General features: G+C 60.4%; 48 protein-coding genes and 4 pseudogenes (1 of these 52 running past the window's edge). 17 read left to right on the top strand and 35 right to left on the bottom strand.

The genetic code is table 11. From position 1 onward, the window contains the following. Positions 1 to 94: 94 nt before the first annotated feature. The 3 genes from PH586_RS22685 to PH586_RS22695 all read right to left on the bottom strand — a co-directional run bounded on the left by PH586_RS22685 (position 95) and on the right by PH586_RS22695 (position 3,840). The gene (locus PH586_RS22685; RefSeq protein WP_271350082.1) at positions 95 to 1,639 is read right to left on the bottom strand and encodes an arylsulfatase; all 1,545 of its coding nucleotides are present in this window, start codon (positions 1,637 to 1,639) and stop codon (positions 95 to 97) included. A gap of 610 nt (positions 1,640 to 2,249) precedes the next feature. Then, the gene (locus tag PH586_RS22690) at positions 2,250 to 3,272 is read right to left on the bottom strand and encodes an NAD-dependent epimerase/dehydratase family protein (RefSeq protein WP_271350083.1); all 1,023 of its coding nucleotides are present in this window, start codon (positions 3,270 to 3,272) and stop codon (positions 2,250 to 2,252) included. Between the two features lie 55 nt (positions 3,273 to 3,327). Continuing rightward, on the bottom strand, positions 3,328 to 3,840 hold the full coding sequence (locus PH586_RS22695; protein ID WP_238041314.1) for a 2,4'-dihydroxyacetophenone dioxygenase family protein: 513 nt from the start codon (positions 3,838 to 3,840) through the stop codon (positions 3,328 to 3,330). 281 nt (positions 3,841 to 4,121) lie between these two features. On the opposite strand from PH586_RS22695, the gene qhpR reads away from it, so the two are divergent. Beyond that, positions 4,122 to 5,180, top strand: coding sequence for an AraC-like transcriptional regulator QhpR (gene qhpR / locus PH586_RS22700; protein WP_271350084.1), 1,059 nt, complete (start codon positions 4,122 to 4,124; stop codon positions 5,178 to 5,180). Positions 5,181 to 5,288: 108 nt separating this feature from the next. Beyond that, on the top strand, positions 5,289 to 6,341 hold the full coding sequence (locus PH586_RS22705) for an AraC family transcriptional regulator (protein WP_271350085.1): 1,053 nt from the start codon (positions 5,289 to 5,291) through the stop codon (positions 6,339 to 6,341). Here PH586_RS22705 and PH586_RS22710 read toward each other — a convergent pair. Next, positions 6,326 to 8,617, bottom strand: coding sequence for a cytochrome c3 family protein (locus PH586_RS22710; protein WP_271350086.1), 2,292 nt, complete (start codon positions 8,615 to 8,617; stop codon positions 6,326 to 6,328). The two genes, PH586_RS22705 and PH586_RS22710, sit on opposite strands and share 16 nt — an antisense overlap. 158 nt (positions 8,618 to 8,775) lie before the next feature. Here PH586_RS22710 and PH586_RS22715 point away from each other — a divergent pair. The 3 genes and pseudogenes from PH586_RS22715 to PH586_RS22725 form a co-directional block, all read left to right on the top strand. Further along, positions 8,776 to 9,020: pseudogene (locus tag PH586_RS22715) on the top strand (IS110 family transposase); the annotation flags it as partial. 176 nt (positions 9,021 to 9,196) lie between these two features. Then, positions 9,197 to 9,649: a hypothetical protein gene (locus PH586_RS22720; RefSeq protein ID WP_271350087.1), complete on the top strand. Its 453-nt coding sequence runs from the start codon at positions 9,197 to 9,199 to the stop codon at positions 9,647 to 9,649. A gap of 3 nt (positions 9,650 to 9,652) precedes the next feature. Further along, entirely contained in the window at positions 9,653 to 10,066 is a 414-nt protein-coding gene (locus PH586_RS22725) for a hypothetical protein (protein WP_271350127.1), read from the top strand. A gap of 742 nt (positions 10,067 to 10,808) precedes the next feature. Here PH586_RS22725 and PH586_RS22730 read toward each other — a convergent pair. The 7 genes from PH586_RS22730 to PH586_RS22760 form a co-directional block, all read right to left on the bottom strand. Next, positions 10,809 to 10,988 (bottom strand): helix-turn-helix domain-containing protein, encoded by a 180-nt coding sequence (locus PH586_RS22730; RefSeq protein WP_408637040.1) that lies wholly within the window; start codon positions 10,986 to 10,988, stop codon positions 10,809 to 10,811. A gap of 21 nt (positions 10,989 to 11,009) precedes the next feature. Next, a complete protein-coding gene (locus PH586_RS22735; protein WP_271350088.1) occupies positions 11,010 to 11,795 on the bottom strand; it encodes a cyclase family protein in 786 nt (261 codons plus the stop codon). Positions 11,796 to 11,964: 169 nt separating this feature from the next. Then, positions 11,965 to 12,912: an NAD-dependent epimerase/dehydratase family protein gene (locus PH586_RS22740; protein ID WP_271350089.1), complete on the bottom strand. Its 948-nt coding sequence runs from the start codon at positions 12,910 to 12,912 to the stop codon at positions 11,965 to 11,967. A 4-nt stretch (positions 12,913 to 12,916) separates the two neighbouring features. Beyond that, positions 12,917 to 13,900, bottom strand: a complete 984-nt coding sequence (locus PH586_RS22745) for a fumarylacetoacetate hydrolase family protein (protein ID WP_271350090.1) — start codon at positions 13,898 to 13,900, stop codon at positions 12,917 to 12,919. 28 nt (positions 13,901 to 13,928) lie between these two features. Then, positions 13,929 to 14,942, bottom strand: coding sequence for an SMP-30/gluconolactonase/LRE family protein (locus PH586_RS22750; protein ID WP_271350091.1), 1,014 nt, complete (start codon positions 14,940 to 14,942; stop codon positions 13,929 to 13,931). A 73-nt stretch (positions 14,943 to 15,015) separates the two neighbouring features. After that, a complete protein-coding gene (locus tag PH586_RS22755; protein ID WP_271350092.1) occupies positions 15,016 to 15,561 on the bottom strand; it encodes a Rieske (2Fe-2S) protein in 546 nt (181 codons plus the stop codon). Between the two features lie 263 nt (positions 15,562 to 15,824). Further along, positions 15,825 to 16,847 (bottom strand): helix-turn-helix transcriptional regulator, encoded by a 1,023-nt coding sequence (locus PH586_RS22760; protein ID WP_083491714.1) that lies wholly within the window; start codon positions 16,845 to 16,847, stop codon positions 15,825 to 15,827. A 111-nt stretch (positions 16,848 to 16,958) separates the two neighbouring features. On the opposite strand from PH586_RS22760, the gene PH586_RS22765 reads away from it, so the two are divergent. Beyond that, positions 16,959 to 17,993, top strand: a complete 1,035-nt coding sequence (locus tag PH586_RS22765) for an aromatic ring-hydroxylating dioxygenase subunit alpha (protein ID WP_271350093.1) — start codon at positions 16,959 to 16,961, stop codon at positions 17,991 to 17,993. A 36-nt stretch (positions 17,994 to 18,029) separates the two neighbouring features. Here the strand turns inward: PH586_RS22765 and PH586_RS22770 are convergent, their stop codons facing one another. After that, positions 18,030 to 19,097 (bottom strand): LacI family DNA-binding transcriptional regulator, encoded by a 1,068-nt coding sequence (locus tag PH586_RS22770; RefSeq protein WP_271350094.1) that lies wholly within the window; start codon positions 19,095 to 19,097, stop codon positions 18,030 to 18,032. A gap of 168 nt (positions 19,098 to 19,265) precedes the next feature. Between PH586_RS22770 and PH586_RS22775 the strand changes: the two genes are divergently transcribed. Genes PH586_RS22775 through PH586_RS22785 form a run of 3 tightly spaced genes read left to right on the top strand, consistent with a single transcriptional unit; the run spans position 19,266 to position 21,886 of the window. After that, on the top strand, positions 19,266 to 19,820 hold the full coding sequence (locus PH586_RS22775) for a carboxymuconolactone decarboxylase family protein (protein WP_271350095.1): 555 nt from the start codon (positions 19,266 to 19,268) through the stop codon (positions 19,818 to 19,820). Positions 19,821 to 19,836: 16 nt separating this feature from the next. Then, entirely contained in the window at positions 19,837 to 21,120 is a 1,284-nt protein-coding gene (gene hisD / locus PH586_RS22780) for a histidinol dehydrogenase (protein WP_271350096.1), read from the top strand. 13 nt (positions 21,121 to 21,133) lie between these two features. Then, positions 21,134 to 21,886: an SDR family NAD(P)-dependent oxidoreductase gene (locus PH586_RS22785; RefSeq protein WP_271350097.1), complete on the top strand. Its 753-nt coding sequence runs from the start codon at positions 21,134 to 21,136 to the stop codon at positions 21,884 to 21,886. A 125-nt stretch (positions 21,887 to 22,011) separates the two neighbouring features. Here the strand turns inward: PH586_RS22785 and PH586_RS22790 are convergent, their stop codons facing one another. Beyond that, positions 22,012 to 23,058: a Rieske 2Fe-2S domain-containing protein gene (locus tag PH586_RS22790; RefSeq protein ID WP_408637042.1), complete on the bottom strand. Its 1,047-nt coding sequence runs from the start codon at positions 23,056 to 23,058 to the stop codon at positions 22,012 to 22,014. A gap of 184 nt (positions 23,059 to 23,242) precedes the next feature. Between PH586_RS22790 and PH586_RS22795 the strand changes: the two genes are divergently transcribed. Beyond that, positions 23,243 to 23,863 carry a TetR/AcrR family transcriptional regulator gene (locus tag PH586_RS22795; RefSeq protein ID WP_271350099.1) on the top strand — a complete coding sequence of 207 codons (621 nt, stop codon included), beginning with the start codon at positions 23,243 to 23,245 and terminating at the stop codon, positions 23,861 to 23,863. Here PH586_RS22795 and PH586_RS22800 read toward each other — a convergent pair. The 7 genes from PH586_RS22800 to PH586_RS22830 all read right to left on the bottom strand — a co-directional run bounded on the left by PH586_RS22800 (position 23,770) and on the right by PH586_RS22830 (position 32,541). Further along, entirely contained in the window at positions 23,770 to 24,678 is a 909-nt protein-coding gene (locus PH586_RS22800) for an SDR family NAD(P)-dependent oxidoreductase (protein WP_271350100.1), read from the bottom strand. The genes PH586_RS22795 and PH586_RS22800 overlap by 94 nt on opposite strands. An 11-nt stretch (positions 24,679 to 24,689) precedes the next feature. Beyond that, the gene (locus PH586_RS22805) at positions 24,690 to 25,280 is read right to left on the bottom strand and encodes a malonic semialdehyde reductase (RefSeq protein ID WP_271350101.1); all 591 of its coding nucleotides are present in this window, start codon (positions 25,278 to 25,280) and stop codon (positions 24,690 to 24,692) included. A 56-nt stretch (positions 25,281 to 25,336) separates the two neighbouring features. Then, positions 25,337 to 26,548: an MFS transporter gene (locus PH586_RS22810; protein ID WP_271350102.1), complete on the bottom strand. Its 1,212-nt coding sequence runs from the start codon at positions 26,546 to 26,548 to the stop codon at positions 25,337 to 25,339. 238 nt (positions 26,549 to 26,786) lie between these two features. Continuing rightward, on the bottom strand, positions 26,787 to 29,267 hold the full coding sequence (locus PH586_RS22815; protein ID WP_271350103.1) for an efflux RND transporter permease subunit: 2,481 nt from the start codon (positions 29,265 to 29,267) through the stop codon (positions 26,787 to 26,789). A gap of 3 nt (positions 29,268 to 29,270) precedes the next feature. Then, positions 29,271 to 30,368 (bottom strand): WD40/YVTN/BNR-like repeat-containing protein, encoded by a 1,098-nt coding sequence (locus tag PH586_RS22820; RefSeq protein WP_271350104.1) that lies wholly within the window; start codon positions 30,366 to 30,368, stop codon positions 29,271 to 29,273. 418 nt (positions 30,369 to 30,786) lie between these two features. Further along, entirely contained in the window at positions 30,787 to 32,160 is a 1,374-nt protein-coding gene (locus PH586_RS22825; RefSeq protein ID WP_271350105.1) for an IS1182 family transposase, read from the bottom strand. A 66-nt stretch (positions 32,161 to 32,226) separates the two neighbouring features. Further along, positions 32,227 to 32,541: a hypothetical protein gene (locus PH586_RS22830; protein ID WP_271350106.1), complete on the bottom strand. Its 315-nt coding sequence runs from the start codon at positions 32,539 to 32,541 to the stop codon at positions 32,227 to 32,229. Between the two features lie 47 nt (positions 32,542 to 32,588). Here PH586_RS22830 and PH586_RS22835 point away from each other — a divergent pair, with 47 nt between their 5' ends. Next, entirely contained in the window at positions 32,589 to 32,831 is a 243-nt protein-coding gene (locus PH586_RS22835; RefSeq protein ID WP_271350107.1) for a transposase, read from the top strand. A gap of 277 nt (positions 32,832 to 33,108) precedes the next feature. Here PH586_RS22835 and PH586_RS22840 read toward each other — a convergent pair. The 4 genes and pseudogenes from PH586_RS22840 to PH586_RS22855 all read right to left on the bottom strand — a co-directional run bounded on the left by PH586_RS22840 (position 33,109) and on the right by PH586_RS22855 (position 38,850). After that, positions 33,109 to 34,436: pseudogene (locus PH586_RS22840) on the bottom strand (IS4 family transposase). Between the two features lie 132 nt (positions 34,437 to 34,568). After that, positions 34,569 to 35,951 carry a DUF1329 domain-containing protein gene (locus tag PH586_RS22845; protein WP_271350108.1) on the bottom strand — a complete coding sequence of 461 codons (1,383 nt, stop codon included), beginning with the start codon at positions 35,949 to 35,951 and terminating at the stop codon, positions 34,569 to 34,571. Positions 35,952 to 35,961: 10 nt separating this feature from the next. Further along, the gene (locus PH586_RS22850) at positions 35,962 to 37,605 is read right to left on the bottom strand and encodes a DUF1302 domain-containing protein (protein WP_271350109.1); all 1,644 of its coding nucleotides are present in this window, start codon (positions 37,603 to 37,605) and stop codon (positions 35,962 to 35,964) included. A gap of 120 nt (positions 37,606 to 37,725) precedes the next feature. Next, entirely contained in the window at positions 37,726 to 38,850 is a 1,125-nt protein-coding gene (locus tag PH586_RS22855) for an FAD-dependent oxidoreductase (protein ID WP_271350110.1), read from the bottom strand. A gap of 258 nt (positions 38,851 to 39,108) precedes the next feature. On the opposite strand from PH586_RS22855, the gene PH586_RS22860 reads away from it, so the two are divergent. After that, complete coding sequence (locus tag PH586_RS22860; protein WP_271350111.1) at positions 39,109 to 40,050, top strand: LysR family transcriptional regulator; 942 nt, start codon at positions 39,109 to 39,111, stop codon at positions 40,048 to 40,050. A gap of 59 nt (positions 40,051 to 40,109) precedes the next feature. Here the strand turns inward: PH586_RS22860 and PH586_RS23780 are convergent, their stop codons facing one another. Together PH586_RS23780 and PH586_RS23785 are read right to left on the bottom strand one after the other, a co-directional pair. Further along, entirely contained in the window at positions 40,110 to 40,979 is an 870-nt protein-coding gene (locus PH586_RS23780; protein WP_408637043.1) for a methyl-accepting chemotaxis protein, read from the bottom strand. After that, positions 40,974 to 42,044: pseudogene (locus PH586_RS23785) on the bottom strand (HAMP domain-containing protein); the annotation flags it as partial. The pseudogene PH586_RS23785 and the gene PH586_RS23780, both read right to left, overlap by 6 nt. A 605-nt stretch (positions 42,045 to 42,649) precedes the next feature. Here PH586_RS23785 and PH586_RS22870 point away from each other — a divergent pair. The 3 genes from PH586_RS22870 (at position 42,650) to PH586_RS22880 (ending at position 45,635) form a co-directional block, all read left to right on the top strand. Then, entirely contained in the window at positions 42,650 to 43,807 is a 1,158-nt protein-coding gene (locus PH586_RS22870) for an alpha/beta hydrolase family protein (protein WP_271350113.1), read from the top strand. 22 nt (positions 43,808 to 43,829) lie between these two features. Next, a complete protein-coding gene (locus PH586_RS22875; RefSeq protein ID WP_271350114.1) occupies positions 43,830 to 44,771 on the top strand; it encodes a VOC family protein in 942 nt (313 codons plus the stop codon). Between the two features lie 99 nt (positions 44,772 to 44,870). Continuing rightward, positions 44,871 to 45,635, top strand: coding sequence for a hypothetical protein (locus PH586_RS22880; protein ID WP_271350115.1), 765 nt, complete (start codon positions 44,871 to 44,873; stop codon positions 45,633 to 45,635). Positions 45,636 to 45,932: 297 nt separating this feature from the next. Here PH586_RS22880 and fdhA read toward each other — a convergent pair whose 3' ends face one another. From fdhA to PH586_RS23810, 9 genes and pseudogenes are all read right to left on the bottom strand, one after another. Continuing rightward, entirely contained in the window at positions 45,933 to 47,132 is a 1,200-nt protein-coding gene (gene fdhA, locus PH586_RS22885) for a formaldehyde dehydrogenase, glutathione-independent (protein ID WP_271350116.1), read from the bottom strand. Between the two features lie 266 nt (positions 47,133 to 47,398). Further along, entirely contained in the window at positions 47,399 to 48,352 is a 954-nt protein-coding gene (locus tag PH586_RS22890; protein WP_271350117.1) for a PDR/VanB family oxidoreductase, read from the bottom strand. Positions 48,353 to 48,889: 537 nt separating this feature from the next. Then, a complete protein-coding gene (pcaC, locus tag PH586_RS22895; RefSeq protein WP_271350118.1) occupies positions 48,890 to 49,282 on the bottom strand; it encodes a 4-carboxymuconolactone decarboxylase in 393 nt (130 codons plus the stop codon). Between the two features lie 94 nt (positions 49,283 to 49,376). After that, positions 49,377 to 50,166, bottom strand: a pseudogene (gene pcaD, locus PH586_RS22900) (3-oxoadipate enol-lactonase). A gap of 10 nt (positions 50,167 to 50,176) precedes the next feature. Next, positions 50,177 to 51,538, bottom strand: coding sequence for a 3-carboxy-cis,cis-muconate cycloisomerase (locus PH586_RS22905; protein WP_271350119.1), 1,362 nt, complete (start codon positions 51,536 to 51,538; stop codon positions 50,177 to 50,179). Between the two features lie 204 nt (positions 51,539 to 51,742). After that, positions 51,743 to 52,351 carry a protocatechuate 3,4-dioxygenase subunit alpha gene (pcaG, locus tag PH586_RS22910; protein ID WP_271350120.1) on the bottom strand — a complete coding sequence of 203 codons (609 nt, stop codon included), beginning with the start codon at positions 52,349 to 52,351 and terminating at the stop codon, positions 51,743 to 51,745. 13 nt (positions 52,352 to 52,364) lie between these two features. Next, positions 52,365 to 53,084 (bottom strand): protocatechuate 3,4-dioxygenase subunit beta, encoded by a 720-nt coding sequence (gene pcaH / locus PH586_RS22915; protein ID WP_271350121.1) that lies wholly within the window; start codon positions 53,082 to 53,084, stop codon positions 52,365 to 52,367. Positions 53,085 to 53,203: 119 nt separating this feature from the next. Continuing rightward, complete coding sequence (pcaQ, locus tag PH586_RS22920; RefSeq protein WP_271350122.1) at positions 53,204 to 54,130, bottom strand: pca operon transcription factor PcaQ; 927 nt, start codon at positions 54,128 to 54,130, stop codon at positions 53,204 to 53,206. Between the two features lie 13 nt (positions 54,131 to 54,143). Then, positions 54,144 to 55,013 (bottom strand): helix-turn-helix domain-containing protein, encoded by an 870-nt coding sequence (locus PH586_RS23810; RefSeq protein ID WP_271350123.1) that lies wholly within the window; start codon positions 55,011 to 55,013, stop codon positions 54,144 to 54,146. Positions 55,014 to 55,153: 140 nt separating this feature from the next. On the opposite strand from PH586_RS23810, the gene pobA reads away from it, so the two are divergent. Together pobA and PH586_RS22935 are read left to right on the top strand one after the other, a co-directional pair. Next, positions 55,154 to 56,338: a 4-hydroxybenzoate 3-monooxygenase gene (pobA, locus tag PH586_RS22930; protein WP_271350124.1), complete on the top strand. Its 1,185-nt coding sequence runs from the start codon at positions 55,154 to 55,156 to the stop codon at positions 56,336 to 56,338. Between the two features lie 1,090 nt (positions 56,339 to 57,428). Further along, positions 57,429 to 57,671, top strand: partial view of a hypothetical protein gene (locus PH586_RS22935; protein WP_271350125.1) — the 5' portion only. Its footprint extends 33 nt past the window's final position; only the first 243 of its 276 coding nucleotides appear in the window; the start codon lies at positions 57,429 to 57,431; its stop codon lies beyond the right edge, outside the window.

Here is a 57,671-nt window from a genome sequence, read left to right on the forward strand (position 1 = left end):
GGGGGGGGGGCGGCCAACCCGGCATTGCTGTTGCCCTTGCCGGAAAATTGCCCGTGAACGATGAAAACGGGCGCCTAGGCGCCCGTTTTTTGTTTCATTGCGCCTGATAGCGCATGAACTTCTCCAGCATCTGGTCGACGGTGAACGTCGCCGGGCGCTGGCGCGGCGGAAATTCCTTGAAGGTGCTGAGGAACTGCTGAACCCTGATCATCGCCGGCATGGCGACTATGGGGGCTTTCTTGTCCCACCAAACGTTGTAGCTGTTGGAGTCGGTGTCCGCGCGCTCGAACGGATCGCGCCGCAGATTGAAGACTTTGGGCGCGCGCAGGTCAACGAAGGGGTCGCGCCAGACATCGAAGCGGTGCGCGCGCTGCTCGGCGAATACCACCTTCCAGTCGCCATCGCGCACGGCCAGCAGCTTGCCGTCGTCGCTGAAGTAGTAGAAATCGCTGCGCGGTGCCTTCGGCTCCTTGCCCAGCAGATACGGCAGGAAGTTGTAGCCATCGAGGTGAACCTTGAAGCTCTTGCCGCCGGCCTGGTAACCCTTGAGCAGTTGTTCCTTGACGTTGGTTTCACCCACAGCCGCCATCAGGGTTGGCAGCCAGTCCTGGTGCGACATGATCTCGTTGGAAACGCTGTTGGCTTTGATGTGATTCGGCCAGCGCACTACGGCAGGCACGCGGAAGCCACCTTCCCAGTTGGTGTTCTTCTCGCCGCGGAACGGGGTGATGCCCGCATCCGGCCATTGGTTGAAGTGCACACCGTTGTCGGTGGAGTAGATGACGATGGTGTTGTCGGCGATGCCGAGGTCATCGAGTTTTTTCAGCAGCTGACCGACATGCCCATCGTGCTCAACCATGCCATCGTTGTAGAAGCCCTGCCCAGACTTGCCCGCCACCTTCTCGCTGATGTGGGTGTAGTAGTGCATGCGCGTCGAGTTGAACCAGACGAAGAACGGCTTGTCGGCCTTGGCCGCGCGATCCATGAAGTCGAGCGAGGCACCGAGGAACTCTTCGTCGATGGTCTCCATGCGCTTCTTGGTCAGCGGCCCGAGATCCTCGACCTTGCCATCGGCGCTGCTCCGGATCACGCCGCGCGGGCGAATAATTTTGTCGATGGCCGGATTCTTGGTCCAGTCCGGATCCTCGGGACCCTCCTCGGCGTTGAGGTGGTAGAGGTTGCCGAAAAACTCGTCGAAACCATGGTTGGTCGGCAGGTACTCGTCGCGGTCGCCCAGGTGGTTCTTACCGAACTGCCCCGAGGTGTAGCCCAGTGGTTTGAGCAGCTCGGCCAGGGTCGGATCTTCGGGCTTAAGGCCCACGGGCGCGCCAGGGAAACCCACCTTGGTCAATCCCGTACGTACCGGGTGCTGGCCGGTGATAAAAGCCGAGCGCCCGGCAGTGCAACTCTGCTCGCCGTAGTAGTCGGTGAACATCATGCCTTCGTTGGCAATACGGTCGATGCTGGGCGTTGGATAACCCATTAAGCCGTGACTGTACTTGCTGATATTGGTGATGCCGATGTCATCGCCAAAGATCACCACAATGTTCGGCTTGTTCGCGGCAACCGCGACCGATGCCATGCAGGCCGAAGCCAAGAGCATGACGGTGCTGCACCAGCGCTTGAGCTGTGTTCCCATTTTGTTCACCCCTAGGGTTCTCATTCTGATTGTTGTTCGAGAGTGGCGCCGCGACTTCGCACATAAGGGCAAGCGTAGCCGACAAGATCAGCTCGCCCAGCGCCAACGGCTGAAGCCCAGTCGGTCAGTAATACCTGAAGACCTCACCGATAGTGGCGACTGGAATTCCCACCGGGGGGCTGGCCACACTCATTGGGGTAGGCCGAGTGGTGAGGTAGGCAGTGCCGGCGATCAAAGCCACGGCCAGGCAGACGAGCAGGATTGGACGCATTGGTAACCTCCGTCATCCGGCCTTGAACCGAATGCAGTGTCTTTTGTTCTTGGAAGCTTTGATTCTGGTCGCCGCCAAGCCAGAAAACTTTGCAGATAGCGCCATAATCCATACCTGTCATACCTGCGAACAGACGTTGGTCGCCTTGCCTCACTGGATCACGCCCTCACCCTCACAAAAAAAACCACCCACCGCTTTAAGCAATGGGTGGCCTGGGAATGCCCCACAAGAGGGGGACGCGTAGTGTGTACGACCCCGAGTCTGCTATCAGTTACCAAGGCTGGCTGCCACCGCAGTACGCCCAGCCCCGGTTAGACAAAATCCTCTGCACCCTGGCTATCAGCCCAGTTGCCCGGTCTCGCGCAACCAGGTTTCGGAACGGCGAAGCCCTTCCTCCAGCTTCACCTTGGGCTGGTAACCCAACAGCTTTCGCGCCTTGGCACTGGACACGCCGGCCTTGCGCGCAAACATGTACATGACATCCGGGGCCACCTCGTTTGGTCGCCTGAACAGCGTGTTAAATCCCCAGATCATCCGGGTGAGCAGTACCGCCACTGCCAGCGGGAGGGTACGCGGCGAGCCGGTGCGACCGGACCAGCGCCAGTGGTTGGAGAAGAAGTCCATGCAACTGACCGCCTCTTCGCCGCCGATGATGAAGATCTGCCCGCTAGCCTGAGGCAAGCCGGCCGCCAGCATCACGCCGTCAAGCAGGTCATCGACAAAGACCGGGGCAAAGATGCCGCTACCGCCGTTAGGCAGCAGCAGATTGCCGGACTTGGCCATCTTCAGCGGCTCACTGAGCCAGGCTCGCGAGCCAGGGCCATAAACATCGGCTGGCCGTATGACGGTGCAGTCGATCTCGCCAGCGGCGTGTGCCGCCAGCACCATATGCTCGCAGGCGCCCTTGGCAACGCCGTAGCGATAGTCGGAACCGATCACCACGCCATTCTTTTCATCGGCCGCGCTGGTGTAGTCCCAGCCCATCGCCGCAATCGAGGAAAACTGCACGAAGCGCTTGGCGCCACCGGCGATGGCAGCGTCGAGACAGTTACGCACGCCAGCGACCGAGACCGCGCGATAGGCCTCCCAGGAGGCGGCCAGGGAAACGATTGCCGCCGTGTTGATGAACAACTCGCAGCCCTTGGCGTGCTCGGCCCACTGCGACGGCTGGGTCAGGTTGCCGGCAACCACGCCGTGCGCCGGGTCGGCCTGCAGATCCATGCCGCGCACCTCGACGCCCAACGCCCGGTAGCGGTTGAGCAGCGCCCGACCGATGAAGCCGTTGGCGCCCGTGATGAATACACTGGCAGGCAGGCCCGGCGTCTGGCCATCGGCGCCGACGGGCATCTGGGTATCAGTCATTTTATTGTTCTCGATCGATGCCGCGGCAGCCTGCTCGGGCTGCCGCGCCAGGTCATCAGGCGCCGGTGGTGTAGTCGGGCTGCTGCGGGCGGATGTAGCGGGCCGGTTCCAGGCCACGGTCGCGGATCAGCTCGTCGATCATCCTCATGATGTCGCTGGCGTCCATCAGGCCGAGGTAGTTGCCGTCCTGGTCGAAGTTGACGTTGGCGCCATGGACGACCATGAAAGTGTCGGTGATCTCGGTATTGTCGGCCGGCACCATGAGGCTGTGGATCGAGCCACCCGGCTCGAACAGGTAGCTGCCAGCGGTCTGCGGCTGGTCGGGATACTCAACATAGTTCCAGCAGCCAGACATGGTAAACAGGTGCACCACGCCGGTGTGGTAATGCGTGGGCAGGAGTACCCCGGGGTGAAACTTGACGCGCAGCACCCACACGCCGCCCACCGGGTCGAGGAACAGCGGTTGTACATCGACCCCCGGAACCAGGGCGTCGTGGTAGGTAGGCAGCTCATTGGTATTGAGCGTGAGCAGGCTTTTATGATCGGCAATGATAGTTGGGAAGGCCATAATTGTTCTCATTGTGAGGGGATTGGCAGATTTCCGACACTGTTACTGTCGCGCTCAATCACTCATATAGCTTTGCATATCACGCCATAAACCAGACAATTAGCGACACGCACATCCAGCGATCAGCCCTCGGGTGTAGCATCCATGTCCAAGGGTGTGGCAACACACCCGGTCGGGAGCCCGCTATTGGCAGGGCTATATTTTCAACGCCGCCGCGAGCGCAGGCCCGGATTCGTCACATCAAATCCCGGCATCCTCGCTGACTCAACTGGGCACTTGATATGACCTCCGTAGTCCGTGCCATCGCCCTTCTGGGATTTGACGAGTTCGCCTCCAGCCAGGGCCTCGACCCACGCCAACTGCTGATGGACGTCGGGCTGCCCGTCGATACACCGGAGCGTCTGGAAAGCATGATTGCCTATTCGAGGTACATCGCGCTGCTGGATCTGTGTGCCAAGCAATCCGGCAATCCGTTGTTCGGCCTGCAGTTCGGTCTGCATCAGGGTGCGCAGGTGCTCGGAAACCTGCTGTATATCATCCAGAACGCCAAGACCGTGCATGAGGCGCTCAAGGCCTTGAAAACGTTTTTCCATGTCCACAGCAGCGGAGGGGAAGTCCGCCTCGAGTTCCACGGCGAGAACGCATGGCTCACCTACGATGTGACCGATGGCGATGCCACATCCGTACGGCAAGACGTCGAACTGGCCATGGGAGTGGGTACGCGTTTGATGCAAAGTCTGTTGGGCAGCCGCTGGCATCCAAGCGCTTTGCAGCTACGCCACTCCGCCGCTGCCGCACCGAGTGTCTACAGGCACCTGCTGGGTGTCACACCGCGGTTCGACAGCCAGTGCAATGCCTGGGTATTTGATGCCCGGCTGCTGGATGCGCAGCTGAGCGCTGCGGACGAACGACTCCAGCAACTGATCCAGCGCCATGTGCAAGACCTGGAGCGGATCACCCTGCAGGAGCTACCGGCTTACGTGCAGAGACTGCTATGGGACATGCTGCCCAATGGCAAGGTCACCATCGAGGACGTGGCCGGGTACATGATGATCAGTCCGCGCACGCTGCAGCGTTATCTCCTGGCGGAAGACACCGGCTTCCAGGAGCTGCTGGACAAGACCCGACAGTCGATGTCCATACGCTACATCTGCGACTCGTCGATCAGCCTGACACAACTTGCCGGGCTGCTTGGCTATGCCGAGCTCAGCACCTTCTCCCGTGCTTTTACCCGTTGGAACGGTGCAAGCCCGCGCAAGTGGAAGCAGCGTTATATCCAGGATCAGGCTGGCAGGTTGCATGCAGGAGAAGCCGCCAGCCAACAGTCACGGCCTGACTGAATCTGGCCGTTTCACTTCGCGTCATGCATGCCCAACGATGGCATTGCAGGCTGAAATCGCCCGCTACACTTAGATGTGGCGCCGATCGACCCTATAAGAATAAAAACTATGAATGTGAACCCGTTTGTCCGTGCACTCAGTCTGTCCTGCTTCGAGGAATTTGCCTCCAGCCAGGGGCTTAACCCCGTGGAGATGCTCCGCCGCGTCTCGCTACCGGCGGAGCTCCTGCGACGGCCGGAAGGCATCCTCTCCTATCGGCGTTTCTGCGCCCTACTGGACCTCTGCGAGTTGCAATCGGGCAACCCGCTGTTCGGCCTGCAATATGGACTGCACCAGGGTGTCAGCATCTTCGGCCCCCTGCTCTACCTGATTCGCAACGCGAAGACGGTCGGCGCCGCGCTGACAGAGCTGCGCCAGAATTACTCACTTCAGAACGGCGCCGCAGAGGTCCGGCTCGAGCTGGAGGGCGAACTGGCCGTTCTCAGCTATCACATCATCGAGTCCGACCTGCCGGGCGTCTGTCAGGCCGAGGAACTGGCCATAGGCATCGGCGTAAAGCTGATGCGAACCCTGGTGGGCGGCAGCTGGCAGCCGGGCGCCGTGCTACTCAGGCATGCCCCGCTGACGGATCCCGCCGCCTACCGGCGCACCCTGGGCCTGATCCCGACTTTCGAGGCCAGCTGCCCCGGCCTGGTCTTCAGCTCCGACGCCCTCGACTTGCCGCTCAACTCAGCGGACGTGACGCTGCATCGGTTGCTTGAGGAACACATCGGCAACATGGAACGCCTGACCGCCGACGATTTGCCCTGCCATGTCAAACAGCTGCTGCGCAACCTCCTGCCCAGTGGCCGCGTGACCATAGAGAAAATCGCCGACTGCATGGCCTTCAATCCGCGCGCACTACAACGCCGACTGGCTCAGGAAGGGATCTCTTTCCAGGACCTGCTCGACGAGACACGCCAATCGATGGCCCGCCACTACCTGGAAGACCCGTCGATCAGCCTGGCGCAGATGTCGGGGCTGCTCGGCTACTCCGACCTCAGTGCATTCTGCCGCGCCTTTCATCGCTGGTTCTCGGTCAGCCCCCGCGAGTGGCAGAAGCAGCACTGTCCGAACAAGCAGCCACACCTACTCAGGAGCCGCCGCTACAAGCCCAGCTGACGCAGTACGGCGGGCAGACGAGGATCTGACGGGGCAACCTGGCGCATGCGCCTGGCGTAACCCATCGCCCGCTCGCGATCACCCGCCGAACCGTGCAGGAAAATCAGTCCATACAGCAGGTCGGCATCATCCGGTGCCAGGGCCAGACCTGCCTCCAATGACGCCCGGGCTTCATCCCTGCGCTGCAACTGGAGCAAAAGCAGGCCGTGGTTGTAGTGGATCCGCGGATTGTCCGGCAGCGCCTTGGCCGCCTCCCCCATCCAGTCGACCGCTTGTCCCGGCTGGCCATGCTCGACCAGCAGCAGGGCCAGCATATAGGCGAGGTTGCCCCTGTCGCCGCCAGGCATATCCGGCAGCGCCAGGCCCTCTTTCAGCACTTGGACCGCCTCGTCCGCCCGCAGTGTGTCATTGGCCAGGGTCGCCAGGTTGACCCGCGCCGGGGCGAAATAAGGGTCCAGGCGCAAGGCAATGCGGTACTGCTCCAGGGCCTCCAGCTTGCGCTCCTCGCGCTCCAGCAGCACGGCCAGGTTAAGCCGGTTGCCTGGCAGATCGGCGTTGCCACGCAGCCTCTTCTCGTAGTCCGCCAGTGCAGTCTGGAATGCTGCCCGACGCGCTTCGGGAAGGGCGATCCGCGGAATACCGGACAAGGCCCGCAGCGCCTCATCACGCACCGCCCGGTTGTCATCGTCGAGCAGTGGCAGCAGCCGCCTGACTCGCTCTACCGGCGGCAGTTCGGCGAAAGCCGGTATCGCATAGGCGCGGACCAGTGCACTGTCCTGCTTCAGGGCGGCCTCCAGAGTCGGTATGGCCGGCGCCCCCAGGTCGGCCAACCGCTCGGCGGCGGTTGCCCGGACGATCTCGGGCTTGCCCAGATCGCCAATCACTTCGGCCAGGCGCTGCACGGCATCGCGGCTGCCCTGTCGCGCAGCGTGCAAGGCTTCACCATAGTGCGGCGGGCGGTTCGGTGCGTCGAACCAGCTGTCGATCTGGGTTGCCGCCCAGCTGGCGTCCTTGTCTTCATGGCAGCGGGTGCAGGCGTCCGGGCTGGCTGTCTTCTGCGACAGGTCCGGGCGCGGCAACCGGAAGCTGTGGTCTCGGCGCGAATCCACGCCCATGTAGGTGGTGGCGGGCATGTGGCAATTGACGCACTGCGCCCCCTGGGAACCCGGCGCATGGTGGTGGTGTTCGACGCTGTCATAGTGCTTCGCCTGCAGGCCAGGGAAGCGCGCCGACGGCTCTTGCTGGTGGCACTGGCCACAGAGTGCATTGCCCTCCAGCTTGACCAGCGAACTGTGCGGGTCATGACAGTCGGTGCAGGTAACCCCCGCGACGTACATCTTGCTTTGGGTGAACGAGCCATACACATAGACCTCGCCCTGGATCTGCCCATCGGCGTGATAGAGATCCGGACGCAGGGTTGCCGGCAGCGCGGCATCGAGCAGCGGATGCCCGGGCTGCTGGCCCACTCCCAACCCCTGGCGGCGACTATGGCAGAAGGCGCACTGCTCGATCAGGCCCTTGCCGCCCAGTGCCTTGAAGTCGACCTTCAGGCCCATCTCGGTCGCGGAGGCGGCATTCCCGGCGGCGCCCGCCGGGTAGTTCGCCGCCCAGTCGACATGCGCCTGAGCGGGGCCGTGGCAGGCCTGGCAGCCGACAGTCTGCTCGCTCCAGGTGGTGGCAAACGTATCGGTATGGTCGTCGTAGTGCTTCTGCAGGTTGGTGGAGTGGCAGTCCGCACACATGGCGTTCCAGTTCTGGTAGCGCCCGGTCCAGTGCAATGAGTCCTCGGGCCTGAAGCGATGGCCAGGATAAAGCGAGAACCAGCGTTGACCACCTTCACCCTTCGCCCGACTGTCCCAGGCGATGGTCAGCGCCTGCAACTTGCCCCCAGGGAAGGCAACCAGGTACTGCTGCAATGGGTAGTGGCCGAAGGTGTAGCGAATCTCGAAGTCCTGCGCCTTGCCATCCGAGCCCTCGGTGTTGACCAGGAACTTGCTGTCTTGGCGAAAGAAGCGCGCCGCGACGCCGCTGTCGGAGAAACGCACACCGCCGAAGTCGCCCAGCACGTTCTGTTCATTGGCATCGCGCAGTGCCCAGGCATGGTCGGACTGAGCCCAAACCTTCGCTTGCTCGACATGGCAGCCTTGGCAACTCGCTGCCGGCGCATAGCCAGCCGCCTGCGTAGACAGCGCCGGCAGCTGCGCATCCTCGCCGTATGCGGCCAGGGCAACCAGAAGAAGCCCCCCCAGGCCAAGCAGATATTGAAAAGCGGCCAAAGGGCCTCCTCAGGCAGTCTCAGTGATGTATTCGGCCAATACGCCGAAGCCACGCAGTCTAGCGACTGGCCGGAGAACCGGCTTGGCAGATCACGCCAGGTTTGACTACCTATAATCCTAAAAACGTTACTCCGCCGGCTGATTCACATGGCGCATACGTCGCGGTAAACCAGGCTGATCAGCAGGCGCTGCTCTCGCTGCATCGCATCTTCGCCAACTGCTGAAATTTCGCATGATGCAGAGCAACAGCTTACGGGGCCTGTTTTATGCACTTGGGATTCTGCTGCCCGAGAGTTATGCCCAGCTGAGCAAAGCCATTGCGGATGCCTTCGCCGATGCAGAAAGTCAGGCGCCTCCGATATTTTTGGAGAACCTGCGCGAGCAGTGGGCGCGGCTCATTCGGAACCTGGTGCTGGCAGCGCGGGCTATCAGAACTTGGGGAGTGTCTAGAAAACCCGGGGCGATTCAATTGTTGTCAGCAGTGTGCCCATCAGTGTTTGGGCCAGATCGCATGACCCCGCGCTACCGACTCGCTCGGTCGCCTTGCGATTAGGCGTCAACACCGAAAAGCTCAAGGTCATGCGCGACTTCACATACAACCCGGATACCGTCGCAACGCAGCCCATTACCAACGCAGAATTCACGCCCCTCTCAAGCCCTGAGGAGCGAGATAGCTCGACAGCCCGTCGAGTGCCAACTCAGGCCTATCGGGTTCTGGAAGGCGATCGTCTCTCCCCACAATCACCCGAGGCCCGTCGTGAGCCTGCCACCACTGTTGAACTTGAGCAGGACGCCCCAACGATGGCCCTCCACAACCAATACCACCAAGAAGAGAATCGCTCGCCCACTGAGCCAACCCCAGCAACTGACGCCACATCCGCACAGAGCCTCAAGAGCGATTTCAGCCCATTGGAGGACTGGGATGACTACAAGGGCCGTGGCGAGCTGGAGGCAGAATGGTTGCGCGACAGCATAGCCAACCAGCTGAACAACGAAGCCATGCCGGTTACTACCAAGACAGACAAGACATAGCTGTTGCCGCTGAGCGCCGAACACATCCTAAATGTCGTGGCGCGACTGACATCGGCCGCGCCACCGCCCTCTGTCGAGACCCACTTGCCGCTCAAGGACGCGCCTGTCGCCAACACGGCGCGTTACGACCGCCTGCGTGGCCATGCCGAGGAGATCGGCATGCGTGATCTCATGACAGACCTCAAAGAACCCCACAACGAACAAGACGTCACTGCGGACAAAGAATGCCCCAATGGAGCAATGGTTGAGCAGCAACCTCTATCGACGACAAATGCAGAGACCAGGAAAGTCGAGCCACCCAGCACTAAAACACCAGAGCCGCCTCAGACCAGCATGAAGCCAGACATGATCGAAGACATCATCAACGGCCGTACCTACCTCCAGATGGCTCCAATTACGCGAGAAGAAGATGACTGAGTCACCTCTTGGCAGAACAAGAGCCTGACAGACGCTCCCCCTAGAAAGGCAAGCCCAGCGATGAGAATGGAATGAGCAACTCCAGCAGAGATTTTTCGGTGGGGCAAAAAGTGGGGCAAAATTGGAGTACCCCACCAAACACCCGCCCATAAAAAAATCCAGTCACCGCTAAGTGACTGGATTTTCTAGGATTATATGGTCGGGACGGAGTGATTCGAACACTCGACCCCTAGCACCCCATCTATGCATGCCGCTCATAAGGCATTGATTTAAAAGTACTAAACAATGGCGCTCGCTGCAATCGAGGCCCAACGATGTCGGACGATTTTCAACGATTCCCCGCAAAAGTCCCTCGGCCCAGTCAGTTGGCTGCCACGGAGGCCACACTGCTGGATCCCTGAATAAACGCAACAACAAGCTGCCATGTGGACGGCTTGGGCTGATACACAAGCGAATCGACCCAATACACCACAATTCCCCTCGGCCACTGATGGACTGGAAGCACTGAAGCGCTCAGACCCAGAATCTATTGGCCTTAACTAGGCACAACAAACCGTCCCGTACCACTTTTTTACCACCAAATTTTCAATCCTCTGCAAGACCAGCCAACGCTCGCCTATCCCGATACAAACTCAAAGCCTGCACGCTCCGCTTGCTGGTGGCACCCATAAGATAGGTGGAATAACGGCCTTGCTGTTCCTTCTCCCCCTATCACGGCGTTCTCGCGGTCAAGGGCTGCGCATCATTCGGCCACCGACCAAGGCGAACAACGGATCCCGAAATGCTCACGCAAGCGACCGAGCGCAGCGCTCACAGCCGATTGCGTGAGGTTCAGCCGCAGTGCCGCTCGGGTGACATTCTGCTCGACGCGCAAGGCTTCGAGCAACGCAAGCAGGTTGAGGTCCAGGCCATGATAGCGCATCGCTTAGTCCGATTTTTTACGTCAATCTTCGAAGATCGCGACGGCGCGGACGAAACCAGCCGAGGCGTGCTTTATCTTGTACGGAAAGCACGAAACCTCAAAGCCCTTGGCTGGCAAGCTTTCCAGGTTAGAGAGTTTTTCCATCTGCCCATAGCCGATATCACGGCCGGCCTTATGCCCTTCCCAGATAATCGAGGCGTCACCGCTTTCGGCAAAGCGTTCTCGGGTGTACTTGAACGGTGCGTCCCAGCTCCATGCGTCGGTACCGACCACGCGCACACCGCGCTTAAGTAGATATAGAGTGGCTTCACGGCCCATGCCCACGCCGGCGTCCAAGTAACCGGGTTGACCGAACAGTGCACCGGCGCGGGTGTTGACCAGCACAATGTCGAGGGTTTGCAACTCGTGGCCGATGCGATCGAGTTCCGCCTGGACCTCGGCCGCGGTGACCACGTGGCCATCCGGCAGGTGGCGAAAGTCGAGCTTAACACCGGGCTGCAAGCACCAATCCAGCGGCAGCTCGTCGATGCCGAAGGCCGGTTTTCCGCCATCGGTAGTCGAGGCGTAATGCCAGGGCGCGTCCATATGGGTGCCGCTGTGCGTGGTGATATGTAGGTACTCGGCTGCCCAGCTTTCGTTGCCAGGCAGCTGGTCGAGACTCAACCCGGGGAACATCGCCGCCATCTGCGGCCATCCTTCCTGGTGATCGGTATATTCGATCTTAGGCAGCAGGGGTGGCGGGTCAGTGTATGGGTTGTTGTCCAGGGTTACAGAGAGATCAACGATCCGGCGTTTACTGTTTCTCATACGACTCCCTACCGGCGCATAGGCGCCGTGCTGTAGTTACGCTGCGAACTTCACCGGTCGCCGGGAAGTCGCCCAAACATACACAATAGGCCGCGCTCTGGAGATCGGCGGAAACGTCCGCATGACAAAAAACGCTTGCCGGATGGAGGGCATCCGCCAAGCGCCAACCTCAACCTAGTATTGCTTGTTCGATCAAGCCGCCGACGTCACCGTCGTGGCGAAATCCCAGCTGTTCGGCCGCGTGTGCCTGCAGCGGTGGATAGGCTCCGAATACCGCCTCCAACTGCGCATTCGGTCGATAACTGACCAGAGTCCGCCGATCATCGCCGAATCGCTGGCACAAGCCGTCTATAACCTCGGCCATGGTCAGTCGTAGCACCGGCAGCGCCATACTGCGCCGCGACTTCAGGGCGTCAGCCGGCAAGCCCGCGGCGTGCAACAGGTTGTCCACGCAGCGACCAACCGACATCCACCAGGCCACTGCCTGCGGTGAAACCGGGCTCTCGAATGACTCGCCTGCCTTGAGTTTCCAGAATACATCGCTCATGAACGCCGAGAGCAGGCCTGAGGGTTGCGCCGGGCGGGCGACAATTCCGGGCAGGCGCAGGGAAATCCCGTCGACCCAGCCGCGACGGCTATAGTCATCAACCAAAATCTCGCCCATCAGTTTCTGCGCCGCGTAGCTCAGGCATGGGCGCATCGGCGTATCGTCGGTCACCAGGCTCGGCATCGGTGCGCCATACACCGCGATGGTGCTGGCAAATACCAGGCGTGACGTGCTTTGTTGCTTTCGTAGTAGTTCGAGCAACCACTGGGTTGCGTCCAGATTGACCTGGCGACCGAGATCAAACTCGCGTTCGGCCAACCCGCCCGGGATACTCGCCAGATGGAACACCATTTCAATCGGTCCGTGCTCGAACGCGCGAGCTAGCACACCGCTGTCAGCGATGCTGCCCTTGAGCTGGCTTACCCGCGAGTCAGTCGCGGACTCCGGAAAATCCAAGTCCAGTAGCGTCAGGCGCTCGAGGCGGCGACCGTCGACCACGCCATCGGTGATCAGTCGCCGCGCTAGCGATTGGCCGACGAAGCCATTGGCTCCGGTGATTAACACGTGCATGCGATCACTCCTGTGGCCTGACGAAACGTTGATCGATGGCGCCGAACAGGCTGGCACCCTGCTCGTCGAACATTTCAAAACGCAGCCGCTCGCCGTACTCGATGAAAGGAGTGCTGGGCTGGCCGAACTCAATCATCTCCAGCGCCCGCCGTTCGGCCAAGCAGCTTGAGCCCACATTCTTGTGGTCACGATTGGAGAAAGTGCCGGTGCCTAGCATGGTGCCGGCCCCCAACCTGCGGTTGTAGGCAAGGTGGCTAAGCAGCTGGCCGAAACTGAAATCCATTTCGCGGCCGTTGGGGTTGCCAAACCATTCACCGTTGCGCGACACCTTCAGATCCAGCTGAACGCGTCCGTCCTTCCAGGCAGCACCGAGTTCGTCGGGGGTGACCGCAACGGGCGCAAATGCCGAGGCCGGTTTAGCTTGGATAAAGCCGAAGCCCATAGACAACTCGCGCGCCAGGTGGCCACGCATGGACACGTCGTTGAAGAGAGCGAACAGCCGGATGCACTGCTGTGCCTCGCCGGCGCTTGCGCCCATCGGCACGTCCGCTGTAATAGCGGCCAGTTCGCCCTCGAAGTCGCAGTTATCGGCTTCGCTAGGGAACTCGTAGTCCTCAAAAGGCCCGCGGAAGTCGTCACCCTGGCGCTGGATCAGGATCGGCACACCCTCGGGAACGTTTACCGAGAGGTTGAAGGCACGCTCCATGATGTTGCCGTGGTTGAGAAACGCCGAGGCGTCGACGAACTGATAGGCACGCGGCAGCGGGGCCATCGCCTGCCTTGGATCGAAAGCGAAGGCGCCCTCGGCGCGTCTGCGGTTCAGCACCTCGTAGAGCTCCTGCAGGCGAGGCTCGCACACATCCCACTGCTCTAGCGCGAGCTGCATCGTCGGGACGATTTCCTGGGCGCTAACGGCCCGGCTGAGGTCGCGCGAAACCACCACCAGCTGGCCATCGCGTGTACCGTTTTTCAACGTAGCAAGCTTCATTGATCGTTTTCCTGTTAGTTGTAGTTATTCACCAGTGGATCAGGGCCTGGCCGGCCACTGGCGAGCGGAACGTAGGGATCCGGGTGCCCAGCAGGCTGCCCAGGTAAACGGTTCGCAGATCCGGGCCGCCGAACGTAATACTGGCCATCCACGGTGCCAGTGCGCCCTGAGCGGCGAGCATCAACGGCGGGGTCAGAGTCTTGGCATCTCGATGCTTGTACAGCTCGGCGGTGGCCTGCGGATTACTGTCGTCGAGCAACGTCAGCAATTCGCCTTGGGGGGTGATAGCGACTAGCTTATCGGTCATGATCAGCGTTACCCAGAGGTTGCCGAAACTGTCGAAGGCGAAGCCGTCAGGGAAACCTTCGAGCATTTCAGGCCCGTATATTTCGCGCCCGGTCAGGCCACCATCGTCCTGCAGGCGCAGGCGCGAAATGCGCCGAGCGTTGCTTTCGACGACGTACAACCACTCTTCGTTATCGTCAAAGCGAATTTCGTTGGTGCCGTAGAAACCGTCGGCAACAATGCGCATGCCCTTCTCATCGATGATCCCGATATAGCCGTCAGCCACGTCAGCGTTAATCGAGTCGGTCCAGGGCTGCATCTGCGTCGTCACCGTGAACCAGATCCGCCCCTTGGAATCGAGCAGCGGAAAGTTGGTTTTACCCAGCGGCCGGCCATTGAGGTTGTCATGCAGCACGTGCAGCTCGCCGCTACGGTTGAGTCGCTCAATGCGATCCAAACCCCAGTTACAGATGATGAAGTCACCTTCGGCAGTCATCGCGAGGCCGTTAGGCAGGGAGGCATTCTGTGACTGCACGAAGCGTTGCTCGAATGAAGCATCGCCAACTTCAGCCTGGGCCGGCGCCAGCAACTTCTGGTGGCCATCAGGAGCGATGCGCATCACCCCGCCGCGCGCATCGGCGCTCCACAGGGTGCCGTCACGCTGGGCAATGATGCATTCGGGACGCTGCAGGTTATCGCCAACGAAACGGATGGATTCGCGATCAACTTGCCAATCGAGCAGAGGGTTTTTTTGCATGGGTACCTCAGCCGGTGTCCGGCCTTTTTATTGTTGGGAACGGAGCCACTAAGGCGGCCGCATTTGTCCTTGTCTAAGACTCGAGCCAGACACGTCCCTCGGAATCAACCAAGCACGACAGCGACGTCAGCGATTGACCGAGGCAGGGTCCATCGATGCACAGCCCGTTGTCGGGCCTGAAGGAAGCACCGTGGGCAAAGCAGATGATGCGGCTGCCGTCCGGTGACATGAAGCGGTCCTTGCGGTACTGCATCGGCACGTTCTGGTGTGGGCAGTTGTTGCGGTACACCTTGGGCCGTCCGTCGTAGAGCAATGCCAGCAGCGTGTCACGCCCCTGCTCCCATGGGTCTAATCCAAGCGCAGAGCCGTGCTTCAGCTCACACAGGTTGCAAAGAAATAACAGGGTAAAAACCTCTATAGTGGGCCTGAAAATCAGGCCGACTTGAATGTTCTGGCCTATAAGCCAGCAACATCTCTCGTTGTTCGGGTAGCCTCGCGCTGCAGCAAACAAAACAGATGCAAAGCCAATACTGGAAGGGTCACCCCGAACCACGAATTTGGCTAATCGCTTGTTCCGATGCGAGGTATCGCCGGAGGAAATACATGAAGCACCGAGCAATGCCTCTGACGATGCTCCAGGCTACAGTTGTAGTCGCCCGTTTCCGCCTAGCAGGCCCAGTCGGCTAGCAGAATCTCGCTTTCGGGCATCACGCAGGCACTCTGAATGGTGCGGCTGGGTAAATGTCCACTGAGCAACGCTTCAATCCATAGCCGAGGGCGCTGAGCCGGATGCACCGCTCCGCTCGGCCATCTCGGTGACGCCAGAAGGTACGCTGTTGTGCTTAAGCAATAACGGGCCACGCGCGCGGACGCTCGCAAGAATTATCGGAGGGGCGACTCTTGCATGCCGGAGCGATGCCTCTCGACTGGTTCCCCATCGTTCTTCGCCGTTCTCGTGCTTCGGGCAAAGGCCTGGGGTGCCATGCCGAAATGCTTCCGGAACGCGGTACGGAACGCCGACTCTGAGCGATAGCCATACCGCTCAGCCAAGGCTGCGACGGTGACCCTGCCGTCCGTCAATGACCGGGCGGCGTAACGCATGCGGCAACCAATCAGATACTGGATCGGCGATTGACCGAGCAAGGCGGTAAAGCGTCGAGCAAAAGCCGCACGGGACAGACTGGCCTCGCGCGCCAGGGTCACGACGGTCCAAGTCAGTTCAGGTTGTGAATGCATGGCCGTCAATGCTCGGGCCATCCGCGGATCAGTCAGGGCTTGCAGCCAGCCGGCCCCGGCCAATGGGGCACTCAGCAGGTGCTCGCGGAGAAAGCTGGTCAGCACCAACTCCGCCAGCAGCGAGGCGGGTGCCAGATAACCGGGCTTGTGGGCTATGTCTTCGCTCGTCAGCCAGTCCAGGGTTGCCTCGAGCCAAGGCAAGGAGGCGCTGCCACCTCCACGAAGTACCACAACATCCGACAAGCCGGAGAGCAGCGGGCTGCGCTCTGGCTCATGAAACATGTAGGCGATGGTCAACAAGCGGGGAGTGCGATCAGGGGCGTCAAAACCAAAATGGATGGGCGCACTGCGACGCGACCGCGCGCTGAATTCCTCAGGCAGGCCTTGCCTCCGCCATAGTTCGATAAATGGGACCCGTGAGACGCACGACGCGGAAGCGAATGCCACGGCGGTGTCGCGCAGCACGATGGCAGAATCGCCAGGTACCAGCAGCAGATCATCCTTGCCTTCGCGCAACAGCAGACAGGGCGCGTGCAGCACGCTGTACAGCGTGGCAGCGGACCGTTCCATCACCGGCATCGTAATGCCCCAGTCGGCCCCGGCGTGCAGTACACCAATAGAATTTGCATCAATCCGAACGGAAAGAAGCAGCTCACCCAAAAGATCCACGCATCACCAAATGAGAGTATTTAGTCGTAAAATAGGACTCTGAAGGCTGTTTCGTCTACCAGATTCGCAGGATAGTGCGGTCTTAAGTGCACTCCGCAAAGGAAAACAATGATGAACTATTTGCGTAATACCTGGTACATGGCTGCCTGGAGCGAGGAGCTGGCCGAAGGCGCCTTGTTCAACCGAACCCTGCTGGGCGAATCGATCCTGTTCTACCGTAAAACCGATACCAGCGTAGCGGCGATCAGCAATCGCTGCCCGCATCGTTTTGCCCCGCTGCACATGGGCACGCTGCAAGGCGACTGTGTGCGGTGCCCCTACCATGGGCTGACCTTCCACAGCGCTGGGAAATGCAGCCACAACCCGCATGGAGATGGCCGCATTCCCAAGGCGGCGCAAGTCAAGGCGTACCCGGTCATCGAGCAGCATCTGGCCGTCTGGATCTGGATGGGAGATACGGACAAGGCCGATACATCACTTATACCGGGTTATGCCTTCCTCAGCGCAGCCAAACCCACCGCTCGCAACCTGGGTTATCTACATACCCTTAGCGATTATCAACTGCTGACCGACAACATTATGGACCTGAGCCATGTCGATTTCCTGCACCCCGATACACTGGGTGGCGGGGCCCTAAGCCGGGTCGGAGCTAAGCTGAGTGAACTGGACGGCAACAGGCTGCGCATCCTCTGGGAAGCCTTTGACGAGGTGGCTCCGCCGGCTTTCGCCCCGCACCTGCCGGATCCACAGGCACTCGCAGATGTGTGGACTGACGTGGTCTGGTCGCCCCCTGCATCAATGTACCTGTCCACGGGCGTCGCACCCGCAGGAGGCTCGGACGAGCTGGCGGTGACCAGCGCCAACCTACACGTGATGACTCCGGAAAGTGAAAACACCACGCATTACTTCTACGCCAACACCCGTTCGTTTCTGCAGGACGATATCGAGTACAACCGAATGCTGAACGAGATGTTGGTGGGCATATTCGCCGGCGAGGATAAACCCATCGTAGAGGCACAACAGCGGCTCATGGGCTCGGACGATTTCTGGTCGCTCAAGCCAATTCTGCTGGCAGGCGATGCGGGCGCAGTTCGAGCTCGGCGGATTCTCGCCGGGATGATCGAACAAGAGCAGCAGGCCGACTAAGTGAGCCTGGGCGCGGATGGTCCGGGGGGAACGGGCTCAGGGCTGCCAGATGCTCTGGCCGTCGCGTATCACCACGCCATGCTCCGGGGCGTGCGCGCTGCGGCGTACCACCAACTGCCCGGCGATGATCTCGGCAACGGCGCGACTACCGGGCCGTTCAAGCTGATCGAGAATAATCCGCACCGTCCGCTCGACCATCCGTACCACGGGCTGCTGGTACGTCGTTAGTGCAAAGGTCGGCCAGGCGCTGATGGCGATATCGTCGAATCCGACGATCGAAATATCCTTGCCTACATGCCGGCCGAACTCATGACTGGCGACGCCGATCGCGGCCAGAGCCATGACATCATTGGCGCAGAAGATCGCGTCGATCTGTGGCTGCGCCGTCAGCAAGCGACGAGTGGCCGCGGCCCCGCCTTCGAAGGTGAACGCGCCAACCTCGGTGACTGGCGCTCCCCGTCCTGCAGCATCGAGCGCTTCATGGAACGCACGCTGGCGGTCACGGCCGGTAGATGACGTCGGTTTGCCCGCGATGAAACCGATATGCCGATGGCCCGCCGCGATCAGAAACGCGGCGATCATGCGTGCCCCCGTTACGTTGTCGCTGGTCACGCTGGAAATGTTGTCGTTGTCGATCCGTCGGTTGAACAGCACCACCGGCAGTCCGATGGCATGGCATTGCTCGGCGAAGCTGGACGACAGGCTGGCGGAAACCAGGATCAATGCCTCGACGCGGTAACTCAGCACCTCCTCCAGCACCGGATCCGAGTCCTCATGGTTCGCCGTGGAGAACAGCAGGATGCGGTAGCCGAGCGACTCGAACGAAGCGCTTAACTGTTCGAGCACCTGGGCGTAGAAAGGGTTGTCGAGGCTGGGCACGACCACACCGACGAGGTTGGAGCGACTAGTGATCAGTGAACGGGCCAGTAGGTTGGGGCGATAACCGAGCTGTGTGGCCGCCTGCCTGACCTTCTCTCGCGTGGCGGGGCCGACACTCGCACCCTGGGTGAAGGTGCGCGACACGGCGGATTGCGACACACCGGCCAAACGCGCCACGTCCTTGGCGGTTATCGGGCGACGCGATGCATCTATCTGTCCAGTCATTGCTACCTTCGCCCAGTCGTCGCCTCGAGAGGCATAGCTTGGCAGATAAGCGGCCCGATCGAAATGACGTCGTTACGCAGCGAATCTGAACATAAGCAGTTTTTTAGTGCGCAGATGTAAACGATCAGCTAAATTGCATACGTATGCAAACCACAATTGAAGGCCCCAATGACCCCTACGCCACCCCTGCTTACAGATGCACAGCTCGATGCTGCCGGCGAGTCGCTTGCCCAGCTAGCCCGCGAAGTTCGCGCACGACGCGGTGGTCAGCTGCTGAACCTCGACCGCATGCTGATGCACAGCGTGCCATTCGCTCAAGGCTGGGGCGCACTGCTTGGGAAGGTCCGCAACGAGCTCGCACTGTCGGCACCCCTGCGCGAACTGGTTATTTGCAAGGTGGCCGTCCTGACCGGCACTCATTACGAGTATGCCGCGCACAGCAAGGTCTTCCTGAACCTAAGCGGTAGCGAGGCGCAACTGGCGGCGCTGACGAACCCAGCGAGCGAAACCACTGCCGAGCTGTTCAGCTCACTCGAGCACCAGGCCCTCACTATCGCCACCCAGATGACCCACCAACTACAAGTCGACCATGATCTGCTCACCAATCTCCGCAGTCGGCTCGGAGATACGCAGCTGGTCGAGCTGGTCGGTGTGATTGCCGCCTACAACATGGTCGCGCGCGTTCTCATCGCGCTCGACATCCCCCTCGAACCACAGCCATGAAAGCAGGAGTACAACAATGATTCGCCATCTGAAAAAAGGTAAGCCCGTCGAGACCAAGGCCGAGCTCAATGCGCAGGTTCGCTCCACCGTCGAGTCCATCATTCGCGATATCGAGCAGCAGGGAGAGGCGGCCGTGCGTACGTACTCCGAGCGTTTCGACCAGTGGAATCCGCCATCCTTGCGTTTGAGTCAGGACGAGATCCAGACATGCATCGACAGTCTATCCGCGCAAGCTATCCAGGATATCAAGTTCGCTCAGGCGCAGATCCGCCGCTTCGCGCAGATCCAGTTGATGTCGATGCGTGACGTCGAGGTCGAAACCCTCCCTGGCGTAGTGCTCGGCCACAAGAACATCCCGGTCAACTCGGTTGGTTGTTACATCCCCGGCGGCAAATACCCGCTATTGGCCTCGGCTCACATGAGCGTGCTCACAGCCAAGGTGGCCGGCGTAAAGCGTGTGATCGCCTGCGCCCCGCCGTTCGAAGGCAAGCCGTCAGCTGCAATCATTGCTGCGATGGCCTTGGCCGGTGCCGATGAAATCTACGTGATGGGCGGCGTTCAGGGTGTCGCGGCGATGGCGTTGGGCACCGAATCCATCGCTCCGGTGGACATGATCGTTGGGCCGGGCAATGCCTACGTCGCCGAAGCCAAGCGCCAGCTGTTCGGACGCGTCGGCATTGACCTGTTCGCCGGACCGACCGAGACGATGGTTATTTGTGACGATACGGTGGACGCCGAGCTGGTCGCAGTCGATCTGCTGGGCCAAGCCGAACATGGCCCAACCTCTCCAGCCATCTGCGTGACGATCAGCAGGGCCATTGCCGAGCAGCTGCCAGCCGCAATCGAAGCGGTACTGGCACGCCTGGATACAGCACCCGTTGCCCGCCAGGCTTGGCAGGAATATGGAGAAATAATCCTCTGCGATACCGAGGATGAAATGCTGCAGGAGTCAGAGCGCATTTGCTCCGAGCATGTACAGGTAATGACCCGTGACCCGGACTGGTTCCTCGAGCGCATGACCAACTATGGCGGGCTGTTCCTCGGTGCTCGTACCAACGTCTCCTATGGCGACAAGGTGATCGGTACCAATCACACGCTGCCGACCATGGGTGCGGGCCGCTACACCGGCGGGCTATGGGTCGGCAAGTTCATCAAGACCCACACCTATCAGCGCATACTGACTGATGAAGCCTCGGTAATGATCGGTGAGTACTGCTCACGGCTGTGCGCTCTGGAGCATTTCTCTGGCCATAAGGAACAAGCAGATATCCGCGTGCGCCGCATGAAAAAAACTGTCTGAGGACAACGCTGACATGGATACATTGAAAGGCAAGGTGGCATTGGTCACCGGTGGCGCAGGGGGGCTGGGCACCGCGATCTGCCAGCACCTGGCTCGTGAAGGTGCAAGTATCGTGGTGGGCTACAATGGCTCGCGCGAGCCGGCCGAGCGTCTGGCTGCAGGGCTACCGGGAGAGAGCCGGCAGCACGTGGCTCTCCCTGCGCCAGTCACTGACAGCTCGGCACTCGCCGAACTGGCTGCGCAAGTCGAACGCCGTTACGGACGGCTAGACCTGTTGGTCAATTGCGCAGGCACCACACGTTTTGTTGCCCACGACGACCTGGATGGTCTGGACGATGCGCTGATCGATCAGATACTTGCGACGAACGTGCGCGGGCCCTTCGCCTGCGTGCGCGCTCTGCGCCCGTTGCTGCAAAAGAGCGGTGATGGACTGGTGGTGAATATCACCTCGATCGCGGCGGTCACGGCAATGGGCAGCAACGTCATGTACTGCGCATCCAAGGCCGCGGTGGACAACATGACCCGCTCGCTCGCCCGCGCCTTGGCGCCGACGGTGCGAGTGGTGTCAGTAGCACCGGGGCTGACCGACACCGAGTTCGTTAAAGGGCTCGATGACAACTGGCGCAACGAACAGGCCGAACGCACGCCCCTCAAGCGGCTCGCCAAACCTGACGAAGTGGCCGCAGCGGTACTCGCACTGGCAACGCAGCTGACCTTCACCACCGGGGCGATTATCCCGGTCGATGGCGGCAGGCCGCTGACCTAAGCAGTGATATCTGTGGTGCCCGGCCAAGCTACGCTGCGCCGGGCACCACCCATAGTGAAGTAGCTCATCACAGCAATTGAAAGCCTGGTATCTGAGCCCCCTTCTTCCCTAGCCTGCCATTGTGTTCAAGCAGAGTTCTGGGCGCCCTGCTCGTCCGCAATAAGCTTGTCCAGTACCCGCCGCGCACGCACAGCACCCGCATCGCCGGGCAGCAGGACTGGCTTGAGCGACCAGAAATCGGCGTCGCCAATCGCTTTTTGCTGCGCTTCGAGCATCGGCAAGTCTTCCTTGCTGAACGGCTCGTACAGGCCGGAGACCTGTTGCTCGGCAATTTGCGCGCCCTGCTCGCCCAGTTCATGAGGCATCGGAAAAGCGAACCAGTAGTGCGTGGTGGTCTCGGTCTCGGGCGTGAACAGGTGCGGCAACGGCGTCTCCCGGCCCTCGCTGCGCGCCTCGCCGGTCGCGACTGCGCCGGCCAGCAACAGCATGTTGGCCGGCGCGTCCCAGCGCACATCGATCCAGCGATCAACCGTGGTGCCGGCGGGAATTCCCATGGCTGCGTAGAGGAAGTCCGGCATGATCTCGGCCACAATCAGGCGGTAGGACCAGACCGTATTGCCTTGCTGCTCGACTTTGGTGATGGACTGACTCACGTCATCGCTGCCCAAGGTACCGGGGTGCAGGTACTGAATGTGCGACAGATCGAGGATATTGTCCGACTCAAGCACATAGTTCGCACGGGCGAGCAGGTAACGCTTAGCGACATACATGTGCTGCGGATCCATGCATGAAAAGTCGGGAATCAGCGACTCGTCAGCCTGCTCATCATCGCCCATCCAGATCCAGATTAGGCTGTATTTTTCGACAACGCGATAGGACTTGACCTTTGCCGCGCGCGGTATAGCACCGTCGCCGTGAGGATTTTTAGTGCAGGCACCGGAGCCGTCGAACTGCAGCCCATGATAGGCGCACTGAACGGTATTGCCGCACAGCTTGCCCATCGAAAGCGGAGCGAAGCGATGAGGGCAGCGGTCGAGGACCGCCTGGACCATGCCCGCTTCGTCGCGAAAGAACAACACCTGCTCGTCGAGCAGCATACGAGTAAACAGTTCACCGGGTTTCACTTCGTTATCCCAGGCGGCCACGTACCAAACGTTTCGTAGATAAGCCATATTGTTTTTATCCTCACCAAACCATGCGAAAAGCCATCGCCCAACCGGCGATCGCGCTTTGCTACCCTGTACCCGGGTCCCAGCAGCAGAAGCCCCTGCAGGCATCTCTGGCTGCCGCCCGCTGAACAGATGTAAGCTGCGCTCACATTAGCGTCGCTATCCGGTTCCGTCAATGAAGGTACTCATGAGCGATACACGGTCTTATCACCACGGCAATCTCCGCCAGGCCTTACTCGACGCCGCGCTCGAGGTCATCGAGCGCGATGGCTATCAGGCGCTATCACTTCGCGAACTGGCACAGGTCGTTGCCGTCTCGCGCGCCGCCCCTTACCGCCACTTCACCGATCGCGACGCACTGCTGACCGCGTGCGCCTGCGAGGGATTTCAGCTGTTGCTGAACGATCACCGACAAGTGATGGCCGGCTCGCAAAGCCCGCAGGAGAAAGCCCAAGCGCTGGGTCGGGCCTTCCTCGACTTTGCCGAGCGACGCCCAGGCCTATTCATGCTGATGTTTGATTCTGGCTTGTTGGTACAAGCCAATGAAGCGGACGAACTAGGCGGGTTGTTGCACGAGACCTATGAGCAGATCGGCGCGAGTGTGGCGAGCGCGCTTGGCAGCGCGGATGTGAAGCAAGTGAGGGTGCGGCTCGTGGCAATGTGGTCGACACTCTATGGTTATGCCAGGTTGAGACAGAGCCATATGCTCAAGCCCTACATGCTGGAACAATTGAGCCGGGCAGACACGGAAAACGCCGTGATTGCCGCCGCCTTCGGCCCATTGCCAAGCAATGGCTGTTCGGTATAGGCCATAAGCAACACAACAAATCGAAAGCGTGTGCCTAACTCAGTTGCCGTCTCCAATGGTAGTACCGCCATCAACCACGATGTTCTGACCAGTAATAAAGCCCCCCCAGGCGCGGCCAGCAACAGTGCCAGTGCGGCAATTTCATCGGGCGTACCGACACGGCGCAGCGGGGTCAGGGCCAGGCGCTTTTCTATCACCTCGGGCCGATCAGTCAGCGGTCGAGCGAACTCGGTCTGGATTACCCCGGGGCTGATCGCATTGACGCGAATGTTCGACGGCCCCCACTCCACCGCCAGGTTGCGTGCCAGCTGAGCCAGGCCGGCCTTTGACAGGCCGTAAAGGCCAAGGCCCTTGTTGCCGCGTACGCCAGCGATACTGGCCATCAACACCACGCTGCCGCCGCCCTGCGCCGCCATCTGCGGCAGCAGAGCGCTGGTCAGCCACAGGGCGCTGCGCAAGTTAACTGTCATGGTCAGGTCCCAGTCGGCATCGCTGGCGCTGCCGATCGGCCCCATGTGCGGCGCTATGCCAGCGTTGCAAGCCAGCACATCGATACGACCAAAGCGCTCATTTACGTCAGCAGCAAGCCGCACGACTGCAGCCTGAGAACTCAGGTCGGCGGTGAAAGACTGAGCCTCAAGGCCTTCTCCATTGAGCATGAGCGCGACACGCGAACAATCCTCGGCATTCTCGCTAGAGATCGCCAGGCGTGCGCCAGCACGGCCGTATTGGCGAGCAATCGCCAAGCCAATGCCGCGAGTAGCGCCGGTGATCAGCGCGACTTTACCGGAGAGATCGAACAGTTGGTTATTCACGATTTATCCCTTCACACCAGTTGGCAAGTTTCTTCGAACTCAAGCCGAATGCCTGCAGGGCGCAGTTTCTGAGGATCGCCATAACCCAAGCAGCAGAGGAAATTGCTCTTCCAGCGGCCATCCGAGAAGAACTCGGCGTCTACCTGGGCGTTGTCAAAGCCCGACATCGGCCCGCAATCCAAACCCAGCGCACGCGCCGCCACGATCAAGTACGCGCCCTGCAGGCTGCCGTTACGCAAGGCACCAACATAGGCCGCCTGCGGGTTTTCACGGTAAACCGCTCCAGCGTCGTAGATTGGAAACAGCTCGGGCAAGCGCTCGTAAAATTGGCTGTCGTAAGCGACGATCACCGTTATGGGTGCACCCAGCATCTTGTCGCCGTTGTGGCCTTTCAGCGCGGGCAGCAGACGCTGCTTAGCCTCGGGCGTACGAACAAAGACGAAACGCGCAGGGCTGCAATTATTGCTGGTTGGCCCCTGACGCAGCAGGCCGTACAACTGCTCAAGCTGGCCATCGGTGACCGGGCGGTCGAACCAGGCGTTATGCGATCGGGCCTCTAGGAATAGCTGATTGAGCGCTTTAGATGAAAGGGGTTGACTCATATCGAACTCCATTAAATTTCGTACGGCCGGGTGAGCTCCGACCTTCATGTAAGTACTCAGTGAGCGGCCCCAGATGCACCGGCCCTCGCCTGCAGGCCACCAAGTTTCGGGACGCCTAGACATGCCAGCGCGATCAGGAGCTGCACGCAGCCGACCACTGCGATCGCGGCCGGCAGCGAGGTGAGTACCCCTCCGGTCACCGCGAGAATCACCAGCGGACTAAGGAACTGGCCACTGAACATCGCCGAGTTGAACCCCCCGGTTGCACGCCCGCGCAAGTGCACGCCGACCTGCGCCATAATCCAAGTGATCAACGTAGGTAGCATCAATCCGAGGCCGAGCCCATTGACCACGACGGCGATGATTACCGCTTCGTGGGTAGACGCAACAGCCATCAGTAAAGCGCCTGCGCCCGTCAAGGCGAAGGCCGCTAGCAGTAGCCAGTCCAACCGATGACGTGCCAGTACGCGAAAGCTCAGTGCACCGGCAACGACCGCAAGCTGATTGGCACCCATGGTCATACCTATCAACTGGGGCGCTTCGACACCGAGCTGGCCGAGCAAATAACCGGCCTGGCTTGGCACCATCAACAGACTGATGCCGGCCAAAAGGGTGAGGGTATAAAGCGGCAACAAGGCCTTCCAGGGAAACGCTCTCACCTCGGCGACACGTTCGGCATGAGCACCACGATCCGGTTCCCACAGCAACCACGCCATCAGCGGCAGCAGCACAAGTCCAACCGCATAGAGTGCGAAAGGCATACGCCAGCTGTCCCCGCCGAGGAAACCAGACAGGGTGATGAACACCACGGCCGACAATGAAGTCGCGACCATCTGCAAGGCCAATAGGCGTTGCCGGCGCACACCGTTGTAATAATCGCCAATCAGCGTAGTGCAGCAGGTCATGATGCCGGCTTCGGCCAAGCCGATACCGGCGCGGCTGGCAACGATGAGGTACAGAGAATCGAGCCAGAGCGGCATCAGGCCGAACAGCGAATAGAGCACCAGGCTGATCAGCAACAGAGGCTTGCGTGCCATCCGGTCAGCGATGATCCCGGCAAAGGGTGCCAATAAACCGACCATCAGCGCAGGCAAGGCGATGACCAGTGGTACCAGCACTGTGCTGCCGGGGGTATCGGCAAAGTGCGCTTGCATGGCCGGTAGTAACGGCGCAACGAGCACGGCGGCCAGTACCGACAGGCAGCTGCCGAATAGCAACAGCGAAGCCTGTGGCCAGGAGGCGGTTGGTCCAAAACTGACTCTAGGCATGGGCCGGTACCTCGGCAGGTATGGCGTGCATCGCGGTACCGTACCGGACCAGCCCTTGCGCTAGTACTCGTAAGCCCCTGTGGCAGCCGTGGCTCAGACTGTCTGGGTATTCCATCATTTCGATACCTTTTGTTGTTATTGAAAGCGGCACGCTGGTATGCAAACCGAAGCCTTCTCGGCAGATGACGGTCAGCAAATGACAGCCCGGACCAGGTACTCCTGATCCGGGCCGCTGGGCTTAGGTGTAAGAGTGTTGTGCGATGCGCACGCTGGCCCTAACGATCCCTTTTTGCTCGGCCACCACTGTGACGGCGCTATCGGCCACGGCACCCATAGGAGAGGCAACGCGGCGCGCGGATGGGTAAAGGAAGTAGGCCAACGCCGGCAGCAACAACAGGGCCCCGAGCATGTTGCATAGGAACATGAAGCCCAGCAGCACGCCCATGTCGGCCTGGAACTTGATCGGCGAGAAGATCCAGGTGCCGACTCCAATCGCCAGTGTTACGCCGGTCAGAATCACCACCTTGCCAGTGCAGACCAGAGCCCGGTAGTACGCCTCGGAGAGGCTGGCACCAAGGCGCATCTGAATAAGCACGATGCTCATCACGTAGAGCGCATAATCCACGCCGATGCCTACGCCTAGGGCAATTACCGGCAGTGTCGCCACTTTCAGGCCTATGCCCAGCCAGACCATCAGCGCTTCGCAGAGAATCGAGGTCAGCATCAGAGGCAGCACGGCGCAGGTCACTGCGCGCCAAGAACGGAAGGTCAGCAAGCAGAGCAGAATGACTGCGCCATAAACCCACCAGAGCATTTCACGGTTCGCCTGCTTGACCACAATATTGGTCGCCGCCTCGATCCCGGCGCTGCCCGCCGCAAGCAGGAACTGCGCCTGCTCGTTGTCATTTTCAGCAGCGAAGGTCTGGACGGTATCGACGACAGACGTGAGGGTGTCGGCCTTGTGGTCAGCCAGGTAAGCATACTGGGTCAGCATGCTACATTCATCGTTGTACAGCCCCCGCGGCGCACTAGCCGTAATCATGTTCAGGGTGGCCTGGTTATTCATCAGTTCATACCACTTGGGGTTACCTTCCGACAGCCCAACAAGAACCCGGCGATTGAGCTGTGCCAGCGAATTGGTCGACTCCACCCCTGACAATGCACGCAACCTCCAGTCGAGGTTGTCGACACGTTTGAGTGTGTCGTATGCGGCGCAGCCGCCGACCGGGGTTTTGACCATGATCGCGAAGACATCGCTGCTGGCACCGTAGTGCGAGGTGATGTACGCGTTGTCCTGGTTGTAGCGCGAATCGGCGCGCAACTCCGGCGCCCCGGCATCCAAGTCACCGACTTTCAGCTGCAGGCTGATGAAATAACCGCCCCCGGCCAGCACCGCGGCAGCCAACACGCAGCCAGTCGCCCAGCCGCGGCGGGTGAATAGGTCGAGGAAGCGCCACAGCGGATGCTTGGTCGCCCCGCTGGCATCGGCCAGTTCGGCGCGCAGACTGCGCTGTGCGGCTCTGGCGCTGACACCGAGATAGGACAGCAGGATCGGCAGCAAGATCAGATTGCTCAGAATCAGCACCGCCACGCCAATACTGGCGGTGATCGCCAAGTCCTGAATCACCGGGATATCGATGAACATCAACACCGCAAAACCCACCGCATCGCTGATCAACGCAGTCAGCCCGGCGATGAACAAACGGCGGAAAGTGATGCGCGCCGCCACCAGTTTGTGCAAGCCGCGGCCGATGTCCTGCATGATGCCGTTCATCTTTTGCGCGCCATGACTAATGCCAATGGCGAATATCAGAAACGGCACCAGCACCGAATACGGATCCAGCTCGTAGCCCAGTAGCGGCAACAGGCCAAGCTGCCAGACCACTGCGACCAGAGAACAGCCCATCACCAGCAAAGTGCTGCGTACGCAGCGGGTATACCAGAACAACACCATGCAGGTGATGGCGATGGCGGCAGCGAAGAACAGCAAAATCTGCTGCAAGCCCTCGATAAGGTCGCCGACCACCTTAGCGAAGCCGGTGATGCGAATCTCGACCGGCCCGTTCTGGTACTTGTCACGCAGGGCTTCAAGCTGGTTCGACAGTACGGTGTAATCCAACGGCTGCCCATCCGCGTTCGCCAGCAGCGGCACGTAAATGATGCTCGACTGTTGATCGAACGCAACCAACTGGCCAATCTCGTTGGAGCGTTCGATATTGCGCCGCAACTTTTCGAGGCTGGTATCGGAACCATCGTAGTTATCCGGAATCACCGGCCCGCCTTCGAGCCCCATCTCGGTGACGCCGACCCAACGGGTTGAAGAGGTCCACAACGACTTCATATAGGTACGGTCAACGCCAGGCAGCAGATAGACCTCGTCACTGAGCGCCTGCAGAGTTTTTTGGTAATCGGCTTCGTAGATGCTACCGCGCTTGTTAACGACGGCGATGCGAACAGCGTTGCCAAGCCCGCTCAGCTGGCTCTGATTTTCGAGGTAATTGACAATGAATGGGTGATTGCTCGGAATCATCTTTTCAAAGCTGGCATTAAAGCCCAGCTTGGTAGCCTGCCAGCCGAGCAGCAAGGTAATAACCAGGCACATCAGTACAACTACACCACGGAAGTTGAACAGCGCACGCTCGAGCAGCGATCCGGAGTTGGTATCAAAAGCGGCCCTAACCTGGGTCGTGTCCATGTTGGGCGAATTCGGGACGTGCATGGCTTACTCCGCTGAAGCTTGGGAATTGGCGTGATCGACAGGTGTTAGCATTACCGGTCCCGAAAAGCCGACGCCGATCAGCTGACCGCCCGAGGCAACGACCGCATCGGTTAACCGTGTTTTCGTATTCATCAGCGACCGCAGCCGACCGTCGGTGGAAACCTCGAGCAGCCCCCCCGCCTGATTGACCAGAAGCAACCGCTTGCCATCGGTTACGCTGGAGGTCAGTGATACGGAAATGGGATTGTCTAGCGACTGGAAGCTGCTGCCCTGATCGCCCGACAGCAAGACAGTACCGCGTAACCCCGCCAGAATCAGATCACCGCTGGGCAAAAGGCCCACTGTGAAGAAACTGCCCTCATAAGGTGTGCTTATCTTTTCAAATGTCGCTCCACCATCCAGCGAGCGCAGGAACAGGCCCTGCTCGCCGACCATGTACAGCTCACGTCCTTTCTTCGCGATGCCGTATATATGAGCGCCCCAATCGTTCGGCAAGCGCCCCATAATCGACGCCCAGCTCTTGCCACCGTCGCGGGTTTGCAGCGCCAGGCCATAGGCGCCGGCAACGATGCCATTGCGCGTATCACTGAATTGCAGAGTGAGGAAAGGTTTGTCCGGGCCGTCGTCCATCAGCAACTGTGCGGCATCCCTACGGGGCGAACCTTGCTCGCTAGCAGCCTGGGCGGCGTCAAACTCAATTTGCGCGGCACGGCGCCCATCAAGCTGCAGAGTCCAATGTTCGCCGCCATCTTCGCTGTGCAACACCACGCCTGCGTGGCCAACCGCCCAACCTTGGAGCTCATCCATAAACTGAACTGCAGTGAGCGTGCTGCTGACCGGGACCGCGCCCTGCCGCCAGCTTGCGCCGTTGTCGTCAGAGAGCAGAATCACGCCGCGCTCGCCAACCGCAACCAGCCGACCGCCGGCACGAGCGATGCCCAGCAATACGGCATTAACTGCCTGTACCGACTGAGTGGCTGGATTATTGAGAACGTCGATTGGCGTGATCGCCAGCACTGGGCTGGTCAGCGCGCTGCACACTAGGGCTAGCAGGCTGCAGCGCATACGTCGGCAGGTCACCGCAAAGTGGTGGATTAGCATTTTTTGTACCTCTTATTTTTATTTCCGACACCCCGTGCTCGCATTGCTCGTCTGGGTGCAGATGTCTGGTCGTGCCGGCCAAAACGGTCGATAGCCATGCGGATATCCGCGTGACAATTGACGGCCGAGCCTGCCGATCAAAATGTTAAATCACAAATTAGGGCTCTCTGAGGCAGCTGGCTAATCGATCTTAAGGATATGAAGTATCGTAATTACCAATGCCAGTGGCAGGAAGCAGTTCGCTGTGACCTATGGCAGGCTCACCCCTTACCACAGTCGCGATGGCCTAGCAGCCTGTCGGACTTGAATTCACGAGCAGGGCATCAGTAGCAAAGGCGAAGTGATTCGTTCACTACTCAGGCGTTTTCGGGCGTTTTTTGTCCGAATTTTCGGAGCTCGAGCGGATTTATCCCATCTTTTACCTGCAAGGGACGGATTTGTGGTGCAAAGCGGCCATGCGTTTCAAATTCCAGGCCAGACAAACCAGGCGCCATTCCCCACTCACCTTGTCCATGCCCCGCAGCAGAAACTGACGGAATCCCATGACCGATTTGATGATGCCGAACACCGGTTCCACCGTCTGTTTGCGCAGCGCATAGAGGCGGCGTCCCGGCTGACTCTTGAGTTTGTGCGCCATGCGTTGTTGGGTGCTGGCATCCGCGTCGAGCGGTGCCGGCTCCTCGAAGCGTGCCCGCCAGTCGGGATGGTGGTCTTCGCGCGCCACCGCCAGGTAGGGTTCGATTTCGGCCGCTTCGCAGGCGGCAATGTTGCTTTCGCTGTTGTACCCACAGTCCCCGAGCAGCGCCTGCACCTGGCCCAACGAGGCCGGTAGCGCCTTGAGCTCGGCCAGCATGGGGACGACTTGGTGCTTGTCGTTGCCCGCCTGAGTCAGGTCCTGGGCCACCACCAGCAGCGTGTCGGTATCCACCGCTGCCTGGGCGTTGTAGCACTGCTCGAAGCCGCCGCCGGCCACCCGCATGATGCGCGAGTCTTCGTCGGTGAGGTTGATTTGCTCGTGCGCCTCAGGCCCTTGCACCGGGGCTTTGGGCGGCTTGCCGCCAGGCTTCTTACCGGTTTGTGCAGCACGTGCCGCACGCTTGGCGAGTTTCTCTTGGTAGGCGGCCTGATCCTGTTCGAAACGCGCGCGGGCGCGCGCCTCGATCTTGGCCTTGGCGGCGTCCATGGCGACCAAGCGATCTTGCCGGCGCTTGATCTCGTCAGGCAGGTCGATGCCATCGGGGAGCTCCGCCTGGTCGGCGCTCTCGGCCAGTGCCAGGAGCTCCTGTACTTCGTCCTTGAGCTGACGCTCGAGCACCTGGATATGGCCATAGGAAAGCGCGCTGTGGCGTGAGGCATTAGCGTGTAGCTTGGTACCGTCGAGGCTGACGGTGCCGAGCTTGAGCAGCTTCATTTCGCCCGCCAGTTCCAGCACCTGGAGGAAGATGTCGGCCAACTCGTCGAGGAAACGGCGGCGGAAGCTGGCCAGGGTATCGTGATCGGGGTGGCTGCCGGCGGCCAGGTAGCGGAAGGCGAGCGAGTCGTAAGTGGCGCGTTCGATCTTGCGACTGGAAAAGATCCCGCTGGCATAGCCGTAAACCAGCAGACTGAGCAGCACCTCGGGGTGATAGGCGGCGCTGCCGCGTCCGCCATAGGCGCGGGTCAGCGCGCCCAGGTCGAGCCGTTCGATGGCTTCGAGAACGAAGCGGGCCAGGTGGTCTTCAGGCAACCAGTCGTCCAGCGATGGCGGGAACAGGTAGTCGGTCTTGCGGTCGATCGGGCGAAAGCGGCTCATGCGGGGGGCATCGGCTGGGCGGTGCCGGGATTATCCTCGAATGAAGCGGGAAAGTCCGACAGGCTGCTAGAGCGACTGGAAACCGCCGCCATCACGGCCTTTATCCCAGACAACGGCTACCGCAAGCGCGATCCGCGCTATGCAGGGCAAGAACAACACCTGAACAAACCCGACCCGCTCTGGGACAAAAGCGCCAAGCCGCGCACCAGCAAGCGCTATACACCCGCCGACTTTCAGTTCGACCCCGCGCAGCAAACCTGCACCTGCCCTGCCGGCAAACAGCTCTACCGCAACGGCAGCCACTGCCTGATCAAGGGCCAGCCAGCGATCAAATTCCAGGGCGCCCTGCGCGACTGTCTGAGCTGCCTGCAGCGCAAACACTGCCGCGCACGCCGGAGAAAACCGCCGCGCGCCAGGTCGCCTTCTTCTTGCCCACAACCACCCAGGACAACGCGCTAAGCCGCATGCGTCGGCGCATCGACAGCCCGCAAGGACGCGAGATGATCACCCGCCGCTTCGCCACGGTGGAACCGGTGTTCGGCAACCTGCGCCACAACAAACGCCTGGACCGCTTCAGCCTGCGTGGCCGTGAACGTGTGGATGGCCAGTGGAAGCTCTACTGCGTCACCCACAACATCGAAAAACTGGCCCATCGCGAGGCCTGGTCATGACAACCAGCCCGCAGAACACCACCCAAACACCCCTCACGCGCCCCATCAACGCCCGTGAATGGCCAACCACTCACATATCCGCCCAGAACACCCATCGCCAGATACGCGCTCGGCTTCTCGAAAAAAGTGCTGTGAGCCTGGATAGCGGGAGTGTTTTTAGGGTTTGTCTACAGCTTCGATAGCGGAAATGCTCGGTATCTTGGCGATGGATAGCGATACCCGAAGCGTTTGACCACCTCGAAATAAAAAAAACCCGACCGTATGGCCATAATGCTGTTCACTTAAGCGGAGCAGCCTTCCGATCCACTGGGTAGCGGGTCTTTGAAATCTTCACCGTCCTTGGTCTTGATGGCCTTGGGCGGTGATCAAGAAACAGCCCGCCGATTCCCGCCCTCGACTCCGACAAGCGTCTTCCTGTTGCTGAGATCGGGTTGGCCGCCGCCATCACGATCAGTTGCACGGCGATGTATTGGGCCACTGGCTTGAAGCGGATGTCGCACGGAGAGCGGCCGAAGGCGACGGCTGCCTGACCGGCTTCACGACGGATGATATTGTAGGCCAGCAACAATCCCCAGACCTCCTGGTAGACCAGCTCCTTTACCTTGCTACGCAGGGTCATTGCATTCTGTTGCAGAGAGCTCTTGATATCCCGGAAGCCCAGCTCGATCTCCCAGCGCTCCTGATACAGCTTGGCAATGGCTTTGGTGCTGTAAGTATCCGCCGGCAGCGAGGTGAGTACTGTTTTGAGCTTGCCCTTTACCTCATAGCTGACTTCGCGCACGTCCCAGTGCGTTGGCAGGCTGGGGTTGCGCTTTCTGGCCTGTGGCGACACCTTCATGCGCAGCAAGCAATCACCCTTACCATAGCGAGCGACTTCCTCGCTGACCAAGCCCTTGCGGGCCGGAATCAGCCAGTGCCGGTTTTCCCCTGCCGCGGCCAGGCTCGGCAGTAAGTCGGCACCCCAGAAGCCCTTATCGAACAGCGTTACCAAATGGTTGGGGATCTGCTGCAAAAACTCATCGGCCAAGCGCATCTCACTGCGTCGGTAGGGGCTCAGTTGGGCATCCAGAATCAGGTGCGCACATTCATCAGGGCCACCAGGCGCAGCATGGGAAACGGCGTCTGCCGCTCAGTGGCGGTATTGCCGGAGCCGAAATGCTCACGGAGTTCGGGGGTGTCTGGGGTGCGCAGGAGCGCACCATCCACAGCCAATACCTGCAGGCCCTGCCAGGTATCGCCCTCATAGCGCTCGCGGCCCCACTGATTACCCGTCTGGCGAAACAGCCATTCAAGCAGATCGGCTCCCAGCCGTTTGCGCGCCTCGGTGACACCGCTTCTGGCTAGCAGGTCGTGAGAGGCCAGGCCCTGGGCGCAGATGTTCAGACGCCGGGCGACCTCGTGAACCGGCTCGTCGCGGAACAAGGCCATACCAAGCACCAGCCAGAGCACCTGATCGCTGGGCAGGCGCCGCCGTCGTATGGTGGCCTGGGTGGAAAGGTCCAGCGCGGATGCCACCCACTCGATCGGGATGTTCTGGGTGAAGGTGCTCAAATCGGAGAAGTTGAGCAGTTCACCTAAGTCGAGCAGTTGCTGTTGGAGAGACATAAAAAATCCGATGCCAGAGACCTGGCATCGGATTTTCGGGGAAGCCCTGTCGGGGTTCAAATGCTTAAGTGAACAGCATTACGACCGTATGGCCAGGGGTTTGATTGGTGCGCCAGGGGGTTTGTCGGCGTATCAGCGCAAGCTCGACCCGGTCAGCGAAGCCGGCAGGAAATGCGAATCCGGCCAGCCACCTTCCTTGATAACCAGGCTGCCCTGATGGTTGCTCTCGAGATTGCTCGCGTACCAGGTTCCGGCGACCAGATCGTAGAAGCCGTGCGGGCCTTGCACGAAGCCAGGCAGCTCGGGCGCGGTCACCGGCAGGTTGAACAGTACCTTCCACAGGTTACCCTTGGCGTCGTAGCGCTCACCAGCCACGGCACGCCAGCTGTCCTCGTCGATGTAGTAGGTACCTTTGGAAGCCGTATGGCGCTGCCCTCCGCGCAGGGTCGCCTCAACGACGTAAACGCGATGCAGCTCCCACCGCACGTAGTCCGGATTCATATGATTCGCCATCAGCAGCTCGTCGGTACTGGGTGCCAACTGGCTCTTGTTGGCATTGTAGGGAATCAACATTTCCTTCTTACCAACCAGCTTCCAATCGAAGCGATCAAGGCGACCCAGCCACACTTGCAGGTCGTCGAAACCGGCGACACCAGCGGCAGCGGGGGTCGGTGTGTCACAGCAAGCAGTGGGCAGCATGCGCACCCTACGCTGGCCGGTCAGGTAGACCCAGGTGCGCGACTGGTCAGGCTGGAGGTTTTCCCGGCCGATAATGGCTTCCTTGGCACGGATCGGCGGACCGTCATTGACCATGCGGAACAGCCAGTAGTCGCGGCCTAACTTACCCTTAAAAGTCTCCAGGTCGCTCTTCGGATCGTAATAAGGCATCTGGATTTCCGACGTCCCAACCGCAGTGGTCACATTCCGGCCGTCCGCGCTTATCAGCGCATTAGTCATCGGCTGCTGGAAGGCATACCCGCGCCAATGCAGCAGGTGATTCCACATGACCTGCGCGCCATCGGCCGGAAACGGGAAGGGCACGCCACCGAAGATCTCTGACGGCGTATGACCTGGGTTATCGGCAGCAGTTGCGCGGGTAGCGTTGGCGAAGGTGTTGTCGTAGAACGCCTGCGGCGCGGCGAATGTGCGGTGACTCGGATACACGTCGATCCGATAGGTGTCAGGAAATTTCTGCAGCATCGCCTTGGTGCCCGCGGTGAGTACTTTCTCGTACTCGCCCATGTTCTGGGCCGTCACTGAATACAGCGGCTTTTCGTCAGCGAACGGGTTACTCCGTTTGCCCTTGCCGTCGTAACTGCCGCCGGTCAAGCCACCGTCCCAGGCCGGGATGCTGCCATCCGCATTGCCTGCTCGCTCCGAGCCCATTGGCGTCAGTTCGTTGCCCTTCAGCTTTTCGGCCTCTTGCGGGCTAACCCCCGCGTAGGCCAGTGGCGCGGCTATCAACATGGCGGCGCAGAGGGCGCTCAGACGAATACCTATATTTATTGTTTTCATTCGATTCTCCTTAGAAAGTGCGGCTTATGTAGGCCGAAATTAAATCGCGGTCGGCCAGAGGCTGATCAAAGCTGTATTGGTTGGCCGCGTTGAGAAAGTGCCCACGATCGCCGAAGAAATTGGTGTAGGTCACGCCGATGTTCCAATCCTGCAGATAAGTGCCACGTACCCCGATGTTGAAGTCGCCGCCACGGTCTACGCCGAAGCCACCGACCGCACGCGAGGCGCCCTTGGGGCTGTAACCGATGCCGACCGGTACGCTCAGGTCGAGCTGCGACACCACCTGACGATAGGTCGGCGTGAACACGGCGCGGAAGCCCCAGGCATCGCGGGTCGTGTTGGGATCGACCTTTTCAGGATTATCGGTCACGCTCAACGCACGGTTCCACGCCACTTCACCGACCAGGCTCGACTCTCGGAACAGCGGGTTGGTTGGCAGCGTGGCGATCATCGAGAGTTGTGCATGCAACGTGTTGCCCTTAGCGAAGGCAGCGTTGTCATCGTTATCCTCGACCTGGCCGGGAGAGATGGATACGTTACTCGACACGAGCGGGCTGTTGCGCCGCGTGGATACTTCCAAGCCCAGATTCACCGGACCGAAGGTATTGCTCACGCTGGCACCGAAGGCCTTGATGTTTTCGCCGTAAGCCCACTCGAAACTGGTGGGAGGACCAGGCTTGGTGAAACGGGTTTGCGAAAGCCCGGTCTTGGCGTGGTACTGGATAGCGTACAGACCGTATTCAGCATTACCATCGGGTAGACGGAAACGCATGCTGATACCGCCTTGCCCGGAATCCTTGGGTTTGTTGTAGATCACCGGGGCGCTTGGTGCGAAGGGTTGCGGTCCGAACAACACATTTTCGGAACCGTCCCCCACGATGTCGCCAACGCTGAAATAGCTGCCAGCACCCGGTAGGCGGTGCCCTTCCCACTCAAACTGGTAGTAAGCCGCTAGAGTGATGTCCGGGGTGAGGTCGAACTGCGCCGAAATCTGCTCGACCGGGCGGATTAACTCACGGAACTGAGTGTTGGGCACTGATTGTGCCTTAACGATATCCACCGGCTGCATGCCACCGGCTATGCCGTTGGCTCCGTAGAACAGACTCTCACCCCAAATCAAGGCGTGCTGCCCCAGGCGGGCAGTCAGGTTCCGCCCGCCGATATCAAAGCGACCGAGCAAAAAATAGTCGAGAAACTCGGCATCGCGGCCATGCAGGTCAAGCGTCCCATCTGGGAACTCTCCGACCTTGGTGCTCGGGAAGTTCCAGCTAGCCGGGTTGTCGTGATCGGTACCACTGTTGTAGACGCTGTCGTACCAGCCGGCGCCGGATACACGCAACCCGAAGTTGCTGCCGTACATCACTTCCACTTCGGAGAGGATGTCGAAGCGGTTCGATACCAAACCTCGCTCGAAGTTACGATTGCCATCGTCCTGGTTGATGTTGCTGATCAGCTCGTCGTCCTGGCCGCTGACGCGGAACGCATTGCTGTATTTCACCGTATTGTCCCAGCGCACACTGAGATCTGGATTGCCGGTATCGAGCTCCATCGCCTGGGTCATCGGGGCGATGGCGCCTATCGAGATGGCAAGTAGGCTTAGCACGAACGGTTTACGCGCGGCACGTATTGGTGTGGTAGTCGCTGGAATTACCATGATAGAACCCTCTTTTTTTGTTTTGATTAACCTTTTCTAACTCCCCCTGCTTTCGCTGGCGCGCAGCGCCAGGCAGGAGTATCTCCTTCGCGGGCAGACACGTCCTGCGCCTGCTAGCGATCAGATCGGCTGAGCGGTCAGTTTGAGCATTTCCTTGACCATCCCGACCCGATCGAAGGCGTGGTCGTGAGCCATTTCCTTATCACCGGCGAGGATGGATTGCTCTGCGATGTACTTGCAGCGATCGAAACGCCGCCGCATGAAGCGGCCAAGCTTAGTGTCGATGGAGTCCGCGCCGCGCACCTCTTCACTCAGCACGATGGCGTCCTCAATGGCCATGCCAGCGCCCTGCCCCAGATGCGGAGTCGTGGCATGGGCGGCGTCGCCGATCAGGATCACTCGGCCATGGAACCAGGGTTCGTTGACGAACAGCACTTCCATGGGCTTGTAGACAACTTGGCTGTTATCGGTAATCTGATCGCGCAACTCGCCGACTAGCCCGCCGATATTCTTGATGCGGTCGCGCATCAGCTCGGCCAGCTTATTCGGATCCATCCACGGGTTATCCGGCTCGTGCGAGGTGGAGAACATGTACATCAGGTGCTCGCCGAGCGGGACCAGCCCCGCGTTGCCGTCGACGCCTTGGTAGCTCGCCAGATGATCAATACTGGGGTGACGCGGGAAGTTGTAACGCCACACGGCCTGGCCAGTGAAACGCGGCGTGTATTGGTCACCGAACAGCATCTGACGGATCTTGGAATAGACGCCATCGGCACCAACCACTAAATCGTAACGGCCTTTACTGCCGTCGGTGAATTCGACGTCTACGCCCGCGGCGTCCTGCTCCAGACGCTCGACCGTAGTTCCCAGCCGGATGTGCGCACCGAGGTCCATCGCGTTCTCGGAGAGCACCTGATGCAGCGCCAAACGCGAGACGCCCATGTTGGCCGGATAATCAGGCCCGGCTAGACGCTGGCCAGGGATACGCGCCAGCTGGTTGCCTTGCAGGTTGTAGATGCATACATCCTCGAAGGCGTAGCCGGCCTTCAGATACGTATCCAGCACGCCGAGCCGTGCCATTTCGCGGACCACATTGCTCTGCTGGATGATGCCGACCCCGTAGACTGTCCACTCGGACTTAAGCTCGACCAGATCGACCTGCACCCCTTCGCGGCGTAACGCAATGGCAGTGCATAGGCCACCGATCCCGCCACCGACGATCAGAACCTTCTTTACTTCATGCATGATGCTTTCCCTTGTTCTTGTTATCTGCTGAGCGATTCCGTCGGGCTCAAGCGTCACAAACAGCCGGCACCCAAAATCGGTGACTCTCCAACGCTTGTATTCGACGGACGTTCGTACGAGACCGTATTGCGCAGTGCAAGAAGTCGCTGCCTACATACGTTCGTTGTAAACACAAACTAGGGCGGGAGAAGGAATTTGACTAATCGTGAGTTGGAATGGAAAGTATCGCGAAAATAAATATTAAAAAGGCTTACCGCGATGCGCTTTCACCATCTCGATCTTAATTTACTGGTCGCCCTTGATGTGCTGCTGGAAGAACAGAACATCACCCACGCGGCGACTCGCCTGCACATGACCCAATCGGCTACGAGCGGCGTGCTGGCGAGGCTGCGGACCTATTTCGATGACGACCTGCTAGTCCAGATCGGGCGCAAGATGATGCCCACGCCACTGGCCAGGGAGCTGGAGCTTCCCGTTCGGGAAGTACTGATGACTATTCAGTCCTCAATTACCGCCAGGCCGGTCCATCAGCCGGCGGAGAGCAAGCGGCATTTCCGCATAGCCGCGTCGGACTATGTCATCAGCGTCATGCTCGCCAAGGCGTTTCAGCAGATCGCCGAACAGGCGCCGCATATCACCTTTGAAATGCTGGCCTTTGGCGACACAGCCTTCGACTTGCTGACGCGAGGCGCCGTAGAAATGCTGATCATTCCCGAGCATTACCTCACCGAGAACCATCCCTCGCATTTGCTGTTTGAGGAGGAACACGTGTGTGTGGTTTGGGCTGGCAATAAGACCGTGGGCGAACGCATCTCGATTGAGCAATACTTGGATATGGGTCACATCACCGTGGGCCTCGGTCGCAGTAGGCGCATCACCATCGAAGATTTTTTCATGAGTCAGTACAAATGCACGCGCCGGCTTGAAGTCATTACCCATGACTTCAACACTCTGCCACAGCTGGTGGTCGGGACCGAGCGCATCGTCACCATGCACCGGCGGCTGGCCGAGCTATATGCGCAGCACTACCCACTGCGGATCATCCCGACGCCTGTTCCGCTGCCATTGATGCAGGAGCATCTGGTGTGGCATCGCAGCATGGACCGCGACCCAATGCTGCGATGGGTGCGCGAACAGATCATCAAGACCGCCCAGGCGATGCCGCCCTGCGAGCGCTACGAAATTTCTATGCCTACCTGAAAATAGCTGGGGGCTAGCGTGCATGATCGACCCGCCCCTCCCCCGCTTGCGAACCAGCGTCAGGCCGTCGTCCGAAAATCTCCAACCGCCGCGTTGAGCGCACCGCCCACCTGTTCCAGCTCGAGCACCGAGGCCTCCAGCAACCGACTCTCCTCGGTACTCTGCTCCGCTACCGTCCGTACTCGCTCCATACTTTCGCCAACCTGTTCAGCCACCGCACTCTGCTCTTCGGCAGCTGCGGCGATCTGCTGACTCATCTGCTCAACTGTCGACACCGCCGCGGCGATTTCCTGCAGCGCTTGCGACGCTTGTGCGGCGAGCACCACGCTCTCGCCGGTCAGCGCCTGACTCCCCTGCAAGCGACTCGCCGCCTGCTCAGCTACGGTCCGCAGTTGCTGGATGATGGCGGCGATATCGTCAGTGGAGGCTTGTGTGCGCCGCGCCAAGTTGCGTACCTCGTCCGCCACCACAGCAAAACCACGACCATTTTCGCCGGCACGTGCTGCTTCAATTGCAGCATTCAAGGCCAGCAGATTGGTCTGCCCGGCCAGGGCATTGATCACATCGAGCACCTTACCGATAGCCGCGCTCTCGTTGAGCAGCGAGCCCATCGCTTCGGAGCACCCACTCATCTCCTGGGCCAAGTGACCGATCTTGGTCGTCGCCTGACGCACCAACTCCTCGCCCTTACGCGCTTGACTATCTGCCTGCGCAACCGCGTCGCGGGTCTGGCTGGCATTGCGCGCGACGTCTTGCGCGGTAGCAGCCATCTGCTGCATAGCGGTGGCCGCCAATTCAGTCTCCTCACGCTGCGAGCCGACTCCCTGACGAGTACGCTCGGTCACATGCACCAGACCGTTAGCGGCTTGGTTTAGCTGCCCGACACCCTGGCCGATCCGCCCGACCAGCCCGCGCAAACTGTCGAGCATGACCCCAACGCTGGCGAGCAACTGCCCCAGCTCATCACGCCGGCCAGACGCATCGACGTGTGCGCTAAGATCTCCTGATGCCACCCGCCGAGTAAGCTCAACAGCTTGACGCAACGGCTGTAAAATCAAGTAGCGAATCACTAGGCTAGCGCCGATGCCTAAACTGAGCGCCAGTAACACAATCCCCCCAAGCAGCCGGGATACCCGCTGACTCATCGCCTGCGAGGCCTGCACCTGCGCGGCGCGGGCCGCCCCAAGCAGAGCGGTCACTTTGTCCGCTGCGACATTCATCGCCGCCTGGCTATCGGTGGTTTGCGTACGGCTTGCGGCATAACGTCCGAACGCGGAGCGGTATTCGCCCAGCGCCGCACTCGCCTGGGTCAGCGATTCCTGCTCCACGCCTTCGAGCCGCCGCGCTAAGTTTTCCATGTACGAGCGCAGGTCCATCATCCGCGTCTCCCAGTCGTTGCGCACCTGGGTGCTGCCGTCCAGGGTAAAATAGAGTTCGCTGTCACGCAGGTTTGCCAGCTTGTCACGCAGCATTGAGGCTTGTTCAAGCTGCAGCATGCGCACTGAATCAGCCGGCTGCGCCTGCTCGGCGAGGAGGTTGACCGCGTCGAGCTGGTCCAACACCACTACGGTGAATCGCTCGCCAAGCGCCTGGGCCGCCTGCTGCATGCGCAAGCGCGCCGCGCGGGCATCGCGCTGGGCTTGGGCGTACCGCTCGAACTGGGCGAGATAAGTGCTTGCCGCCTCGAGGGAATCGCCCTGCCCGGTATCTGCTGGAGGTTTTTGTAACAAAGAGATGAGCTCACCGGTGAGGCCCGCAACCTTGCTGGCCTCCTCCTCAGCCAACTCCAGGCCGAAGGCTTTTACCGCTACCCGCGCTTGCAGCATCAGCGACTCGACGGATGCCACGTCGCGCGTCTTCTCGGCTCGTGCTTCAAGCATGTTGAAGGCATAAAACGCCGTCGCTGCAACTCCTAGGGTAGATAACAGCACCAAGCCGAAACCGAGCGACAACTTGGTACCCACTGACAGGTTGCCCAGTACACGAGCCATCATAGGGACCACCTTTTACGCAACGAAAGAGAAGTGCAGGTCGCCGCGGTGTCGTGGCGGATGAGGGCTTGATCGGTCGTAGGAAGCATAAGCCGCAATGCCTGCGGCGGGACGAGGCTGCACCTGAGAGTTGGTGCCGTGGGGCGCCATGGCGAGCTGAGCATATGAGGTCTTCTTCTTGTTCTTCGAAGCGCCTGGAGCCTACCCAGTGCACGCCCCGCTCGGCTAATCACCAATGGCGATGCAAGCCATCGCAAACGCGGATAGGTTGAATACCCTCCCCGAACCCTCCAGGAAATAGCCGCGCTAGGCGAACGATCACTCAATAGGTATCGCGTTTACCGATGCCTCCCATCCTTACAAGCGATTTGTGCCAACCAGGTACGCGTGCGATTTTCCTGCCATGTGCGGCAGCCTTGCTCGGCCCCGCCAAGCACGAATTGACCTGGGACGCCACTCCTCAGATGAGGGCCGCCTAACTTCACCCTTATGCTCAGTACCAGACAAAGCCGAGGCATTAGCCCCCGCGTTTGAAACCGCGCCCCTGCAAGAGCGCCACCTACCGGGCAAGCCGAAAAACAACTAGAAACTAGAAAGGAAAACAACCGATGTTCCGTTATTTCCCCACCAACTATGTATGGAATCTCTCCGTCGACCTCGCCATCGAGATGGGCGCGAAAATGGGTGAGATCGTCGAGATGTGTGAACCGCTACAGGACGCAGCCAAGCAGCCGGATGCATCCGGTACCCGCGCCTTCCGCGAGACCTGGTCCAAGATGGCCGACAAACTGTTCGACATGGCGCAGGAAGATGAAGCCAAGGGCCACCTGCTTTCCGCCGGCGAGAAGTACAACCGTGCCGCCACTTACTACCTGACCTGCGAGCGTCTGCAAGCGCACGGCGCGCCAGGACGACTGGAGCTTTACCAACGCTTCCTTGACGTGTTTGCGCGCGGTATCCAACTGTCGAAAGAAAACTGCGAGCGTGTCGAAATCCCCTACGAAGGCAAGGTGATCTCCGCCCTGTATGTGCGCGCAGAGGGTGTTGAGGGTCCGCAACCGGTGATGGTGCAGCTCAACGGACTGGATTCGACCAAGGAAATGAAATACCGCGTCGGCCTACCCTTCTGGCTGGCCAAGCGCGGCGTCGCCTCGCTACTGATTGACCAGCCCGGCACCGGCGAAGCATTACGCCTGCATGATATGAAGGCCCGCTACGACGCCGAGCATTGGGGCAGCGTGGTGTTCGACTGGCTCGCCGCCCGTGCCGACATCGATGCCAAGCGCATCGGCTGCGAAGGCGTATCACTCGGCGGCTACTACTGCCCACGCGTAGTGGCCATGGAGCCGCGTTACGCCTGCGGCGTGATCTGGGGGGCCAACCACGATTGGCGTGACGTGCAAAAGCGTCGCCTGGAGAAGGAAGGTGACTTCCCGGTGCCACATTACTGGGATCACGTGCGCTGGGTTTGGGGCGGCAAAGACACCGAGGAATTCATGCAGATCGCCGAGAACGTCCACCTCGACGGCGTCGTCGAGCGCATCAAGGTCCCGTTCCTCGTCACCCACGGCGAAAAGGACTCACAGATCCCGCTCAAGTGGGCCCATCGCACCTACGAGCAACTGGTCAATAGCCCCAAGCGTGAACTGAAGATCTTCACCGATCGTGAAGGCGGCGTGCAGCACTCCAGCTTTGACAACCCGATCAACGCCGGCCACCTCATCGCCGACTGGATCGCGGAAACCCTTGGCGGCCACGTCGCCTAACAAGAACAAGAGGAAGTTGCCCGTGAACATCATCGGACCCGATTACCTGGTCTTCGGCGTCGACGACGTCGAAGCCTGCTGCCAGTACATGACCGACTATGGCCTCAAGCCCATTGACATGACCAACAAGGGCGGACGCTTCGAGGCGCTCGACGGCACCGGCGTGGTCATCCGCCACCGCGCAGACCCGAGCCTGCCGGCCGCGATGGAAACCTCCACTATGCTGCGCGAAACCGTCTACGGCGTTGCCGACGAGCAGACGCTGCAGGCCATCGAAGAGGAACTGTCTAAGGATCGCAGCATCACGCGCGGCACCGACGGCGTGTTGCGCTGTGTCGACGACATGGGCTTCGCGCTCGGTTTCCAGCTCTGCCAACGCCGCACGATCGACCTGCCCGCCGAGCGCGTCAATGCGCCCGGCGACAAGCCGCAGCGCCCCGCAAATGAACTAGGCGCGACACAAGACATGCCTGCGCTACCACGCAGCCTGTCGCACGTCGTCTACTTTGTACCGGATTTCGCAAAGGCTGAAGCCTTTTACGCGCGCCTAGGCTTCGTCTGTACCGATCGCTTTGTCGGTGTCGGGCCGTTCCTGCGCCCCGCCGGCACCCTGGACCACCACACGCTGTTCATGATCGAGACGCCGCCATTCATGAAGGGTATCGAGCACTTCACGTTCCACATGGGCGGGCCAACTGAAGTGATGATGGCGGGCTACCGCTTCGTCGAGAAAGGATACCAGTCATTCTGGGGGCCGGGCCGTCATCAGTTTGGCTCGAACTGGTTCTGGTACTTCAATAGCCCGCTGGGTTGCCACGTCGAATACGACGCCGATATGGACCTGCATGACGACAGCTGGGCGGCCCGCGAAGCGCCGATCAGTGCTGACACGTCGCAGTACTTCCTTTTCGAGCATCGCCCGAAATGGTCGCCAGGCGGGCCAGGCCCAGATGTTCCGCACTGATCCATTGAGGCCCTGGGAAACCGGGGCTTTTTCATTGCGGGATCACGGCCCGGCAATGACCGAAAAGCCAAACCAAAATAAGAAAAGCCAGGACGTCACATGCTCAATCGAGTGTTCAACCGCGTATTTTTGATAGCCCTGCTCGCCGGGCCCATTTTTGCCAGCGCTAGCGAATCCGCTCGGAATTTGCAGGCCATCCGCAACAAGGCATTCGATGTTTGCAACAGCGCGATACTGTACTTCAACCCAAATGTGGATCGCCGTGACGGCGGGCGGGATCCTCGCCATGCTGAGGAATACCGGCAAAGCCTCAAGCAGTTACGTGGACTGGTTGACCCAGTACGAGACACACGATTAGCAGCGCCGTTAGAAATAATGGAAACGCTTCTCGCCGAACTTGAGCGACTACCGTCTAACGATGAACCACGCTATTCGCACTGGCTAAACCCGATTCTCCAGGCCCACGCCGATCTAGACAACCGCGCAGCTCAACTGTACGCGACGGAACCACTGTCACCCGCTCAAGAGTCGCTTGACGCGCTTAGCCTCAATCTTGCTCGAATGGATTTGCTCTATCAGACCCGCACATTCGGGGCACTGCGGTTCTTCTTGAGCGACAACAGCAGTGATCCCTTCAAGGCACTCGACAGAAAAATAATCGATGGCTTTGATAAAACGGAGGGGCTTTGGCCGAATCACGGCAATGTTATTAGTACGAGCCGCAGAAACTACTACTTTGTTCGAAGAAGCTTACTAGAACATGGCGAGGACTTAGTCCAGGAGAGTGCCGCTTACTATCTGGGGAAGATCACTCGAACGTTGAATTCCCTGCCCCTTACGCAGGGTGAGATCACTGAGCCGTAGCAAGCCGTAAAGTTAGGCCCGTGCGGTATCGGGGATGCTATGTCGACACGACCCTCCCGCCAGCGTTGTGCGCCGGCATGCGTCAGGCCTCGTTATTCGATAAACCAACAAAACTACCCTCACCAGTGTACAGGACATGGGCGACAACACTTCAGGCCCTAGGCTGTGAAAGGAGAGACGAGCAGCCGAAACCGCTCCACCCCGGAGGGAATACGTTTTTTCGGAGCCTACAGTTCGACTCCGAGACGGTTCGGTGCTCAGGACCGAGGGGCGACTGATCCAGCCGGGACTCGGTTTTCAGGCCGCGCTGAACAGCTTGTGCGGGTCGATGACGAATTTCTTCGGCACGCCGGCGTCGAACTCGTGATAGCCATTCGGCGCGTCGTCCAGGCTGATCACCTGTACGCCAACCACTTCGGCGATGTTGATGCGGTCCCACATGATCGCCTGCATCAGCTGGCGGTTGTACTTCATCACCGGGGTCTGGCCGGTGTGGAAGCTGTGCGATTTGGCCCAGCCGAGGCCGAAGCGGATGCTCAGGGCACCCTTCTTCGCGGCGGCGTCGACCGCACCTGGATCGTCGGTCACGTACAGGCCGGGGATGCCGATCTTGCCGGCAACCCGGACCACGCCCATCAGCGAGTTGAGCACGGTGGCCGGAGCTTCGTGCTGCACGCCGTCGTGACCATGACCGCGCGCTTCGAAGCCCACCGCGTCAATCGCGCAATCGACTTCCGGCTCACCCAGCAGGGCGGCGATCTGTTCGTGCAACGGAATGTCCAGCGACAGGTCGGCGATCTCGAAGCCCTGGGCCTTGGCATGCACCAGGCGCACCGGGTTGACGTCACCGACTATGACCACGGCGGCGCCGAGCAGGCGCGCGGAGGCGGCAGCGGCCAGACCGACCGGGCCGGCACCGGCGATGTACACCGAGGTGCCAGGGCCGACGCCCGCGGTGACGGCGCCGTGGTAGCCGGTCGGCAGGATGTCGGACAGGCAGGTCAGATCGCGGATCTTCTCCATCGCCTTGTCGCGATTCGGCAGCTTGAGCAGGTTGAAGTCGGCGTACGGCACCATGGCGTACTCAGCCTGGCCACCGGTCCAGTCACCCATGTCGACGTAGCCATAGGCGCCACCCGGACGGGCCGGGTTGACCGACAGGCAGACGCCGGTGTGTTGTTCCTTGCAGCTGCGGCAGCGGCCGCAGGCGACGTTGAACGGTACCGAGACCAGATCGCCGATCTGCAGGTTCTCGACGTCGCGGCCCTTCTCGATCACTTCGCCGGTGATCTCGTGACCCAGCACCAGGCCGGTCTGTGCGGTAGTACGGCCGCGCACCATGTGCTGGTCCGAACCACAGATGTTGGTTGATACCACGCGCAGAATCACCGCGTGCTCGATCTTCTTGCCGCGCGGATCCTGCATTTTCGGATAGTCAATTTTCTGTACCTCGACCTTACCCGCGCCGAGATAGACGACACCACGATTACCAGACATACAACCTCCTTCAATGCACTTAGGGATTTACGCAAAATAGAAAAAATCAGCGAGCGCTTACCCAGTCGATTTGCGCCCACTGAACACTCAGCAGTCGTTAAAGCATGCGAACGCAGGACGAGGCCTCCGATCCCAAAAGTTCTCCTCAATCAAGTAATGGCAATCGCGGTGCAAATTTTGAGCTACTCAACGTGCTAGCCAACCGGATAGCTTCTTGAGCACGCAGCAGAGCGAGGCGGGCGGCCCACTCCGGGTTGAACCTTCGGCTAGAGATCAAGCACCAGGCGCGGAGTTCGCGCCCTGGAGCAGCATGGTGTGAACTGGTCATTTCGAGCCTGTTCCTCCACGGTGAGGAACATGTCGCGATGGTCAGGCTCTCCCTCCAGCACTCGGGTCAGGCAAGTACCACAAATGCCTTGCTCGCACGAAAGCGGCAAGTCAATACCAGCCTCCAACAGCACGTCGGCAACTGAACGATCGGCTGGAATCAGCAAACAGTGGCCGCTACTCGCTAACTGTACCTCGAAGCTCCCGTCATTCGCGTGTACCTGAGGCTCTGCGCTGAAATACTCGCGATGTAGACTCGCCTCCGGCCACCCCGCCGCCTGCGCCTGAGCCAAGACGAACGCCATGAACCCACCAGGACCGCAAACATAGAGATGATCCCCTTCGGTATAGCCCGCCAGGACCTGCCCTGCATTGAGCTTCTGCTCATCACCGCGATCATCGAAGTGAAAGTTCACCCGATCGGCAAAGCAGGAACCCTGCATAAGTTCAACAAAGGCAGTGCGCGCCTGTGAGCGACTGCAGTAATGCACTTGGAATTGCGCGCCAATCTGCGCTAGGCGCTCAGCCATGCAGAGGATGGGCGTGATGCCGATACCACCAGCGAAGAGCAACGAGCGCTTGGCGCCATGCGCTAGCGGGAACAGGTTGCGGGGCTCGCTGATACGCAGCTGAGTGCCCTCGTCAACTAATTCGTGCATGACTTGGGAGCCACCTCGCGATACTGGGTCGAGCAAGACCCCGATTTGGTAGCGATGCTGCTCGTCGGGGTGATTGCACAGCGAATACTGCCGTACCAGCCCGTTAGGCAGGTGGACATCGACATGGGAACCTGCGCTGAACGGCGGTAATGACCGCCCATCGGTCCGGGCCAATTCGAAACTATATACGCCTTCGGCTTCCAGGTTTTTGCGAGTGACAGTGACGTCGATCATGGTGTTCTACCTCGTGGAATATAGGGCGGGACCACGCGGATACGTTGAACGGCGTGGATAGCCGCGCAGCTCACGCGACAAGAGGACAAGTTGGGTCGACTGCAGCACTAGTCAAACAAGTGCTACAGTGAGCTTCAGCAAGGATTGATTTCTCGCTGATGGACGCGCAGTGCTCGAAGCACCGCTGCATGAAACACCGCAGCTCGATCTCCAACGGTTCACTCTCGATCGGCTCCAAGCTAGGCAAGACAAAAACCTGCTGCTTTCGCTAATAAGAAATCTGTTAGTTTTAATTGTGCTAGCACGAATATGCGAGCGTACGCGTTTGTGCGGTATTGGGGATGCTATGCCGACACGACCCTCCCGCCAGCGTTGTGCGTCCCTTTGCAGCACAGGGTAGAAAGTCGCAAGTGATTTGACCAATCGTTAGTAAGAATTGCGAGTATCTAGAAACTAGATACCCCTCTTAGGCGGGCCATTTCGGCCTGAAACAAGTTTAACGATCCTCAATCGAGGGCGGCCTCAAATCACCTGCTACTACTTCATTGACTCCACACCCATCTCGTCCCATACCTCCTCGGCCAAGTGGAAGGTGGCGTTGGCCGCCGGTATCCCACAGTAGATCGCGCTCTGCATCAGCACTTCCTTGATCTCGTCACGGGTCACGCCGTTGTTCTTCGCCGCCTTGAGGTGCAGCCGCAACTCCCCCTCGCGGTTCATGCCGATCAGCATGGCGATGGTGATCAGGCTGCGGGTGTGCAGCGGCAGGCCGGGACGAGTCCAGATATCGCCCCAGGCATGCCGGGTAATCATTTCCTGGAACTCCTGGTTGAACGGCGTCAGGTGCTGCAGGCTGCGCTCGACATGGGCATCACCGAGTACCGCGCGGCGCACCTGCATGCCGGCTTCGTAGCGTTGTTTCTCGTCCATTTCGAGCTCCAGGTAGTTTAAAGGTGGTGCGCATGGCGCGCCCTACGGACGCTGCGTGGGGCGCCGAAGGGTGTGCCACGCGCACCAAAACATTTCAGGCGCGCAGGAAGTCCAGCACGCGGCGGGTGAACAATTCTCCGGCCTCGACGTTGGATAGGTGCGCGGCGTGCAACTCGACCAGCTCGGCACCACGGATGCGCTCCTGCATGAAACGGCCGTGCTCCGGGGTGGTCACCGCATCGGCCGTGCCGCAGACGATCAGGGTCGGCGCTTGGATGCTGCCGACCTGTTCACGGAAGTCGGCATCACGTACCGCTGCGCAGTTGGCTGCATAGCCCTGCGGCGAGGTGGCGGCGAGCATGTCGACCACCGGCTCGACTTTGACCTGCTCGGCCGCGGCAAATCCCGCAGTGAACCAGCGCGAAATCGAGGCATCGCGCAGCGCCAGCATGGCCGCCTGGCCGTCGCGCAGCACGGTCTCGATGCGCGGGTTCCACACATCCGGACTGCCGATCTTCGCCGCGGTATTGCACAGCACCAGGCGCTGGATACACGCCGGTGCGTTGATCGCCAGCCACTGACCGATCAGGCCACCCATGGACAGGCCGCAGAACGCGGCGCGCTCGATATCCAGCGCATCCAGCAAAGCCAGCACGTCGCGGCCATTTTTGCTCGATGCTGTAGCTGCCCTCGGTCACCAGCGACTGGCCATGGCCACGGGTGTCGTAGCGCAGTACGCGGAAATGTTCGACGAAGGCCGGGATCTGCGCGTCCCACATATGCAAATCGGTACCCAGCGAATTAGACAGCACCAGCACTGGCGCATCCACGGGGCCTTCAAGACTGTAATAAAGATCGCCACCGGCGAGGTGTACGTCAGGCATGCAAAAACTCCTAATTCGAAAAATCCTGGTGTTCGGCCACAGCCCGCTCGACCCAGCGGCGTGCCTGGCCCAGGTACAGAGCCGGATCGAGCAGGCGATCAATCTCTTCGGCTGACAGCTGTGCGTTGACCTCGGCATTGCTACCAAGTACCTGACGCAGATGCACACCTTCAAGCACGGCCTGCTTGCAGCACTGTTCGAGCAGATGGTGGGCGACATCGCGGCCGATGCGCTGGGCCAGGGCGATGCTCACCGCCTCGGCCAGCACCAAGCCCTGAGTCAGGTCGAGGTTGGCGCGCATGCGTGCGGCATCCATTTCCAATCCTGGCACCAGCAGGAGGGCCTGCTGCAGTGCGCCGGAGGCTAGGCAACAGAGCTCAGGCAGGGTGTCCCATTCGGCGTGCCATAACCCGAGGCTGCGTTCGTGCTCCTGCGGCATTGCGCTAAACATCGTTGCAACAAGACCGGGCGCGCGGGTAGCAGCGCCGATCAGCACAGCGGCGCTGACCGGATTGCGCTTGTGAGGCATGGTCGAGGAACCTCCCTTGCCCGGCGCAGCCGGTTCGAAAACTTCAGCAGCCTCGGTCTGCATCAGCAGGCTGATGTCGCGGCCAAACTTACCCAGGCTACCGGAGATCAGGCCGAGCAGGCTGGCGAACTCCACCAGACGGTCGCGCTGGGTATGCCAGGGCTGCTCCGGCAGTTGCAGATCGAGTTCGCGGGCCAGGGCTTCGCTCACTGGCCAGGCCTGCTCGCCAAGCGCTGCCAGGCTGCCGGAAGCGCCACCGAACTGCAGCACCAGCAGGCGCGGCTTGAGCTCGGCCAGGCGCTGGCGATTGCGAGTAATCGCGCCGAGCACGCCGGCCAGCTTCATCCCCAGGGTCACCGGAGTGGCGTGTTGCAGCCAGGTGCGCCCAGCCAGCGGGGTATCGGCATGGCGCTCAGCCTGCACGGCCAGGGCCGCCGCCAATTGCGCCAGATCCTGCTCCAGCAGTGCGATGGCCGCCCGCAGCTGCAGGATCAGCCCACTGTCCATGGCGTCCTGACTGGTCGCACCGAGATGCACGTAGCGTTCAGCCTCAGTGCTCTGCGCCGCGACCTGTCGACCCAGCGCCTTTACCAGCGGGATGGCCGAGTTACCGGCTGTGACAATGGCCTGGGCCAGCGCGGCAAAATCATAGCCTTCGGCGTGGCAAGCGTTGACGATAAATGGCACCGCCGCCTGCGGAATCAGCCCACTGCTCGCCTCGGCTCGCGCCAGGGCGGCCTCGAAATCCAGCATGCCCTGCACCCGGCCGTGATCGGAAAAGATCGCACGCATGGCCGGTTGGGTGAAATAGGCGTCGAAGAGTTGGTTGCTCGGGCGGTTCAAACCGATGCTCCAGTAAGTAGGACGATGATTTGTTGTATAGCAGTGCATGCCGCACGACTAGTATTTGCATGAGCGAGCCCGCCTGACGACCGGGTTTCCGATACCCCAATGATCGCAGACGAGCCGGTGATGCAAACCTCACGCGGTGCTCTTGGCAATCTAGAGCGCCAAGTGTTCATACACTTTCAGTGGCCAGCCGGCGCACTAAAAGTCAAAGAACACCGTCTCGCCTTCGCCCTGGATGCGCATGTCGAAGCGGTAGGCAGTCTTGCCGTCAATTTCGCAGCGCTTGGCAATCAGGGTGGCACGGCGCTCTGGCTGCTCGATCAAGTTGAGCATCGGATCCTGAGTATTCGCCTCAGATTCATCTTCGAAATACAGGCGGGTCTGCAGGTGAATGTTAATCCCGCGGGCGAATAGGCTGATGTTGACGTGCGGTGCCATCGGCACCCCGGCCGCATTCTTCACCACACCCGGCTTGACCGTCTGCACATGCCACTCGCTGCCGGAATCGAAGGTGGTGGCGGTACGCCCGAAGCTGTTGAAGGATTTTTCCACATCGAACGCGTGGTCGAACTCGCCCTTGTGGTCAACCTGCCAAAGCTCCAAGAAGGAGTCGCGCACCAGATGTCCGTTACCATCGAAGACCTGGCCGATCAAAGTGATGTGCTCACCCGCCGCGCTAGGCTTGGCCATCTGGTTCCAGACTTCCTGCTCGCGGCTCGGGTTGCCGGCGACGGCCAGGGCCAGGCCGATATGCACGAATGGGCCAGCGGTTTGCGAAGGGGTTTCCGGCAGCAGTTGGGTAGGCATGTTCGGTTCCTCCTCAGCGGTTCTCAAAATGGGTCTGACGTTGCCCGCGCAACACGATATCGAAGCGGTAGGCCAGGCAGTCCATGGGGTTAGCCGCACTCATGTCGAGCTTGGCGATCAGCATCTGCACCGCATCCGGGTTGGCGATCGACTTGACGATCGGACACATCGGAATCAACGGGTCGCCCTCGAAGTACAGCTGGGTGATCAGGCGGGTAGAGATCGACGGGCCACTGATGGAGACGTGAATATGCGCCGGACGCCAGTCATTCGGGCCGTTGCGCCAGGGATAAGGCCCGGGCTTGATGGTGCGGAAGCTGTAATTGCCTTGGCTATCGGTCAATGTGCGGCCGACGCCTCCGAAGTTGGGGTCGAGCGGCGCCAGATAGCGGTCGTTCTTGTGCCGATAGCGCCCGCCAGCGTTGGCCTGCCACATCTCCACTAGGGTATGCGCAATCGGCTTGCCGTACTGATCCATGACCCGCCCGGTAACGATGATGCGCTCGCCGATCGGCAGGCCACCGTTATTGAAGTTGAGCAGCAGGTCGTTGTCATACTGCCCCATCTTCAGGTGCGAGAAGTCCGGACCGCTGGTTTCCGAGATCGACTGCGGGATGCTCACCAGCGCCTGGCGCGGCGAGCGAGCTATCGAGGTCTTGTAGTCCGGAGTGAAGGCCTTGGGGTGCCAATTACGGTCGCGAATGACGAAGCGGCTATGTTCCGCGTCAGACATGTCGATCTCCTCTAGTTGGAATGGATGCCGCGGCCTGCAGGCTCAGGCATAGCAACCAGTCTCAATTAGAATCACAAGGCTGAAAATTGAATATATCGCTCACAACCATAACCATTTGGTTATGGATGTGAGCGATACTCAGCTGCCGCCGAGCGCAAGGTCTCGCAACACCACTGCGCCGCCAACGAAAGTGCCGCCGTAGGATTACTGCAAATACCCACCGAGCCACCAGGCTCCTGCAGACCAATATTCAACTCAATCAGCTCGCCACGCGCCAGATCCTGGCGCACGGCATCCTGCGGCGCGATCCACACCGCATCGCTGCACTGCACATAACGCCGACTGAGGGCGACCGATAGTGTTTCCAAGCGCTGCTGCGGCATGACGACACCACATTGCACGTAGAGACTATCGGCAGAGCGGCGAATAGTGGTTCCGGCCAGCGGTAGCACCACAGGATATTCGCCGAGGCGGCTGCGGTCACGTAGATCGACCTGCAACAACGCGTGGCCGGGACGCACCACCAGCAGCATCGATTCGCTGTACAGGTGTTCAAAGGTCAGGCCTTCGATTTGCGGGCTGTCGGTCATGCGCCCGACCACCAGATCCAGCGCACCGACGCGCAGCTGATCGAGCAGATGCGCGCTAGGTCCAGTGACCACACTGACCACCAGGGCCGTGTGCTGCTCGTGCAGGCGCCGCACCACCTCGGGCAGCAGCGAACTTTCCACCGTCGACAGCACGCCCAGGCGCACCACCCCGGCCTCATGCTCGCCACTGCGTAGGCTGCGCACGCCCTCGCGCAGAGCTTGCACGCTGGGCCCGGCGTAACGCAGAAAGGCCAGCCCGGCAGCGGTCGGCGTGACGCCCTGCTTACTGCGCTCGAATAGGCGGGCAGCAAGAATTTCCTCCAGCTCTTTGAGCGTCTTCGACACCGCCGGCTGGCTGATCGCCAAGCCCACGGCAGCGCGCGCCAGACTGCCTTGGCGGGCGACTTCGAGAAAGCACAGCAGGTGGCGGAACTTGATGCGGTTGTCGATGTTCATGCGGTTCTCTGGCTCAACGTTGCAGGCGGAAGGACTTGGGCGTCTGCCCGCTGCCACGCTTGAAGAAGCGGGAAAAATACGCCGGTTCGGAAAAGCCCAGGCTGTCCGATACCTGGTTGACGGTCATCGCGGTGTAGACCAGGCAGCGCTTGGCTTCCAGCAACAGGCGCTGGTTGATCAGCTGCAAGGCCGACTGCCCAGCCAGGCGCCGACACAGAGCATTCAGGTGGGCGGCGCTGATGCCCAGTTCGGCAGCGTAACGCTCGATGGCCAGGTGCTCGCGAAAATGAATTTCCAGCAGGCGGGTAAAGCGCTGCAAATGATCACGACCACGGTCCGTGCTCTGCGTCTCGGCATGTGTCAGCGCCAGTGAGCGGCGCCCGACCCACACCAGCAAGGCGCTGATCAGCGATTGCAGCATCAGCTCGCGCCCCGGCTGCTGCTCGCTGTACTCCACAGAGATGGAGTCGAACAGTGCATCCAGGTAACGCTGCTGCTCTCCCACCGGGTAGCAGGCGGCGCGCGTCAGCGGCAGGCTGTCGAGCACCGTACCGAGCTGCTCCACCAGCGGCAGGGCCAAGCTCAGCACGTGACCCTGGATGTCCTGGGAAAAACGGAAACCATGCACGCTGAGCGCCGGTACCACCTGCAGCGAGGGCTCCTGCACACGGTTGACCACGCCCTCTACTTCCAACTCGGCGCGACCACCCTGCACGTACAGCAATTGCACCAGATCGCCATGTCGATGCGGCTTGATCTCCCACTCGTGCTGACGACTGCGCTCGGGAATCGACTCGCAATGGATCAGATCCGGCGTCGGCCAGGCAGCCGTCTCGCCGTACAGTTTGAACACAGGCACTGCCACGACAGAGGCTTTGTTCATCGAGCAGAAACCTTCGAAAAGTCCATAAATATAATCGAATAGTGCCTTCAAAACCGTTGTTAATCCACCAAAAATACAGGGAAACCAATCAAGCCCCAGCGACAGCAATTGCCGCTGCCGATACCCCGAGGACAATAACAATGAAAACCCAAGTTGCCATCATCGGTGCAGGCCCGTCAGGTCTCCTGCTCGGCCAGTTGCTCCACAAGGCCGGTATCGACAACATCATCATCGAACGCCAGAGTCCCGACTATGTACTCGGCCGCATCCGTGCCGGCGTGCTGGAACAGGGCATGGTCGACCTCCTGCGCGAGGCCGGCGTGAGTGAACGCATGGACCGCGAAGGGCTGGTGCATGACGGCTTCGAACTGGCCTTCGACGGCCGCCGCGAACGCATCGACTTGCGCGAGCTCACCGGCGGCAAGACCGTGATGATCTACGGTCAGACCGAAGTCACCCGCGACCTGATGGACGCGCGCCAGGCCAGCGGCGGCATCACCCTTTACAACGTGACGGACGCACAACTGCACGAGCTCAAGGGCGAGCGGCCGCATGTCAGCTTCACCCATAACGGCGAAACGGTGCGCCTGGACTGCGAGCACATCGCCGGCTGCGATGGCTTCCACGGCGTATCGCGCCAGTCGATTCCGCAAGGCGTTCTCAAGGAATTCGAACGGGTCTACCCGTTCGGTTGGCTGGGCGTACTGGCCGACACTCCGCCGGTCAACGAGGAGCTGATCTACGCCAACCATGAACGTGGCTTCGCCCTGTGCAGCATGCGCTCACCAACCCGTACCCGTTATTACGTGCAGGTCGGCAGTGATGAGCAGGTCGAGGACTGGTCCGACGAACGCTTCTGGAACGAACTGAAAAGTCGCCTTCCGGCCGAAACCGCCGCGCGCCTGATCACCGGCCCATCCATCGAGAAGAGCATCGCGCCGCTGCGCAGCTACGTGGTCGAGCCCATGCAGTACGGCCACTTGTTCCTAGTTGGCGATGCCGCACACATCGTTCCACCAACCGGCGCCAAGGGCCTGAACCTCGCTGCCAGCGATGTCAGCACGCTGTACCGCATCCTACTCAAGGTCTATCGCGAGGGGCGCAACGATCTGCTGGAGCGCTATTCGACAGTGTGTCTGAAGCGCATCTGGAAGGCCGAACGCTTTTCCTGGTGGATGACCTCGATGCTGCACAAGTTTCCCGACACGGACGCCTTCAGCCAGCGCATGCAGCAGACCGAGCTGGACTATTTCGTCGGATCTGAGGCCGGGCGCAAGACCATTGCGGAAAACTACGTCGGGCTGCCCTACGAAGCCATCGAGTAAGTTTATCCGGCTCCCTGCAGTAGCAATGCTCTGGGCGTTTTTTACAAAAGGCAAAGCTTTCGCAACGCAAAGTGGGTGCATCCCAAGGTTCGTCACAGCAATATGAACCTAGCTGTTGCTGCTCGGTGTGTCCGGTATCGATTGTAGATTCAACCGGTCGAGGGATTGGCCGGCGCGGCGGGACAACATGAAGTGGGACATGACAATACCTTCCTTGGTGGTGAAATCATCATGAGGATCGTCGATAACTCAGCCCTGCCCCGCGAAACTGCATAGGTACGATATCCAACCCACAACCAGCAACTCGCTTTCGTGCTGGCAAGTATTGCAGCCCTGCAACGCCCACTCCGGATAGAGCTCTTCGATGATGGTTTGCATTCACGCAGGACCTGACGCCACGCGTTCTCAGGGTCAACACCAGGAGCAAGGGACAGAGCGGTGGATAAGCCGGCGCCGACGGCTTTTTGAGCGGGGGATCAGCCAGCGCGGCGGCGGGCACCGGGGCCGCAGATGAGACCTCGGCCGGTGTCGCGGCGGAACCCTGATGCGTCACTTTCTGTCGCCGGGCGCGGTACCGGCGCTGGCGTTCGGCATGCCTGAACCGGCCGGCGCGACTGCGCTGATAGCGGGCGCCAGCGGACCGCCGCGACGCCGCACGAGCCGTCTGCGCGCACGCCGAACCGCAGTAGCGCTGGCCGCGATCGCAGGCGGAGCAGATCAGGCACTGGCGCCGGCAACCGGCGCAATTGAACAGGCGGGAAGTGGTTTCCATCGACGATCCTGGCCGATGTCACTGGACCCACCCACGAGGTAGCGAGATACTTACACGCAACCGCGCCCAGCGCGGGGTGGGGCGCGGCACTGGGAAAGACTTGGCGGTTGGCCCCGGTGTCGCGTCGTTTTTGATCGGCACCCACTATCTACGTCGAAACGCCGTGCCTGTCAGCAGTCGATACGGTACCTGCCCCATATCCGCCCCTCATTCCGATCAGTTCGACGCGAAGAATCGTCGTGATCACGGCGTGCTCGCCGCCTGGGGCGCTAATTCGCCGGATAGATGCGGTTTTTGATAGCCATCTACAGGTGTACCATGGCTGAGTTCGAAACCTGCGTTGTCCCTTTTCCACGGCGGCCAAGTCCGCTGCACGAATCCGAGCCCTCCCCTCTTCCTGTAGAAGCTGCTGCCGAGTTGCGTGCGACTATGCTCGGCGACTTACTCGATCAGATGTCTGGGCAGGATGGCTTCCAGCCGGAGAATCTGCGGCTGCGAGTCGCGACCTATGCCGCCCAGGATCTGCTCGACGAGATGGTCGTACTCTATCGGCGCGCGCTG

It is taken from the genome of Pseudomonas aestuarii (assembly GCF_027988105.1).
GTDB lineage: Bacteria > Pseudomonadota > Gammaproteobacteria > Pseudomonadales > Pseudomonadaceae > Aquipseudomonas > Aquipseudomonas aestuarii.

Excerpts from the sequence above, each read along its gene's own strand:
- PH586_RS22685 (WP_271350082.1), bottom strand. The coding sequence starts at position 1,639 with ATGGGAACACAGCTCAAGCGCTGGTGCAGCACCGTCATGCTCTTGGCT.
- PH586_RS22690 (WP_271350083.1), bottom strand. The coding sequence starts at position 3,272 with ATGACTGATACCCAGATGCCCGTCGGCGCCGATGGCCAGACGCCGGGC.
- PH586_RS22695 (WP_238041314.1), bottom strand. The coding sequence starts at position 3,840 with ATGGCCTTCCCAACTATCATTGCCGATCATAAAAGCCTGCTCACGCTC.
- qhpR (WP_271350084.1), top strand. The coding sequence starts at position 4,122 with ATGACCTCCGTAGTCCGTGCCATCGCCCTTCTGGGATTTGACGAGTTC.
- PH586_RS22705 (WP_271350085.1), top strand. The coding sequence starts at position 5,289 with ATGAATGTGAACCCGTTTGTCCGTGCACTCAGTCTGTCCTGCTTCGAG.
- PH586_RS22720 (WP_271350087.1), top strand. The coding sequence starts at position 9,197 with ATGCGCGACTTCACATACAACCCGGATACCGTCGCAACGCAGCCCATT.
- PH586_RS22730 (WP_408637040.1), bottom strand. The coding sequence starts at position 10,988 with ATGCGCTATCATGGCCTGGACCTCAACCTGCTTGCGTTGCTCGAAGCC.
- PH586_RS22735 (WP_271350088.1), bottom strand. The coding sequence starts at position 11,795 with ATGAGAAACAGTAAACGCCGGATCGTTGATCTCTCTGTAACCCTGGAC.
- PH586_RS22740 (WP_271350089.1), bottom strand. The coding sequence starts at position 12,912 with ATGCACGTGTTAATCACCGGAGCCAATGGCTTCGTCGGCCAATCGCTA.
- PH586_RS22745 (WP_271350090.1), bottom strand. The coding sequence starts at position 13,900 with ATGAAGCTTGCTACGTTGAAAAACGGTACACGCGATGGCCAGCTGGTG.
- PH586_RS22750 (WP_271350091.1), bottom strand. The coding sequence starts at position 14,942 with ATGCAAAAAAACCCTCTGCTCGATTGGCAAGTTGATCGCGAATCCATC.
- PH586_RS22765 (WP_271350093.1), top strand. The coding sequence starts at position 16,959 with ATGAACTATTTGCGTAATACCTGGTACATGGCTGCCTGGAGCGAGGAG.
- PH586_RS22770 (WP_271350094.1), bottom strand. The coding sequence starts at position 19,097 with ATGACTGGACAGATAGATGCATCGCGTCGCCCGATAACCGCCAAGGAC.
- PH586_RS22775 (WP_271350095.1), top strand. The coding sequence starts at position 19,266 with ATGACCCCTACGCCACCCCTGCTTACAGATGCACAGCTCGATGCTGCC.
- hisD (WP_271350096.1), top strand. The coding sequence starts at position 19,837 with ATGATTCGCCATCTGAAAAAAGGTAAGCCCGTCGAGACCAAGGCCGAG.
- PH586_RS22785 (WP_271350097.1), top strand. The coding sequence starts at position 21,134 with ATGGATACATTGAAAGGCAAGGTGGCATTGGTCACCGGTGGCGCAGGG.
- PH586_RS22790 (WP_408637042.1), bottom strand. The coding sequence starts at position 23,058 with ATGGCTTATCTACGAAACGTTTGGTACGTGGCCGCCTGGGATAACGAA.
- PH586_RS22795 (WP_271350099.1), top strand. The coding sequence starts at position 23,243 with ATGAGCGATACACGGTCTTATCACCACGGCAATCTCCGCCAGGCCTTA.
- PH586_RS22805 (WP_271350101.1), bottom strand. The coding sequence starts at position 25,280 with ATGAGTCAACCCCTTTCATCTAAAGCGCTCAATCAGCTATTCCTAGAG.
- PH586_RS22810 (WP_271350102.1), bottom strand. The coding sequence starts at position 26,548 with ATGCCTAGAGTCAGTTTTGGACCAACCGCCTCCTGGCCACAGGCTTCG.
- PH586_RS22815 (WP_271350103.1), bottom strand. The coding sequence starts at position 29,267 with ATGCACGTCCCGAATTCGCCCAACATGGACACGACCCAGGTTAGGGCC.
- PH586_RS22820 (WP_271350104.1), bottom strand. The coding sequence starts at position 30,368 with ATGCTAATCCACCACTTTGCGGTGACCTGCCGACGTATGCGCTGCAGC.
- PH586_RS22825 (WP_271350105.1), bottom strand. The coding sequence starts at position 32,160 with ATGAGCCGCTTTCGCCCGATCGACCGCAAGACCGACTACCTGTTCCCG.
- PH586_RS22845 (WP_271350108.1), bottom strand. The coding sequence starts at position 35,951 with ATGAAAACAATAAATATAGGTATTCGTCTGAGCGCCCTCTGCGCCGCC.
- PH586_RS22850 (WP_271350109.1), bottom strand. The coding sequence starts at position 37,605 with ATGGTAATTCCAGCGACTACCACACCAATACGTGCCGCGCGTAAACCG.
- PH586_RS22855 (WP_271350110.1), bottom strand. The coding sequence starts at position 38,850 with ATGCATGAAGTAAAGAAGGTTCTGATCGTCGGTGGCGGGATCGGTGGC.
- PH586_RS22860 (WP_271350111.1), top strand. The coding sequence starts at position 39,109 with ATGCGCTTTCACCATCTCGATCTTAATTTACTGGTCGCCCTTGATGTG.
- PH586_RS23780 (WP_408637043.1), bottom strand. The coding sequence starts at position 40,979 with ATGCTCGACAGTTTGCGCGGGCTGGTCGGGCGGATCGGCCAGGGTGTC.
- PH586_RS22870 (WP_271350113.1), top strand. The coding sequence starts at position 42,650 with ATGTTCCGTTATTTCCCCACCAACTATGTATGGAATCTCTCCGTCGAC.
- PH586_RS22880 (WP_271350115.1), top strand. The coding sequence starts at position 44,871 with ATGCTCAATCGAGTGTTCAACCGCGTATTTTTGATAGCCCTGCTCGCC.
- fdhA (WP_271350116.1), bottom strand. The coding sequence starts at position 47,132 with ATGTCTGGTAATCGTGGTGTCGTCTATCTCGGCGCGGGTAAGGTCGAG.
- PH586_RS22890 (WP_271350117.1), bottom strand. The coding sequence starts at position 48,352 with ATGATCGACGTCACTGTCACTCGCAAAAACCTGGAAGCCGAAGGCGTA.
- pcaC (WP_271350118.1), bottom strand. The coding sequence starts at position 49,282 with ATGGACGAGAAACAACGCTACGAAGCCGGCATGCAGGTGCGCCGCGCG.
- pcaG (WP_271350120.1), bottom strand. The coding sequence starts at position 52,351 with ATGCCTACCCAACTGCTGCCGGAAACCCCTTCGCAAACCGCTGGCCCA.
- pcaH (WP_271350121.1), bottom strand. The coding sequence starts at position 53,084 with ATGTCTGACGCGGAACATAGCCGCTTCGTCATTCGCGACCGTAATTGG.
- pcaQ (WP_271350122.1), bottom strand. The coding sequence starts at position 54,130 with ATGAACATCGACAACCGCATCAAGTTCCGCCACCTGCTGTGCTTTCTC.
- PH586_RS23810 (WP_271350123.1), bottom strand. The coding sequence starts at position 55,013 with ATGAACAAAGCCTCTGTCGTGGCAGTGCCTGTGTTCAAACTGTACGGC.
- pobA (WP_271350124.1), top strand. The coding sequence starts at position 55,154 with ATGAAAACCCAAGTTGCCATCATCGGTGCAGGCCCGTCAGGTCTCCTG.